General features: G+C 72.3%; 54 protein-coding genes and 1 pseudogene (1 of these 55 cut by a window edge). 14 read left to right on the top strand and 41 right to left on the bottom strand.

Annotated features, from left to right (window positions below; translation table 11 throughout):
• The 5 genes from VGD70_RS35230 to VGD70_RS35210 all read right to left on the bottom strand — a co-directional run.
• Positions 1 to 130, bottom strand: the beginning of a protein-coding gene (locus tag VGD70_RS35230) for an amino acid ABC transporter permease (RefSeq protein WP_331089195.1). Its footprint begins 548 nt before the window's first position; the window shows 130 of its 678 coding nt (coding positions 1-130); its start codon is at positions 128 to 130; its stop codon lies off the left edge, out of view.
• The gene (locus VGD70_RS35225) at positions 124 to 1,029 is read right to left on the bottom strand and encodes a transporter substrate-binding domain-containing protein (protein ID WP_331089193.1); all 906 of its coding nucleotides are present in this window, start codon (positions 1,027 to 1,029) and stop codon (positions 124 to 126) included. Before VGD70_RS35225 ends, VGD70_RS35230 begins: the two co-directional genes overlap by 7 nt.
• A gap of 20 nt (positions 1,030 to 1,049) precedes the next feature.
• Positions 1,050 to 1,787, bottom strand: a complete 738-nt coding sequence (locus VGD70_RS35220; RefSeq protein WP_414638136.1) for an amino acid ABC transporter ATP-binding protein — start codon at positions 1,785 to 1,787, stop codon at positions 1,050 to 1,052.
• A gap of 20 nt (positions 1,788 to 1,807) precedes the next feature.
• On the bottom strand, positions 1,808 to 3,037 hold the full coding sequence (locus VGD70_RS35215) for a threonine synthase (RefSeq protein ID WP_331089191.1): 1,230 nt from the start codon (positions 3,035 to 3,037) through the stop codon (positions 1,808 to 1,810).
• 79 nt (positions 3,038 to 3,116) lie between these two features.
• Positions 3,117 to 5,711 carry a M14 family zinc carboxypeptidase gene (locus VGD70_RS35210; RefSeq protein ID WP_331089189.1) on the bottom strand — a complete coding sequence of 865 codons (2,595 nt, stop codon included), beginning with the start codon at positions 5,709 to 5,711 and terminating at the stop codon, positions 3,117 to 3,119.
• A gap of 463 nt (positions 5,712 to 6,174) precedes the next feature.
• On the opposite strand from VGD70_RS35210, the gene VGD70_RS35205 reads away from it, so the two are divergent.
• The gene (locus tag VGD70_RS35205) at positions 6,175 to 6,849 is read left to right on the top strand and encodes a GntR family transcriptional regulator (RefSeq protein ID WP_331089187.1); all 675 of its coding nucleotides are present in this window, start codon (positions 6,175 to 6,177) and stop codon (positions 6,847 to 6,849) included.
• A gap of 192 nt (positions 6,850 to 7,041) precedes the next feature.
• Here VGD70_RS35205 and VGD70_RS35200 read toward each other — a convergent pair whose 3' ends face one another.
• Positions 7,042 to 7,359, bottom strand: a complete 318-nt coding sequence (locus VGD70_RS35200; protein ID WP_331089185.1) for a hypothetical protein — start codon at positions 7,357 to 7,359, stop codon at positions 7,042 to 7,044.
• A 10-nt stretch (positions 7,360 to 7,369) separates the two neighbouring features.
• Positions 7,370 to 7,717, bottom strand: a complete 348-nt coding sequence (locus tag VGD70_RS35195) for a hypothetical protein (protein ID WP_331089183.1) — start codon at positions 7,715 to 7,717, stop codon at positions 7,370 to 7,372.
• A gap of 218 nt (positions 7,718 to 7,935) precedes the next feature.
• Here VGD70_RS35195 and VGD70_RS35190 point away from each other — a divergent pair, with 218 nt between their 5' ends.
• Positions 7,936 to 8,160, top strand: coding sequence for a hypothetical protein (locus tag VGD70_RS35190; RefSeq protein ID WP_331089181.1), 225 nt, complete (start codon positions 7,936 to 7,938; stop codon positions 8,158 to 8,160).
• A 212-nt stretch (positions 8,161 to 8,372) separates the two neighbouring features.
• Here the strand turns inward: VGD70_RS35190 and VGD70_RS35185 are convergent, their stop codons facing one another.
• Positions 8,373 to 8,933: a hemerythrin domain-containing protein gene (locus VGD70_RS35185; protein ID WP_331089179.1), complete on the bottom strand. Its 561-nt coding sequence runs from the start codon at positions 8,931 to 8,933 to the stop codon at positions 8,373 to 8,375.
• 60 nt (positions 8,934 to 8,993) lie between these two features.
• On the opposite strand from VGD70_RS35185, the gene VGD70_RS35180 reads away from it, so the two are divergent.
• The gene (locus tag VGD70_RS35180; RefSeq protein ID WP_331089177.1) at positions 8,994 to 9,404 is read left to right on the top strand and encodes a PfkB family carbohydrate kinase; all 411 of its coding nucleotides are present in this window, start codon (positions 8,994 to 8,996) and stop codon (positions 9,402 to 9,404) included.
• 140 nt (positions 9,405 to 9,544) lie between these two features.
• Positions 9,545 to 10,891, top strand: coding sequence for a D-glycero-beta-D-manno-heptose 1-phosphate adenylyltransferase (gene rfaE2 / locus VGD70_RS35175; protein WP_331089175.1), 1,347 nt, complete (start codon positions 9,545 to 9,547; stop codon positions 10,889 to 10,891).
• Here rfaE2 and VGD70_RS35170 read toward each other — a convergent pair.
• Complete coding sequence (locus tag VGD70_RS35170) at positions 10,888 to 11,754, bottom strand: glycosyltransferase family 2 protein (protein ID WP_331089214.1); 867 nt, start codon at positions 11,752 to 11,754, stop codon at positions 10,888 to 10,890. The genes rfaE2 and VGD70_RS35170 overlap by 4 nt on opposite strands.
• A gap of 167 nt (positions 11,755 to 11,921) precedes the next feature.
• On the bottom strand, positions 11,922 to 12,800 hold the full coding sequence (locus VGD70_RS35165; RefSeq protein WP_331089173.1) for a glycosyltransferase family 2 protein: 879 nt from the start codon (positions 12,798 to 12,800) through the stop codon (positions 11,922 to 11,924).
• A gap of 132 nt (positions 12,801 to 12,932) precedes the next feature.
• Between VGD70_RS35165 and VGD70_RS35160 the strand changes: the two genes are divergently transcribed.
• Complete coding sequence (locus VGD70_RS35160) at positions 12,933 to 13,892, top strand: UDP-glucuronic acid decarboxylase family protein (protein WP_331089171.1); 960 nt, start codon at positions 12,933 to 12,935, stop codon at positions 13,890 to 13,892.
• 2 nt (positions 13,893 to 13,894) lie between these two features.
• Complete coding sequence (locus VGD70_RS35155) at positions 13,895 to 14,920, top strand: DNA topoisomerase IB (RefSeq protein WP_331089213.1); 1,026 nt, start codon at positions 13,895 to 13,897, stop codon at positions 14,918 to 14,920.
• Positions 14,921 to 15,003: 83 nt separating this feature from the next.
• Here VGD70_RS35155 and VGD70_RS35150 read toward each other — a convergent pair whose 3' ends face one another.
• From VGD70_RS35150 to VGD70_RS35100, 11 genes and pseudogenes are all read right to left on the bottom strand, one after another.
• A complete protein-coding gene (locus VGD70_RS35150; RefSeq protein ID WP_331089169.1) occupies positions 15,004 to 15,582 on the bottom strand; it encodes an SIS domain-containing protein in 579 nt (192 codons plus the stop codon).
• Entirely contained in the window at positions 15,579 to 16,811 is a 1,233-nt protein-coding gene (locus VGD70_RS35145) for a glycosyltransferase (RefSeq protein WP_331089167.1), read from the bottom strand. Before VGD70_RS35145 ends, VGD70_RS35150 begins: the two co-directional genes overlap by 4 nt.
• 5 nt (positions 16,812 to 16,816) lie before the next feature.
• Positions 16,817 to 17,791, bottom strand: coding sequence for a glycosyltransferase (locus VGD70_RS35140; RefSeq protein WP_331089165.1), 975 nt, complete (start codon positions 17,789 to 17,791; stop codon positions 16,817 to 16,819).
• Positions 17,788 to 18,792: a glycosyltransferase family 9 protein gene (locus VGD70_RS35135; RefSeq protein ID WP_331089163.1), complete on the bottom strand. Its 1,005-nt coding sequence runs from the start codon at positions 18,790 to 18,792 to the stop codon at positions 17,788 to 17,790. The genes VGD70_RS35140 and VGD70_RS35135 overlap by 4 nt, the downstream gene beginning before the upstream one ends.
• Positions 18,793 to 19,062: 270 nt before the next feature.
• Complete coding sequence (locus VGD70_RS35130) at positions 19,063 to 19,230, bottom strand: DUF2795 domain-containing protein (protein ID WP_331089211.1); 168 nt, start codon at positions 19,228 to 19,230, stop codon at positions 19,063 to 19,065.
• A 72-nt stretch (positions 19,231 to 19,302) separates the two neighbouring features.
• Positions 19,303 to 20,601 (bottom strand): annotated as a pseudogene (locus VGD70_RS35125) (UDP-glucose dehydrogenase family protein); the annotation flags it as partial.
• A complete protein-coding gene (locus VGD70_RS35120; RefSeq protein WP_331089161.1) occupies positions 20,594 to 21,544 on the bottom strand; it encodes a glycosyltransferase family 9 protein in 951 nt (316 codons plus the stop codon). The gene VGD70_RS35120 and the pseudogene VGD70_RS35125, both read right to left, overlap by 8 nt.
• Positions 21,535 to 22,224 carry an SDR family oxidoreductase gene (locus VGD70_RS35115; RefSeq protein ID WP_331089159.1) on the bottom strand — a complete coding sequence of 230 codons (690 nt, stop codon included), beginning with the start codon at positions 22,222 to 22,224 and terminating at the stop codon, positions 21,535 to 21,537. Before VGD70_RS35115 ends, VGD70_RS35120 begins: the two co-directional genes overlap by 10 nt.
• Positions 22,221 to 23,705 carry an HAD-IIIA family hydrolase gene (locus VGD70_RS35110; RefSeq protein WP_331089157.1) on the bottom strand — a complete coding sequence of 495 codons (1,485 nt, stop codon included), beginning with the start codon at positions 23,703 to 23,705 and terminating at the stop codon, positions 22,221 to 22,223. The genes VGD70_RS35115 and VGD70_RS35110 overlap by 4 nt, the downstream gene beginning before the upstream one ends.
• A complete protein-coding gene (locus VGD70_RS35105) occupies positions 23,702 to 25,327 on the bottom strand; it encodes a carbamoyltransferase family protein (protein WP_331089155.1) in 1,626 nt (541 codons plus the stop codon). The genes VGD70_RS35110 and VGD70_RS35105 overlap by 4 nt, the downstream gene beginning before the upstream one ends.
• A gap of 71 nt (positions 25,328 to 25,398) precedes the next feature.
• A complete protein-coding gene (locus tag VGD70_RS35100) occupies positions 25,399 to 25,605 on the bottom strand; it encodes a hypothetical protein (RefSeq protein WP_331089154.1) in 207 nt (68 codons plus the stop codon).
• A 132-nt stretch (positions 25,606 to 25,737) separates the two neighbouring features.
• Between VGD70_RS35100 and VGD70_RS35095 the strand changes: the two genes are divergently transcribed.
• Entirely contained in the window at positions 25,738 to 26,898 is a 1,161-nt protein-coding gene (locus VGD70_RS35095; RefSeq protein ID WP_414638135.1) for a carboxylate-amine ligase, read from the top strand.
• The gene (locus VGD70_RS35090; RefSeq protein ID WP_331089152.1) at positions 26,891 to 27,886 is read left to right on the top strand and encodes an iron-containing redox enzyme family protein; all 996 of its coding nucleotides are present in this window, start codon (positions 26,891 to 26,893) and stop codon (positions 27,884 to 27,886) included. The genes VGD70_RS35095 and VGD70_RS35090 overlap by 8 nt, the downstream gene beginning before the upstream one ends.
• A 6-nt stretch (positions 27,887 to 27,892) precedes the next feature.
• On the opposite strand, the gene VGD70_RS35085 is transcribed toward VGD70_RS35090, so the two are convergent.
• The 4 genes from VGD70_RS35085 to VGD70_RS35070 form a co-directional block, all read right to left on the bottom strand.
• On the bottom strand, positions 27,893 to 28,042 hold the full coding sequence (locus VGD70_RS35085; protein WP_331089207.1) for a CDGSH iron-sulfur domain-containing protein: 150 nt from the start codon (positions 28,040 to 28,042) through the stop codon (positions 27,893 to 27,895).
• A gap of 34 nt (positions 28,043 to 28,076) precedes the next feature.
• Positions 28,077 to 28,724 (bottom strand): HemK2/MTQ2 family protein methyltransferase, encoded by a 648-nt coding sequence (locus VGD70_RS35080; RefSeq protein WP_331089150.1) that lies wholly within the window; start codon positions 28,722 to 28,724, stop codon positions 28,077 to 28,079.
• A gap of 180 nt (positions 28,725 to 28,904) precedes the next feature.
• Positions 28,905 to 31,019: a catalase gene (locus tag VGD70_RS35075; protein WP_331089148.1), complete on the bottom strand. Its 2,115-nt coding sequence runs from the start codon at positions 31,017 to 31,019 to the stop codon at positions 28,905 to 28,907.
• 62 nt (positions 31,020 to 31,081) lie between these two features.
• Positions 31,082 to 31,483 (bottom strand): STAS domain-containing protein, encoded by a 402-nt coding sequence (locus VGD70_RS35070; protein ID WP_331089146.1) that lies wholly within the window; start codon positions 31,481 to 31,483, stop codon positions 31,082 to 31,084.
• A gap of 213 nt (positions 31,484 to 31,696) precedes the next feature.
• Between VGD70_RS35070 and VGD70_RS35065 the strand changes: the two genes are divergently transcribed.
• Positions 31,697 to 33,286 carry an ATP-binding protein gene (locus VGD70_RS35065; RefSeq protein WP_331089144.1) on the top strand — a complete coding sequence of 530 codons (1,590 nt, stop codon included), beginning with the start codon at positions 31,697 to 31,699 and terminating at the stop codon, positions 33,284 to 33,286.
• 153 nt (positions 33,287 to 33,439) lie between these two features.
• Here VGD70_RS35065 and nrfD read toward each other — a convergent pair whose 3' ends face one another.
• The 5 genes from nrfD to VGD70_RS35040 all read right to left on the bottom strand — a co-directional run bounded on the left by nrfD (position 33,440) and on the right by VGD70_RS35040 (position 39,909).
• Positions 33,440 to 34,525, bottom strand: coding sequence for an NrfD/PsrC family molybdoenzyme membrane anchor subunit (nrfD, locus tag VGD70_RS35060; RefSeq protein ID WP_331089142.1), 1,086 nt, complete (start codon positions 34,523 to 34,525; stop codon positions 33,440 to 33,442).
• Positions 34,522 to 35,334 (bottom strand): 4Fe-4S dicluster domain-containing protein, encoded by an 813-nt coding sequence (locus VGD70_RS35055; RefSeq protein WP_331089205.1) that lies wholly within the window; start codon positions 35,332 to 35,334, stop codon positions 34,522 to 34,524. The genes nrfD and VGD70_RS35055 overlap by 4 nt, the downstream gene beginning before the upstream one ends.
• Positions 35,335 to 35,339: 5 nt before the next feature.
• Positions 35,340 to 38,576: a formate dehydrogenase gene (fdh, locus tag VGD70_RS35050; protein WP_331089140.1), complete on the bottom strand. Its 3,237-nt coding sequence runs from the start codon at positions 38,574 to 38,576 to the stop codon at positions 35,340 to 35,342.
• Between the two features lie 127 nt (positions 38,577 to 38,703).
• The gene (locus VGD70_RS35045) at positions 38,704 to 38,940 is read right to left on the bottom strand and encodes a hypothetical protein (RefSeq protein ID WP_331089138.1); all 237 of its coding nucleotides are present in this window, start codon (positions 38,938 to 38,940) and stop codon (positions 38,704 to 38,706) included.
• Positions 38,941 to 38,997: 57 nt separating this feature from the next.
• A complete protein-coding gene (locus tag VGD70_RS35040; protein ID WP_331089137.1) occupies positions 38,998 to 39,909 on the bottom strand; it encodes a TetR/AcrR family transcriptional regulator in 912 nt (303 codons plus the stop codon).
• A 56-nt stretch (positions 39,910 to 39,965) separates the two neighbouring features.
• Between VGD70_RS35040 and VGD70_RS35035 the strand changes: the two genes are divergently transcribed.
• Both VGD70_RS35035 and VGD70_RS35030 read left to right on the top strand, forming a co-directional pair.
• Complete coding sequence (locus VGD70_RS35035; RefSeq protein WP_331089135.1) at positions 39,966 to 42,230, top strand: excinuclease ABC subunit UvrA; 2,265 nt, start codon at positions 39,966 to 39,968, stop codon at positions 42,228 to 42,230.
• Entirely contained in the window at positions 42,230 to 43,033 is an 804-nt protein-coding gene (locus VGD70_RS35030; RefSeq protein ID WP_331089203.1) for a siderophore-interacting protein, read from the top strand. Before VGD70_RS35035 ends, VGD70_RS35030 begins: the two co-directional genes overlap by 1 nt.
• Before the next feature lie 16 nt (positions 43,034 to 43,049).
• Here VGD70_RS35030 and VGD70_RS35025 read toward each other — a convergent pair whose 3' ends face one another.
• The 4 genes from VGD70_RS35025 to VGD70_RS35010 form a co-directional block, all read right to left on the bottom strand.
• On the bottom strand, positions 43,050 to 43,247 hold the full coding sequence (locus VGD70_RS35025) for a hypothetical protein (RefSeq protein WP_331089133.1): 198 nt from the start codon (positions 43,245 to 43,247) through the stop codon (positions 43,050 to 43,052).
• 227 nt (positions 43,248 to 43,474) lie between these two features.
• On the bottom strand, positions 43,475 to 44,476 hold the full coding sequence (locus VGD70_RS35020) for a LacI family DNA-binding transcriptional regulator (protein WP_331089131.1): 1,002 nt from the start codon (positions 44,474 to 44,476) through the stop codon (positions 43,475 to 43,477).
• A gap of 35 nt (positions 44,477 to 44,511) precedes the next feature.
• Positions 44,512 to 45,099 carry a DUF305 domain-containing protein gene (locus tag VGD70_RS35015; RefSeq protein ID WP_331089129.1) on the bottom strand — a complete coding sequence of 196 codons (588 nt, stop codon included), beginning with the start codon at positions 45,097 to 45,099 and terminating at the stop codon, positions 44,512 to 44,514.
• On the bottom strand, positions 45,096 to 45,950 hold the full coding sequence (locus VGD70_RS35010) for a DUF1996 domain-containing protein (RefSeq protein ID WP_331089127.1): 855 nt from the start codon (positions 45,948 to 45,950) through the stop codon (positions 45,096 to 45,098). Before VGD70_RS35010 ends, VGD70_RS35015 begins: the two co-directional genes overlap by 4 nt.
• A gap of 308 nt (positions 45,951 to 46,258) precedes the next feature.
• Between VGD70_RS35010 and VGD70_RS35005 the strand changes: the two genes are divergently transcribed.
• On the top strand, positions 46,259 to 47,983 hold the full coding sequence (locus tag VGD70_RS35005; protein ID WP_331089125.1) for a discoidin domain-containing protein: 1,725 nt from the start codon (positions 46,259 to 46,261) through the stop codon (positions 47,981 to 47,983).
• A gap of 74 nt (positions 47,984 to 48,057) precedes the next feature.
• Here the strand turns inward: VGD70_RS35005 and VGD70_RS35000 are convergent, their stop codons facing one another.
• The 6 genes from VGD70_RS35000 to VGD70_RS34975 form a co-directional block, all read right to left on the bottom strand.
• The gene (locus tag VGD70_RS35000; RefSeq protein ID WP_331089123.1) at positions 48,058 to 48,576 is read right to left on the bottom strand and encodes a hypothetical protein; all 519 of its coding nucleotides are present in this window, start codon (positions 48,574 to 48,576) and stop codon (positions 48,058 to 48,060) included.
• A 65-nt stretch (positions 48,577 to 48,641) separates the two neighbouring features.
• Positions 48,642 to 49,019: a response regulator transcription factor gene (locus VGD70_RS34995; RefSeq protein ID WP_331089120.1), complete on the bottom strand. Its 378-nt coding sequence runs from the start codon at positions 49,017 to 49,019 to the stop codon at positions 48,642 to 48,644.
• Positions 49,016 to 50,458, bottom strand: coding sequence for a PAS domain S-box protein (locus tag VGD70_RS34990; RefSeq protein WP_331089118.1), 1,443 nt, complete (start codon positions 50,456 to 50,458; stop codon positions 49,016 to 49,018). Before VGD70_RS34990 ends, VGD70_RS34995 begins: the two co-directional genes overlap by 4 nt.
• A gap of 31 nt (positions 50,459 to 50,489) precedes the next feature.
• The gene (locus VGD70_RS34985; protein WP_331089116.1) at positions 50,490 to 50,882 is read right to left on the bottom strand and encodes an ATP-binding protein; all 393 of its coding nucleotides are present in this window, start codon (positions 50,880 to 50,882) and stop codon (positions 50,490 to 50,492) included.
• 70 nt (positions 50,883 to 50,952) lie between these two features.
• Positions 50,953 to 51,600: a response regulator transcription factor gene (locus VGD70_RS34980; RefSeq protein ID WP_331089114.1), complete on the bottom strand. Its 648-nt coding sequence runs from the start codon at positions 51,598 to 51,600 to the stop codon at positions 50,953 to 50,955.
• 276 nt (positions 51,601 to 51,876) lie between these two features.
• Positions 51,877 to 52,941 carry a cobalamin-independent methionine synthase II family protein gene (locus tag VGD70_RS34975; protein ID WP_331089113.1) on the bottom strand — a complete coding sequence of 355 codons (1,065 nt, stop codon included), beginning with the start codon at positions 52,939 to 52,941 and terminating at the stop codon, positions 51,877 to 51,879.
• Positions 52,942 to 53,181: 240 nt separating this feature from the next.
• Between VGD70_RS34975 and VGD70_RS34970 the strand changes: the two genes are divergently transcribed.
• On the top strand, positions 53,182 to 53,424 hold the full coding sequence (locus VGD70_RS34970; protein ID WP_331089111.1) for a hypothetical protein: 243 nt from the start codon (positions 53,182 to 53,184) through the stop codon (positions 53,422 to 53,424).
• 57 nt (positions 53,425 to 53,481) lie between these two features.
• Here VGD70_RS34970 and VGD70_RS34965 read toward each other — a convergent pair whose 3' ends face one another.
• Positions 53,482 to 54,309, bottom strand: a complete 828-nt coding sequence (locus VGD70_RS34965; RefSeq protein WP_331089109.1) for an SAM-dependent methyltransferase — start codon at positions 54,307 to 54,309, stop codon at positions 53,482 to 53,484.
• 167 nt (positions 54,310 to 54,476) lie between these two features.
• On the opposite strand from VGD70_RS34965, the gene VGD70_RS34960 reads away from it, so the two are divergent.
• Positions 54,477 to 55,909: hypothetical protein (locus VGD70_RS34960; RefSeq protein ID WP_331089107.1), on the top strand; the 1,433-nt coding region annotated here is incomplete at its 3' end.

The following is a 55,909-nucleotide window of genomic DNA, read 5'->3' as shown; positions in this document are numbered from 1 at the left end:
CCACGCCCACGACCAGCGCACCGGCCATGCCGACGGCGCTGATCGCGAGCGTGCGGAGCAGGCCCTCGCCCAGCTCGGGGAGATGGTCGAGGACGAAGCCCGGCTCGAACTGGTAACCCTGGGCTAGCACGTGATGATCGGCCCGCTCGGGTAGCTCAGGTCGTTGCCCGGCCGCGGCAGGACCTTCGCGAACTCCTGCTGCACCTTCTTGTCGGTCACCGACTCCTGGAACGCGGTCCAGAACAGGTCCTCGTCCTGCATCTTCTTGAGCGCGGCGTTGACCCAGCCGGCCATCGCCGTGTCACCCTTGCGCACGCCCATGCCCCACGGGCTGTCCGCCTTGACCTCGCCGACCACCTTGGTGGCCTTGTTCTTGGCGGCCAGGTCCACCAGCAGCGTGTCGTCCTGCGCGAACGCGTCCGCCCGGCTCTGGGTCAGCGCGGTCAGCGCCTCGCTGGTCTGCTCGAACGGCACCTGCTCGACGTCGGGCTTGCACTGGGTCAGCCACAGGCTCGCCGTCGAGCCCTTGATGGTGATCACCGACTTGCCGCCGAGGTCGTCCCAGCCGCCGATCGAGGAACCCTGCGGCACCAGCATCTTCACCCCGCCCGCGAAGTACGGGGAGGTGAAGTCGATGGTCTGGGCCCGCTCCGGCGTGTAGTTCATCGTCGCCATGATCAGGTCGATCCGGTTGGTGGTGAGGAACGGCACCCGGTTCGACCCGGTCACGCAGGTCAGCTCGACCTTGCTCTCGTCGCCGAACGCGTAGCCGGCGAGCCGGTGCGCGATGTCGATCTCGAAGCCGGCGTTGCCGCCCGCCTCGTCGATGTAGCCGAACGGCGGGTAGTCGCACTTGACGCCGATCGCGAGCGCGCCCTTCTGCTGGACGGCGTCCGGCAGGGGCGCGCCGAGGTCGGCCTTCTCGGTGACCGCTGGCCGGTCCGAAGTGGACGGCTGGGTGTCGCTGCCGCACGCGCCGGCCGCCAGCGTGGCGGCCAGGACGAGCAGGAGGACTGGCTTGGCTCTCATTTTCGGGAGACTCCTTCGAGCTACCGCAACACCTTGCGGAGGAACTGACGGGTACGGTCTTCCTTCGGCCCGTCCAGCACCGCTGCTGGCGGTCCCTGCTCGGCGATCACCCCACCGTCGACGAAGACCAGCCGGTCGCCGAGCTCGCGGGCGAACCCCATCTCGTGCGTGACGCACAGCATCGTCATGCCGGAGTCGGCGAGGTCGCGCATGACGTCGAGCACCTCGCTGACCAGCTCGGGGTCCAGCGCGGAGGTCACCTCGTCGAACAACATCACGTGCGGGCTCATCATCAGCGCCCTGGCGATGGCGACCCGCTGCTGCTGGCCGCCGGAGAGCTGGCGCGGGTGGTTGCCGGCCTTGCCCGACAGGCCCACCCGGTCCAGCAGCGCGTGCGCCTGCTCCTCGGCCTCGGCCCGCGGGGTGCGCAGGAGCTTGCGCGGCGCGAGCGTGAGGTTGTCCAGAGCGGTCAGCTGCGGGAAGAGGTTGAACTGCTGGAACACCATGCCGATCCGGCGGCGGACCTGGTCGAGGTCCACCCCGGGCCGGCTGATGTCGTTTCCTTCCAGCAGCACCTGGCCGGCGGTCAGCGGTTCCAGCAGGTTCACGCAGCGCAGCAGGGTGGACTTGCCGCCGCCGGACGGCCCGATGATCACCAGCACCTCGCCGCGCGCGACGGCGAGGTCCACGCCCTTGAGCACCCGCACGTCGCCGAAGGCCTTGTGCACGCCGCGCAGCTCCACCATCGGAGTGTCCACTGTGGTCATTTCGGCAGCGGTCACAACGGCAGCACCGCGTCCTTGGCGAGCACCGGCAGGTCGGCCATCGCCGCGGTGTGCGGGTACTTGAGGTCGCTGCCGGTGTTGAGCACGACGACCTCCTCGTCGCCGGCGAGCCAGCCGCCGGCCCGCAGCTGCTCGACGGCCGCGAGCGTGGCCGCGCCCTCGGGGCACATCAGCACGCCCTCGGCCGCCGCGCACGCGGCCTGCGCGGCGAGGGTGTCCTCGTCGTCGACCGCGATCGCGATGCCGCCGGTGTCCCGGACCGCCCGCAGGATCAGGAAGTCGCCGATGGCGCTCGCGACGTTGATGCCGAACGCCACGGTCTTCGCGTTCTCCCACGGCTGCGCGGTCTCCGCGCCCGACTCGTACGCGCGCACGATCGGCGCGACGCCGGAGGACTGCACGGCCACGAGCCGGGGCAGCTTTCCGGTGAGCCAGCCCAGGGTGAGCAGCTCGTCGAGCGCCTTGCGGATGCCGATCAGCCCGACGCCACCGCCGGTCGGGTAGACGATCACGTCCGGCATGCGCCAGCCGAGCTGCTCGACGATCTCCAGGCCCATGGTCTTCTTGCCCTCGATGCGGTAGGGCTCCTTGAGCGTGGAGGTGTTGAACCAGCCCTCGGCCACCGCCTGCGCGGCGAGCGTGCCGGCGTCGCCGATCAGCCCGTCGACGATGTAGAGCCGGGCGCCGGCCATCGCGCACTCCATGCGCGTGATCGGCGGTGCCTCGCCGGGCATCACGATGAGCGAGGCCATGCCGGCCCGGGCGGCGTAGGTGGCCCAGGCGGCGCCGGCGTTGCCGTTGGTGGGCATGGTGATCCGCTCGATGCCGAGCTCGCGCGCCCGGGAGACGCCGACCGCCGCGCCGCGCGCCTTGAAGCTGCCGGTGGGCAGCATGCCCTCGTCCTTGGCCAGCAGGCCCGGGACGCCGATGCGGGCGCCGTAGGTCGGCAGCGGCAGGATCGGGGTCATCCCCTCGCCGAGGGTGACGACGTTCTTCTGGTCCCGCACGGGAAGCAGCTCACGGTAGCGCCACAGGTCCGGCGGCCGGGTCGCGATGTCCGAAGTGGATACGGCGGCCCCGACGGCGTCGAGGTCGTAGCGGACGAGCAGCGGGGTTCCGCACGTGCACAGGTTCTGCGGGCTGTCGGCGTCGTACCGGGTGGCGCACCGGGCACACTCCAGATGGGACAGTGCGCTGGTCCACGGGCCCTGTTCGGATTCCACGCTGCGAGTTCCTTGCTCTGCTGAGGACGGTCCCGAGGGTGGGGCGGCGGCAGCCTCGCCACCGCCCCACCGGCCGGGGTCAGTCCGCGATGGCCGCGAACTGTTGCGGGGTGAGCTTCTGCGACGGTCCGTTGTACAGCGCGTTGAAGACCATCTTCTGCTCGGCCCGGTTCCAGGTGCGGAACGAGGTCTGGTTGCCGAAGGTGACCACGGAGCCCTTGCCGACCTGCCACGACACGGTGTTCACCGCGCCGTTGAGGTACTGGCCGCCGATCAGCCAGCCACTCTGCAGCTGCTCGCCGCTGTCCGGGTACTTGCTGACCACGTGGTACGGGTACTTCGCCGGGTCGGTGATCCGGTAGGCCCGGTCACCCTCGAACCAGACCGGGTTGTTCGGGGTCATGCCCCACGCCGCCGGGTCGTTGGCGTCGATCTCCTGGCTCAGCAGCGAGCCCGGGCCGTAGAACACCGACGAGCTCGACGGCAGCACCGACTCCATCGGCAGCCCGAGCAGCTGCTGCGCGGTGGCGGAACCCGTGCCGAAGCTGACCAGCGTGCCACCGTTGGTGACGAAGTCGTGCAGCTGGTTCCAGCCCGTCTCGCCGACGCCGAAGGCCCAGCTCCACTCCTGCGGGTAGCGCGCCGCGTTGAGCCCGGTGACGATCGAGTTGCGGCTCACGCCCTCGGGCATCATGATCGCGTCGAACTTGCCCGCGAGGTTCTGGTAGTCCTTCGCCTCGACGATCTGGTAATCGACCTTGTACTGGTCGAACATCCACATGAGCCAGCCGGACGGGATGTTGTTCGGCGGCTTCAGCAGGCCGATCCGGGTGCCCGGCTTGAGCTGGACACCGTCGATCGCCGGCACGTCGGCGATCGTGTACACCGGGATGCCGGTCGCCTTGGACTGGCTCTGCAGCTCCGACCGCGCCGGCGCGGTCGGCGGGATGATGAACGTGCCCGCCGGGTAGGTCCTGCCGCCGTCGGTGAACTGCGCGGCCGACCGGAACGTCGGGATGCCCTGGCTCTGCAGCTTGGCCACGATCTGGTAGACGCCGTAGGACTCCGGGCCCAGCACGTAGGCGCCGCCGGCCCCGGGCTCCGCCGGCATGGTGACCGCCGGCGGGGTGATCTTGTCCAGCAGCGTGGTCGGGACCGAGAACTGGCTCTGGACCAGGTCGGCCTGGAAGCCCAGCAGCATCGGCAGCGTCTGCGCCGTCACGTCGTAAGGTCGCTGCGGCGGGCCGCCCGGGTACTGCAGCAGCTGCGGGTAGTGCTGCACCTCGAGCAGCGTCTTGGCGAAGCCGGAGTACGGCTGGGCCATGTAGATGACGTAGGAGCCCTTCGGGTAGGCCTTGCCGCCGGCGGTGAACTCCGCCGTCGCCTGCCGGATCTCGACCGCGCCGGTCCGCAGGATGTCCAGGGTGTCCTTGACCGCCTGCGGGTCACGCTGGCCGGCCGGGATGACATAGGCGTAGATGTCGGACCGGGTGGTGGCCTTGACGCCGACCTTGTAGAAGTCCTTCAGCCAGTTGTAGCCGTCGTTGGCCAGCTCGTCGACGCCCGAGTAGAACGTCTGCGACGTGTAGTCCACGATCTGCCGCAGGGTCCACTTGTTGCTGTCGTAGGGCTCGATGAAGTTGGTGTCCGACACCTGCGAGCCCAGCGGGCCGTCGCCGATCTGCGGGTAGGCCAGGTCACGGACGCTCGCCGCCTCGGTCAGCAGCCGGGACGCGCCGTGGTAGACCTGGTACTGGCGCGAGGGGGTCCAGTAGTCGTAGGTCTGGCCCCAGCCGACGCCCTTCATCCCCGCCGACGTCATGCCGCGCTGCATGGCCATGCCCATGTCGTTGGTCTGCTGGACGGTGATCGGGTCGATGTTGGGGTCGTACGGCGACAGGTAGGGCGGGGTGAACATGCGCGGCGCGCCGGTGCCCGCCTGGTGCGCGTCCTGGAACGCCTGCGGGTGGTACTTGTTCTGGATCGAGACCATGAGCTTGGACTCGGCCTGGGTGAACATGAACCAGTCGCGGTTGTCGTCGTGCCCGGTGTACTTCTGGTACAGGTCGGGGTAGGTCCGCGCGTAGTTGGTGCCGGCCGTGGCGTTGAAGTAGTCGTTGACCAGCTTCAGGCCGTCGGGGTTCTGCGCCGGGACCATCAGGATCACGGCCTTGTCGAGGATGTTGTCGATGTACGGCGAGTGCTCCGTGGCCAGCCGGTGCGCGATCTCGAGCATGGCCTGGGAGTTGCCGACCTCGTTGGAGTGGATGCCGGCCTGCACGTAGTAGAAGGGCTTGCCCTCGCGGGCGAGCGCCTCGGCGTCGGTCGGGCTCAGCCCGCGCGGGTCGGCGAGCCGCTTGTTGATCTCGACGAGGCGGTCGAGGTTGTCCAGGTTCTTCTTCGAGCTGATGGTCAGCATCGAGTAGGGGTTGCCCAGCGTGGTCCTGCCGGGCTCCGCGTAGTCGACCCGGTTGCTGCGGTCGGCGATGAGCTTGAAGTAGGGGACCATCTTGTCGAAGGTGGCGAGCCGTCCGTCGGATCCGATGCGGAAGCCGAAGTACTGCTCGGGATTGGGGATGCTGGGCGCTGCCGACGCGGCGGTCGGTAACACCGGCGCGACCAGGGCGACGACCGCGGTCGCGACCACGGCCACTCTCCGGAAGGGTGCGCGCATAACCGCTCCTTCATGGTTCATGTCCAGTTTTCAAACGTGTTACACGGCGGTAGCACTCGCTGTCGGGTGGCTATCGCGTGCGCACAGGAACAACGGACGACAGCGATGTCGCCCCATAGCGGGATCGGTTGGCGGGTGGGGGAGTCCGACGCTGCCAGTCGCCGGGCAGGGCTGACCGGAGTGTCCCGTGTGGAGAGTGGGAGACCCGGGCCTGGATAGTTTCTAACACCCAGGTGACGGCGGATGCAATACTTAACTTTAGATCTAATATCCAGCTGAGCCGCTCGGCTCGGCCGGCTGGTCCGTCTGCGCCACCGGCCGGTCCGGTGGTCGCCGCGACAGGCCGGTCCAGTGGGTGCCGGGTCGGGCCGGTCCGGGGGTGCGGGGTCGGCCGGCGCCGTAACGCGGAGCGGCTGGGTGGCGAGTCGGTAACGTGAACCGTCCACGCGAAAGGAGGGCGTCGATGTCGCTCGTGCGCAGCACGCTGAGCAGCCAGGCCTACCAGGCCCTGCGGCAGGCAATCCTGAGCGGGCGGCTGGCGCCCGGGTCGCATGTGAGCGTCCGGCCGCTGTGTGAGGAGTTCGGCCTGTCGGCGACGCCGTTGAAGGCGGCGCTGACGGCGTTGGAGCGGGAGGGCTTCCTGGTGCTGCGACCGCACCGGGGGTTCTTCGTGCCCGAGGTCGACCGCGCGGACATGCAGGAGCTGTACGAGCTCCGGGAGGTCCTGGACGGGATCGCCGCCCGGCGGGCCGCCGCGTCCCCCCTGCCCGGCCGGGACGCCTTGGTCGTGCGCCTGACGGAGTTGCTGGACCGGCAGACCGAGCAGGTGGCCAAGCACCAGCTCACCGGGTACGGGGATCTCGACGTGGTCTTCCACCAGGAGATCCTGCTGGCCGCGGGCAACGGCCGGCTCCAGCACGTGGCCGAGAACATGATCGGCCAGCTGCGCCTCGGCCGGGCCACGTCGGCCCGCGTACCCGGCCGGCCGAACGCCGCCCTGGTGGAACACGCCGAGATCATCGCCGCGATCGCCGCCGGTCAGCAGCACCAGGCCGAGCGCTTGGCCCGCCGCCACGTCCGCAAGTCCGCGAACGCCTTGGACCGCCACCTGACCCGGGAGGACAACCGGGCGTCCTGACCCGGCCGGCGAACGCCTCCGGCCCCCGGTATCAACTTTACCCGCCGGCACCGACAGTTCCGGGCTGTCCACAGGCAGCTGTCCACAGCGGCCAGAACTGTCGGTGCCCGCCCGTAGAATTGATACCGGGGGCCGGCGGCCACGCTCGGCCCCGGTCCACAGTGGACCGGGGCCGAGCGCGAAACTAGCGAGTCACCCAGGGAAGCACGTGGTGCTGTAGAAGCCCCACTGCCCCCCATGCATCGCGCGCACGCCCCGCGGCCCGTACCGCCGGTACGGCTCGTCGCGGATGTTGCCCTGTTCGCCCTGCACGAGGGTGTCGCCCCACTCCCAGGAGAAGTGGTCGGCCGTCGGGTCGTAGTTGCGGTAGAACACGGCGTTCTGGCAGTGGTTCGTCTCGCAGTGGGTGTACGTCCCGTTGCACGGCTCGGCCGACGCGGTCCCCGTCGGCACCAGCACCAGCCCCGCGGTCATCAGGGTCGCGGCCACGGCCGCCTTCGTTCGGCTCATCGGAGCTCCCCTAGTCGTAGGCTTCGCAGAGGATGTAACCGGTCCGGGCGATCTGCCACGAGTACCCGTAGCACCAGTAGCTCTCGTACGGATCGGCGTAGTAGACGATGAACGTCGAGCCCTTGCTCAGCGCACCGAGATACGGCCCGTGCGGCGAGCACACCGGCGGGTTCGACATCTCGTGCATGTTGGTGTCGCGGTTGATGGTGCGCTGGCGCGGGTTCGGATCCTTGAAGTGGCTCGAGCAGCCCGGCGGCCGGGTGTCGGCGGTGCCGACATCGCCGGGCGACGCCACAGCGGTCCCGCCGGCCAGCGTGACCGCGGTGGCGGCCACCAGCAGGGAGGTCAGATAGCGCATCGATGTCCCTTCGGGGTGAGGGATTGACGATGTGCATCGTAAGTTCGTGGAAGATCAACGACAGGCCGCTGTGCACGCAGAGAACACAAGTGTGCACGCTGGGCACACGGCTCCGGCAGTGCCGGTCGCGTTCGGCTGGTTTCGAGGGTTACCACCTGGCTGCCCGGGTACGCACCCCAACGTCTCCGCGACCAAGCGACCAAGGACGGGTGAAAACGGTGTCGTACGAGAACATGCCGTCGGCGCGGGCGCCGTCGCCCGGATCGCTGGTCGTCTACCCCGACGGCAGGCCCAACCGGTACCGCATCGCCGAGGTCGTCGGCCCGGTCGCGGTCGACCCGACGACCGACAGCATGTGGGTCGGTGTGCGGTTTCCCGAGCGGCCCGACGCGGTGGACTTGGTGAGCTGCACGTCGATCGTGAACGTCGTGCCGCCCGGCTGATGCCGGGGCCCGGCACGGAGCGGGCTGCCCGCACCAGCGCGCGATCTGTCCACTGAGCACGCCGCGCACGCGGTGCCGTGCGTGCTCGGTCGCCGGGTACCAGCGACCGCGTGCCGATCGCCGGGCGGACCGGGTGGCGCTGCGCCAGGTCCGGGACGGGGCGGCCGCGTCGGCCCTCCTGGTCCCCCTCTCCCGACGGACCGCGGCCCTGGCTACTTGTTGCGACCGGTGATGGCGTCGCGGACGCGGTCGATCAGCCCCATGCCCGCGTCCAGGATCTTGTTCGCCGGCGGGCGGTCCGGGGCCGCCGGGTGCGGCCGGGTCGGCGCGATCTTCTTGGTCTGCTCGAACTTCAGGCCCAGCTCACGCAGGTCGGCCTCGTCGCACGCGGCACGCAGCCGGGGCAGCAGGTCGCGTTCCTCCTCGTCGATGTGCTGGCGCACGTCGTTGATCAGCGTGCGGACCAGCTCCTCGAAGGCCGGGTCGGCGGCGTCGGTGCGCTCGAGCCGCTTCATCACCTGCTCGGCCTTCGCGTGCTCGGCGATCTCGTGGTCGGCGACCTCGTCGCCGTCGGGCAGCACCTTGCGCGCGGTCGGGTACAGGTACTGCTCCTCGGCGACCGAGTGGCGCACCAGCTCGGTGATGACGTGCTCCACCAGCTCCCGCCGGTTGCGGGCGTCGCCGCTCGCCTCGATCTCGCTGAACACGCCTTCGACCTCGCGGTGGTCGGCGATGATCACGTCGACCAGGTCCTGCTGCTTCGGGACGGTCATGGCAGCCCTCCTCGGCTCCCGGCCGGGTTACCCGCGCGGCGCCGGGGTACTCAACCGGCCGTGGCCGACGTGGTGGTAGCCGGACAGATGGCCCGCGACCTGGTCCTTCTGGTCGACGAGCTGCCCGCCGCCGGCACGGGTGTCCCGGTGCACGACCTGCGCGAGATGCTCGGCGGCGCCAACCAGGCCGTCGGGCTGGCCCAGCTCGGCGACGCGCCCGCCCTGGTAGCGGTCCTCGGCGACGACGACACCGCGGGCCGGCTGCTCGCCCAGGCCCGCGCCGACGGCATCGATGTCGAACACGTCGTGCGGCGCGTGGGCTGCCGGACGGGCCTGATCGTGGACATCGTCGAGCACGGTCGCTGGCACTACCTCGAGGACCTGCCCGACGCCGTCCTGCTCACCGAGCCCGACGTGACCGCCGCGGCATCCGCCATCCACGCGGCCGCCGCCACCGTGGTCCAGCTCTAGCAGCCGCCCGCCGCCGCGCTGGCCGCCGCCGTCCGGGGAGACCACCTCGGACGCCGGGTGCCGCGGGGTCCGCGGGCGAATCACGTTTATGTGCTTCCCGGTGGGAACTCTCCTCACAGGACCAACACCTGGAGGACGCCGTGAACCTGGTCGTAGTGGGCGACACGCTGCTCGACGTGGACCTGGTCGGCACCGCCGGCCGGCTCTGCCCGGACGCGCCCGCGCCCGTGGTCGACCTGGACCGGCGCGACCAGCGAGCCGGGGGCGCGGGCCTGACCGCCACGCTCGCCGCGGGGGACGGCCTCGACGTCACCCTCGTCACCTCGGTCGCCGGCGACGACGCGGGGGAGCGGCTGCGGGCGGAGCTCGCCGGGCTCCGCACGGTCATCGGCCCGGCGCGGGCGGCGACCCCGGTCAAGACCCGGCTGCGCTGCGGCGGCCAGTCGATCGCGCGGATCGACGAGGGTGGCCGGGGCGAGCCACCGGCCGCCACCGACGAGATGCTCGACGCGCTCTGCGCCGCCGACGCCGTCATCGTCTCCGACTACGGCCGCGGCCTCGTCGACGACGAGCGGCTGCGCGGCCTGCTGGCCCGCCTCGCCCGGACCGTGCCGGTGGTGTGGGACCCGCACCCGCGCGGCCCCGCGCCGGTCGAGCGGGCCGCGCTCGTGAGCCCGAACCTGGCCGAGGCACTGCGTTTCAGCGGCGCCCACGCCGGCCCGGACGCGGCGACCGCGCTGCGCGACCGCTGGTCGGTGCGGGCGGTCGCGGTCACGATGGGCGCCGACGGCGCCGTCCTCGACGACGGGTCCGTCCCCCGCGTGATCCCCGCTCCGCGCGTCCCCGTCGTCGATCCCTGCGGCGCGGGCGACCGGTTCGCCTCGGCCGCGGCCGGCGCGCTGCTCGCCGGCGACGACGTGACCGGCGCGGTGACCACGGCCGTGCACGCCGCGGCCGCGTTCCTCGCCGAGGGCGGCGTGGCGGGCATGCGGCACAACATCCGCACGCTGCCCTCCGGCGGGGTGGGCCGCGGCCGCGCCCGCGAGGTCGTCGAGCGGGTCCGCGCCACCGGCGGCACGGTCGTCGCTACCGGCGGCTGCTTCGACCTGCTGCACGCCGGCCACGTGCGGACCCTCACCGCGGCCCGCGAGCTCGGCGACTGCCTGGTGGTGTGCGTGAACTCGGACCGCTCGGTGCGCCGGCTCAAGGGTGTCGGCCGGCCGATCAACCCGGAGGCCGACCGGGTGGAGCTGCTGCGGTCGCTGTCGAGCGTGGACGTCGTCGCGGTCTTCGACGAGGACACCCCGGAGACGATCCTCAACGAGCTGCGCCCGGACGTCTGGGTGAAGGGCGGCGACTACCAGAGCGCCGACGACCTGCCGGAGACCCGCCTGCTGCGGGTGTGGGGTGGCCGGACCGTGCTCGTCCCTTTCCACTCGGGCCGCTCGTCGAGCCGGCTGGCCACCGCCCTGGAACGGGTCGGCTAACCGACGTAGCGGCGCGCGATCGACCTGCGCTGCGAGTCCTCCAGCAGGCACAGCCCGCGTTCCACCTCGGCCGGCACCACCCGGCGCTCCCGCAGCACCCACGGCAGCCCGCGCACCGCGCGCCACACCGCGACCACCGTCGCCAGGTCCCGCGGGGCCGAGCCGAGCACCCGCCGCGTCGCCCGCCACGCGCTCGGCACCGGGCGGCGCAGCCACGACGTCCACAGCGTGTTGCGGATGCCCAGCTGCCGGCGCCGGCGCGGATCCCGCGCCCGGGACGGCTCGTGGTGGATGACGACGTCCTGCGCCCAGCAGCACCACCAGCCGCGGGCCGCCAGGTCGATCGTGAGCAGCTCCTCCTCGCCACCGAGCCACATGCGTGGCGAGAAGCCGCCCACCTCCCGGAACGCGCTGAGCCGGAACATCGACAGCCCGGCGAGCACGCCGAGCAGGGCCGGCCCGGGCAGCCACGCCGGGCCGGGTACCGGCGAGTCGCGGAGCTCCGGCGTGATGGGGTCCTCCACGAGCGTCGGCGCCACCAGGCACCGCCCGGTGACCGACGCCAGGCCCGGGTACCGGTCCAGCAGCGCCACCGCGCGGCTCAGCGCACCCGGCTGCCAGCGGGTGTCGTCGTCGCAGCAGGCCATGTACGGCGTGCGGATCCGCTCGGCGGCGAGGTTGCGGCCCAGCGCGCCGAGGTTGTGCTCGCTGCGGATCAGCGTCACCCCCGGGAACTCCGCGGCGACCGCGGCCGAGGTGCCGTCGGCGGACCCGTTGTCCACCACGATGATCGGCATCCGGTCCGGCAGGGATGTCATGTGCCGCAACGTGACCAGCAGCTCCGGCCGCCGGTTGTGCGTGATGACGACGACCGTCGCGCCCTGTGCCGATGGCTCGCTCGCGCGCTCGCCGTGTGCAGATGGTTCGCTCGCACACTCGCCCTGTGACATTGGTTCGCTCGCAGGCTCGCCCTGTATCAGTGGTTCGCTCGCAGGCTCGCCCTGTACGAATGGTTCGCTCGCAGGCTCACTCACGGCGCCGCGTCCAGCACGCGGATCCGCTCCTCCACCTCGTCCGGCAGCCGGTGCCTTCGCGCCAGCGCCATCGGCAGTCGCGCCAGCGCGGCCGCCACGGCCAGCCCGGCCGGCGGGTAGCGCAGGGTCTGCCGCAGCAGCCCCAGGCCCGTGCGCACCGCCACCGGCGCGGGCCTGCGCATCCACGTCACCAGCGTGTGGTTGCGCAGCTGCCGCACGTCGCGCTGCAGCCGGTCGCCACGCACCAGCGACGGGTGGTGATGCGCCCGCACACCGTCCACATAGCACAGCTGCCAGCCCGCCGCGGCGAGGTCGTAGGCGAGCAGCGTCTCCTCGCCCGCGAAGTGCAGCACCGCGCTGAACCCACCCGCGTCGAGGAACGCCCCCCGCCGCACGACCGCCGAGCACGCGAGGAACCCGAGCACCGACGGGCCCGGCAGTCCCGGATCGTGCCCGAGCGGGCTGCGGGCCATCTGCGTCGACACCGGATCCTCGTGCTCGTCCGGTCCCACCAGCGTGCGGGCCGCCAGCAGCCCCAGCGTGGGGTGGGCGTCGAACAGCCGCTCCGCGCGGGCCAGCGCGTCGGCGGCCCACCAGGAGTCGTCGTCGCTGAACGCCACGTAGGGCGTGTCGGCTCTCTCCACGCCGACGTTGCGGGCCGTGGCGCCGGCGTTGTGCGACAGCCGGACCAGCTCGATGCCGCCCAGCGACTCGGCCGCCGCGGTCACCGCGGGCACGGTGGCGTCGGTGGAGTCGTTGTCCAGCACGATGACCGGGGGTCGCGGGCGCAGTGCCGCGAGCTTGCCGAGCGTGCGCAGGAGCTCCGCGCACCGGTTACGGGTGGCGACCACGACCGTGGTTCGTGCGGCTGTCATGCCGGGGGAGGTACCCGGCAGATCGGCCGTCATGCCATGCGGATGACCGGCAAATACGGCGATCGGCGCGGAGTTTGTCCGGCGACGCCCGGGGTAGCCGCACCCGAGGCCGGCCGAGACGTGGTGGTGGACATGAGCAAGCATTTCGAGCGGGCGCTGGTGATCGGCGGGGCCGGGTTCATCGGCTCGCATCTTTGTGAGCACCTGCTCGGCCAGGGCACCGAGGTGGTGTGCCTCGACAACTTCGTCACCGGCTCGCCGGACAACGTGGCCCAGCTGGCCGGCGTCCCCGAGTTCCGCCTGGTCCGGCACGACGTGACCGAGCCGTTCCGGGTCGACGGCGAGTTCGACCTCGTCGTCGGCCTGGCCTCGCCGGCGTCGCCCCGGCACTACCTGCGGCTGCCGATCGAGACGCTCGAGGCGGGTGCGTTCGGCACGCGCAACGCGCTGGAGTTCGCCGAGAAGCACAGCGCGCGGTTCCTGCTCGCGTCGACGAGCGAGGTCTACGGTGACCCGACCGAGCACCCGCAGCGGGAGAGCTACTGGGGGCAGGTGAACCCCATCGGCCCGCGCAGCGTGTACGACGAGGCCAAGCGCTACGCCGAGGCCCTCACCGCGGCGTGGTTCCGCAGCCGTGCGGGGGATGTCGCGATAGCCCGCATCTTCAACACGTACGGACCGCGCATGCAGGCCGACGACGGCCGGATGATCCCGACGTTCATCCGCCAGGCGCTCGCGGGCGACCCGATCACGATCCAGGGAGACGGCGAGCAGACCCGCTCGGTCTGCTACGTGGACGACACCGTGCGGGGCTTGGTCGCGCTGGCCGGGAGCGGGCACCCCGGCCCGGTGAACATCGGCAACCCGCACGAGCTGTGTGTGCGGGAGATGGCCGAGCAGATCAGGGACCTCGTCGGGTCGGCGTCGCCGATCCGGCACGAGGCCGCCGCCGTGGACGATCCCCGGCGGCGCTGCCCGGACATCTCGCTGGCGAAGGAAAGTCTCGGCTGGGAGCCCCGGGTGTCCCTGTGGGACGGCTTGACCCGCACGATCGACTCGGTGCGCGGCGAGCCGATCGCCGCCGGCAGGTGACCATGCGACTGCGGCGCAGCGATGTCTCGGGTAAGGGCATCCGGCGGCAACGCTCGGGCAAGGGCTTCCGGTACCTGGCGGAGGATGGAGACCCGGTGCGCGACCCCGAGCTCGTGGACCGGATCCGCGCCCTGGCCATACCACCCGCGTGGCGCGACGTGTGGATCTGCCCCCACCCCAACGGACACATCCAGGCAGTAGGCACCGACGACGCCGGCCGGCGTCAGTACCTGTACCACGAACACTGGCGCCGCAGCCGCGACGAGGAGAAGCATCGTCGGGTCGTGGCGCTGGCGAAGCGCCTACCAGAGCTGCGGGCGGCCATCGATGCGGACCTGTGCACCGCCGGCCTGGGCCGAACCCGGGTCCTGGCCGGCGCACTTCGCATGCTGGACCGGGGAGTCTTCCGGACGGGCGGCGAGGAGTACGCGCAGGACGGCAAGAACGGCCCAGGAACAAGGGGAGTGGCAACGCTGCTCCGCGGCGACGTGACGGTCCAGGCGGGCACGATCCAGTTCTGCTACCCGGCGAAGGGCAACATCGAGCGCAGGGTCCAGATCCGCGACCCGAGCCTGGCGACCCTGATCACCGCGCTACGACGAAATCGACGAGACGAGGACCGCCTGTTCACCTACCGCGAAGGCAAGGAACGCCGAGCGGTACGTGCGGAGGACGTGAACGAACGTCTGCGAGAACTGGCCGGCGAGGAGTTCTCGGCAAAGGACCTGAGAACGTGGCACGCGACGGTCCTGGCGGCGGTCCTGGTGGCGAACGAGGGTCCGCCACCCTCGGCGAGAGCCCGCAAGCGCACGGAAAAAGCGATGCTCACCGAAGTGGCGGAGCAGTTGGGCAACACCCCGGCGGTGGCGAGAAGATCGTACGTGGACCCGAGAGTCCTGGAAGCCTGGGAAAGAGGCGACACCATCAGTGCGACGCTGACCCGCCTCCCGGACGACCCGAGCACCCTCGCGGACGACGAGCTGAGAGCGGCGATCGACAAAGCGGTAATCCGCTTGCTGGACGACTAGCAGGGGGCTGGGAAACCAGCAGGGAAGGAACCGGCCCCTGTGGTCCGAGCGCACCAGAGCACGCCCGGCCCACAAGGACGACGCTAGGAAATCCCCAGAGCGGCATCAAAGGCGCGACAAACCACGTGCAGAGCGACCAAATGCCCCTCCTGCACGTTGGCCGTCCCCCCGGGCAACGAAACCGCCTCCGACACCGAGTCGGCCAACGGATTGGGCGCGGACCCGGTAAGCGCCCACACAGAAGCCCCGACAGAAGCCCCGGCCTCAGCGGCCGCCAGCAGATTCCCACTACGCCCAGAAGTAGAAAGCAGAACGAGAACATCCCGGGCCCGGGCATGCGCGACAACCTGCCGAGCGAACACGGACTCGTACCCGTAGTCGTTCCCGATGGCCGTGAGGCTGGACGTGTCAGCAGACAAGGCAATAGCGGAAAACGGCCGACGATCGAGATCGAACCGCCCCACCAGCTCAGCGGTCAAATGCTGCGCCTCAGCGGCAGACCCCCCATTCCCAGCGGCCAGCAACCGCCCCCCGGCGGACAGCCGGTCGGCCAGCACAGCCCCCCACCGTTCCAACCGAGAAGCCTGCGAGCGCAGGGCGAGCAGTGTCGAACTGAGCCCGTCGAGGTGGTCGTAGGCATGGCGTGGCAGGGACAAGGTCATCGCCGCACCCCCACCGCGCGGCCCGCGCGCGAAGTGTCCACTGTGGAGCCGTTGGCGCGCTCGTAGACCCGGACGGTCTCCGCGGCCACCCGGTCCCACGAGTACCGCGCCCACGCCCGGTCCCGGCCGGCCGCGCCGAGCTGCTCGCGCAGTGTGCGGTGGGTCAGCAGGTGATGCAGCGCCCCGGCGAGCGCGCGCGGCTTGCGTGGCGGCACCAGCGCGCCGGTGACGCCGTCGACCACCGTGTCGGTCAGCCCGCCGACCGCGGACGCGACCACCGGCACCCCGCAGCCCATCGCCTCGAGCGGCACGATGCCGAACGGCTCGTACCACGGCGTGCACACCACCGCGTCCGCCGAGCGCAGCAGGGTCGGCATGCGCGTGCGGGACACCTGCCCGACCAGCCGCACCTGGTCCGCCACGTTCATCGACTCGGCGAACGAGCGCAGGAACCGGGCGTGCTCGTCGCCCGCCAGCCGGCGCTTGTCCGGCCCGCCGGCGATCACCAGCTCAGTGTTCGGCAGCGCCCGCAACGCCGCGATCGCGGTCGCGAAACCCTTGCGCGGCACCATCCTGCCGACCGCGACGAGCCGGTGCTCGTACCGTCCCTTCGGCAGCCGGTCGCCCTCGGGCTTGAACTGCTCGAGGTCGACCCCGCACGGCACCACGGAGATCCGCGACCGCGGCACGCCCATCCGCACCAGCTCGAACACCTCGTCCGTGCAGGTGGCGGCGATCCGCTCGACCTCGCGCCCCAGCATCCGCTCGGTGCCGATCCGCTGCGCCGGGCTCGTGTCGTCGGCCCCCTGGTGGCGCCGCTTCACGACGCCGAGCGCGTGGAACGTCTGCACCACCGGCACGCCGGCGATCCGGCCGGCGGAGACCGTGGCGAGGCCGGACATCCAGAAGTGTGCGTGTGCGATGTCGGGCGGGTTGACGGCCCACCGCTCGCGCAGGAACCGGGCGAACTCACCCATGTACGGCAGCAGGTCGTCCTTCGGCACGTGCTTCGGCGGCCCGGCCGGCACGTGCACCACCCGGTAGCCGTGCGGCGTCCGCACCTGCTCGGCCGGCTCGCGCGAGTCCCGTCTGGTGTAGACGGTGACCTTGTGCCCGAGCCGGGACAGCGCCGCGGACAGCTCCGCCACCAGCAAGTTCTGACCGCCCGCATCGATACCGCCGAGCGCCGCCAAGGGGTTCGCGTGCTCGGACACCATCGCGATCTTCATTCGACCTACCCACCTTCGTCCTCGTACATTCGGGTGAGCAACTCGTCCCAGCTTCTTAAGAACGTGCTCAGGGCAAAGTTGTCGAGCGCGAACACGCGCGCCCGCTTTCCTTTCTCGGCGGCAAGCGCCGGGTCGGCGATCAGTTCCTTGGTCGCGTCGACGAGCACGTCGACGTTCGCGGACACGACGCCCGCGTCCGCGGGTACGGCGGCAGGGGCCTCGGTGGTGGCCAGCGCCACCACCGGCATGCCGAGGTGCATGGCCTCCAGCAGCGACAGGCCGAGCGAGGTCCAGCGGGTGGTGTGGACGTACACCCGCCGCCTGGCCAGCTCGGTGTGCAGCTTCTCCTGGCCGAGGTCGCCCACCGGGGTGAGCCGCTCGGGGCCGAGGCCGACGCGCTCGCCGAGGCCCTCGAGGCCCATGCCGAACACGTCCAGCGGTGCGGCGGCGGCGAAGGCGGGCAGCAGGTCGGTGCCCGTGACCCGCCAGCGCCGGACCGGTTCGTTGGTGACGACGGCCGCTCGCGCGAGCTCGCCGGTGTAGCGGTACCCCGGGTCCACGATGCCGTGCTCGATCACCGTGGCCGGGGCCCGCCCGCTGTCCCAGAGCAGCCGGTTGACGTGGGTGACATGGACGAGCGGGATGTCGGGCCGCTCGGCCAGCGGGTGACGGGTGTTCGGCACGTCACCCCTGGGCGTGTTGTGCTCCACGTACACCGCGGGAACGTCGGCACCGGGGCGCCGGCCGAGCCACTTCTCCGCCAGCGCCCGCTCTTCGGGACGTTGCAGTACCACGACGTCCACTTCGGACTGTGCGAGCCGGTCGGCCGGGACCTCCTCGACGGTGTCCGGCCAGTCGCGGCCGCAGCGGCCGCGGCCCCACGGTCCGCCCTCGGGCAGCGTGGGGAGCAGGTAGGTGTGTCCACCGTGGACGAACGACGTCGTCCAGGACCCGTGCACGTGCCAGAGCAGGATCCTCATGCCGCGGCCCTCGCCATCGAGTCGACGGCGGCGAGCACCTGGGTCGTGCTGACCCGGTCCAGGCACGGGTGGCCGGGCACCGGGCAGACGCGGGCCCGGCTGCCGGCGCACGGCGCGTCCTGGTCGCCGAGCAGCACGTGCGGCACGCGGTAGGGCGCCCACCGGCCGGCCGGCACGACGGGCGCGAACAGCGACACGACGGGCGTGCCGACGGCGGCGGCGAGGTGCGCGGTGGCCGTGTTGCCGACGACGACCGCCTGGGCCGTTGCCAGGACGCCGGCGAGCTCGGCGAACGTCGTCCGCCCGCCGAGGTCGAGGGCCCGGGTGCCGGCCACCTCGGCGGTCGGCTCGGACTCGCCGCCGGTGACCACCACCCGGTGCCCGTGCTCGACGAGGGCGTCGACGAACGCGCGGCTGCGGTGCGGCGACGGCGCGCGGGCCGGCGCGGTCGCGCCCGGGTGGACGACGACGTGGCCGTGGCCGACGAGGTGCGACACGTCCGGCGGGGTCCGCACGCGCAGCTCGCCGGTGTCGCCCGCGGGCAGCGAGAACCCGGCGGCCCCGGCCACCGTCAGCGCCCGCTCCGGCTCGGGCAGGTCCACGTCGGGGAGGCGGTGGTCGAGGAGGCTGCCCGGGTAGTCGACGGAGATGGCGGCGATCTCGGGCACGCCGGCCAGCCGCAGCAGCAGCGCCAGCGGCAACGGGGACTGGTGGAACGAGGTGAGGATCAGCGCGACGTCCGGCCGCGCGGCGCGGACCGCGTCGACCAGCGCGGTGACCTCGGGCCCGGCCACCGGAGGCGGGTCGGCGACGATCCACGGGCAGAGCCACCCGAGCAGGTCGTCGACGCCGGGCAGGAGGCGGCCGGCGTGCTCGCCGGCGGGTCCGCACAGGAGCGTCACGTGCGCGGTGGCGGCCACGGCACGCACGGCGGGGCCGGCCAGGAGGACGTCGCCTGCGCTGTCCAACCTGACCACGAGGGCCCGGCCATGCTTTTCCATGGGCAACGTTTTGCCCCGGAGAAGCGACTCAAACACTCGGCGGAGCGTTTACATCCGTTTGCCAGGAAACCCAACCTAGTCCGCCTCCCCGGGATTCAAAGTGTGGGTTGCGTCCCAGCGCATAGTGCGGGTATCGAGGTGGGTGGTGGCTGGGTGTCGTCACGGTCCCCTGAGGTTCCGGTGGTGGTCGGTGCATGACTTCACACGATGATCTACGAGACAGGCCTTGGCCCGGCCCGGCCCGGGCTGGGCCGGGCTGGGCCAGGCCGCTCAGGTGTTCGCGTACTCCTTGCTCACCGCGTTCGGGCCGTCGTAGCTGCGGTTCGGCAGGGCCTCCAGGTGCTGGATGACCTCGTCGGGGGCGCCCTGGCTGCGCGCGTGCTCGATCAGGCCGTCGCGGTCCACCGGGTAGTCGATGCCTGACAGGTACTTCTGCATCTCGATGGGATTCGGTGCCATGGTCGGGTCTCCTCTCTCCGGGCTCGGCCCGCGGCATACCCGGCCGCTGGGCGGCGAAACGCCCAGCCCGACCCACGTGATCCCGTGCGCGGCAAGCGCTGCGCGGTCCAGCAGGTTCCGCGTGTCGACCACGACGGGACGCTCGGCCACCGTCGCCAGCTGGGGCCAGTCCAGATCGCGGAACTCCGGCCACTCGGTCAGCAGCACGATCCCCGCCGCCTCCTTGGCGACGAGGTACGGGTCGTCCACCACCTGCACGGGGCCCACGTCCGGCGCCGAGCCCGCCCGGATCGCCGGGTCGTACCCGGTCAGCTGGGCACCGGCCGCCGCCAGCAACGCGGCCACCGCCAGCGCGGGGGAGTGCCGCACGTCATCCGTGCCGGCCTTGAACGTCAACCCGAGCAACCCCAGCCGCACGCCGGCCAGCGAACCCGACGCGGACCCCGTCACGGCCGCCCGCACCTTCGTCACCACGCGCTCCTGCTGGTGCGCGTTCGCCTCGACGGCCGCGACCAGCAACCCGGGATCGACCCCGAACCGGCGCGCCGACGACACCAGCGCCGCCGTGTCCTTCGGCAGGCACGAACCACCCCAGCCCGGCCCCGGCTCGGTGAACGCGTCCCCGATCCGCTCGTCGAGGCCCATCGCCGTCGTCACCTGGCCGATGTCCGCGCCCACCCGCTCGCACAGCTCGGCCAGCACGTTGACATACGACAGCTTCAGCGCCAGGAACGCGTTGCTCGCGTACTTCCCGAGCTCCGCGCTCGCCGGGTCGGTGCGCACCACCGGCGCCGGGATCCCGCGGTACAGCTCCACCACCCGCTCCGCCGCCGCGTCCTCCGCCGCGCCGACCACGATCCGGTCCGGGTGCAGGAAGTCCCGCACGGCGTGCCCCTCGCGCAGGAACTCCGGGTTGCTCACCAGACCCACGTCGGCGCGCCCCAGCAGCTCGTTGACCCGCGCGGTGGTCCCCACCGGCACCGTCGACTTGATCGCGACCACCGCACCCACCGGCAGCACCCCGGCCAGCGCGTCGAGTGCCGCACGCAACGCGCCCAGGTCGGCCACCCCGCCGTCGCCCATCGGGGTCGGCACGCACAGCACCACGACCCGCGCGCCGCCGAGGTCGGCCACGTCGGTGCTGAACGACAGCGTGCCCGTCGCGAGCCCGCGGCCCACCAGCTCGGCCAGCCCCGGCTCGGCGATCGGCACCTTGCCGCGGTTGAGCGCCACCACCCGGGCCGGGTCCACGTCCACGCAGCGCACCCGGTGGTCCAGGTGCGCGAGGCAGGCGGCCGTGGTGAGCCCGACGTATCCGGCGCCGACCACGCCGACCGGTCCGCTACCCATGCCTGCTCCCTCCTACGGGGACGGGTGGCACAGCGGCCAGCACGTCCTGGGCGGACAGCGCGAGCAGGCCCGGGTCCGGGACCGGGCCGAACGGGTCACCGACCCGGCCAGTCCACAGTGGACGATGCTGGGGCCGGCCGGGTGGCGGGCCCCAGCGCGCCGGCGGGGTCGGGCCGAACAGCACGACCGACGGCGTGCCGTAGGCCGTGGCGAGGTGGCCGACCCCGGTGTCACCACACACGACGAGCGCGGCGTCGGCGACCAGGGCGGCCAGCTCGGCGAGCCCGGTGCCGCCCGCGAGCACGTCCCGCAGGGGCAGCTCGGCCTCGATCGCGACCTGGGTGGCCAGCTCGTGCTCGGCCTCGCTGCCGGTGATCACCACCCGGTGCCCGCCTGCGGCGAACGTCCGGGCCACCTCGGCGAAGCGCGCCGGCGGCCAGCGCCGGGCGGGGAACGCCGCCCCGGGGTGGATCACCACCGCGCCGGGCGCGGGGCTCGGCGACGCGGGCCGGTGCAGCGCGAGGTCGCCGGGGTCGGCCGCGATGCCGTGCGCGTCGAGCAGCCGGCACCACCGGTCGACCTCGTGCCCGCCGTCGGGCCACCGTGGCCCGGCGACGTCCGGGAGGTCGTGGTGCCGGTGGGTCACCAGCCGGTCCGGCCGGGTGGCCCGCAGGTCGGCGATGCTCTCCGGGCCGCTGCCGTGCAGGTTCACCGCCACCTTCGGCCGGTCGCGACGCCAGCGCAGCGCGCCCAGCCCGGGCGTGGGCAGCAGCTCGTCGACCGCGCCGGTGAGCGGGACCAGCTCGGCCAGGCTCGCCGGCGCGGCCAGCACGAGGTGGTCGGCCGGGAAGGCCCGGCGCAGCCCACGCAGCGCGGGCACGGCCACCAGCAGGTCGCCGATGCCCAGCGCGCGCAGCACCAGGACCTCCCTCGTCACGGCCACGAGGATTCCTCCGAGGGACACACGACGAGCTCGCGCACCTCGCAGCCGGGTGGCTGGCGCAGCGCGAACAGCACGGTCTCGGCGACGTTGCGCGGGTCGTTGAGCTTGGCGTCGGCCGGCGGCTTGTACTTCTCGTCGCGGTCGTCGAAGAACGCGGTGTGCATGCCGCCGGGGACGAGCATGGTCACGCCGACCCGGCCCGCGGTCTCCGCGGCGAGCGCGCGGGTGAAGCCGACCACGCCGAACTTCGAGGCGCAGTAGGCGGTCGCGTCGCTCACCGCCTTGAGGCCCAGCGTCGACGCGCAGGTCACGACCTTGCCGTGGGAGCGCTCCAGGTAGGGCAGCGCCGCGCGCACGACGGCGGCGGTGCCGAGCAGGTTCACCTTCACCACCCGCTCCCAGTCCTGTGTGGACACACCGGTGAGCGGCCCGCACGCGTCGGTGCCGCCGGGGGTGAACACGGCGTCCAGCGCGCCGCCCGCGCGCTCGACGAGCTCGGCGACGGCCGCCTCGGTGGCCGCGCTGTCGGCGAGGTCGGCGAGGACGTGCTCGACGTCGGCCGGCGGCGCCACCCGGTCGATGACCAGCGGCGTACCGCCCGCGTCGCGCACGGCCTCCACGGTCGCGGCGCCGAGGCCGGAAGCCCCGCCGGTGATCAGCACGGTGCCCAGGTCCTTCATGTCGTTGCCTCCTCGGTTCCCGCGATGGCCAGCTCCACGGCCTCGGTGAGAGTCGTCGCGACGAGCCCGGCCCGCCGCACCTCGTCGGGCAGCGTGCGGGCGGTCGGCACGAGGATTCCGCGTGCCCCGGCCGCTTCCGCCGCGTCGACGTCCGCGCCCGTGTCCCCGATGACGACGCAGTCCCGCGGGTCCACGTCGAGCGCCGCGGCGGCCCGGTGGACCAGGCCCGGGGCGGGCTTGCGGCACCGGCAGCCGTCGGTGTCGCCGTGGACGCAGACCTGCCAGGTGTCGAACGGGCCGAGCAGCGACTCCACGCGCGCGTTGACCGCCGCGAGCTGCTCGGGGCTGATGAGTCCGCGGGCCACCCCGGACTGGTTGCTGACGATGCCGACGGCGATGCCGGCCGCACGCAGCCGGTGCAGGACGTCGGCGGCGCCGGGCACGGGCCGGACCTGCTCGGGGTCGTCGAGGTACGGCACGTCGGCGATGAGCGTGTCGTCCCGGTCGAACAGCACGGCGGCCGGTCCCGCGCGCCGGGTGCCCGCCCGGCGGACCCGCAGTTCGCCGGCCAGCCGGTGGGCGACGGCGGCCGGTGGGATCAGTGCGCTGGTGACCAGCATCCGCGTGATCTCCGGCCGGGTGCGTGGGCCGGGCTGGATCCGGTGCCAGGCAAAGGATCCGGTCAACGCCGCCCACAACGCGGCGGCGGCGCCGGCCAGCGGGCGGGTGCGGCGCGGGCCGGCCAGGACCACGGCGGCGGCCGCGCTCACCGTCGTCAGCGCGTGCCGGCCCAGCATCCCGGGCCCCGCGGCGGCGTGGTGCCGCCAGCCGGGCCCGTGCTTGTGGCGCATCAGCGCGTTGTCCGCGTTGCCGGCCTGCCGGCGCACGCTGGCGAGGAAGTCGCCGTGCGCGGCCGGATGCGTCGTCCGCCGCTCGCCGCGGCGCAGCTCGTAGCCGGCCGCCAGCACCCGCAGCGCGAGGTCGGTGTCCTCCCGGAACGCGCGCGGGAACCGCTCGTCGAAACCGTCCACTTCAGACAGCACGGACCGGCGGTAGGCCATGTCCGCGGTGATCCACCGGGCGGTGGCGAGGCCCGCGGTGCCGCGCTCGTCGTCGGTGGGCCGCGGGCCGACCGGCACGTGAATGCGGGCCTGTGACGCGCCGACCCGCGGCCCCACGTCGAGGTCGGCGGCGAGGTCCTCGGCCCAGGTGCCGGGCACGACCACGTCGTCGTCGAGGAAGGCGACCCACTCGGTGCGGGCCGCGCGCCAGCCCGTGTTGCGCGCCGCCGCCGGCCCTCTGCCGCCGGTGCGCAGCACGCGCACGGCGTGCGGCAGCGACAGCGGCGGACCGCCCGGCCGGTCGTCCACCACGATGACCTCCGCCGGCCGCGGCCCGGTGCCACTGTCCACAGCGGACAGCAGCACGGCGAGGCTGTCCCGCCCGGTGGTCGGGATGACCACGGTGTAGTCGAGCGTCATGACCGGCGCACCACGAACGGGCCGAGCACGAGCACGTCGACCGGGCTCGCGCCGAACAGCTCGAGGGCGTCGCGCGGGGTGTCGACCATCGGCCGGCCCGCGGTGTTCAGGCTCGTGTTGACGACGACCGGGAGGCCCGTCCGCGCCTCGAACTCAGCCAGCATCCGGGCCAGCAGCGGCTCGTCGGCCCGGTCGACGGACTGGATCCGCGCCGTGCCGTCCACATGGGTCACCGCCGGGATCCGGTCCCGCCACGACGGCGCCACGTCGTGCACGAACAGCATGTACGGGCTCGGAATCGGGCCGCGGCCGAACAGCTCGGGCGCCCGCTCGACGAGCACCATCGGCGCCACCGGCCGGAACTGCTCGCGGCCCTTCACGTCGTTGAGCCGCTCCAGGTTCGCCGCCCGCCCGGGATGCGCGAGCAGCGACCGGTGGCCCAGCGCCCGCGGCCCGTACTCCGCGCGGCCCTGGAACCACGCGACGATCTTGTCCGCCGCGAGCGCCTCGGCGGCCGCGACCGCCACGTCGGCGGGCCGCTCGTACCGCACGGCGGCGACGTCCAGGGTCTGGCGCAGCTCCTCGTCGGTGAAGCCGCGCCCGAGGTCCGCGCCCCGCATCGGCATCGGCCGCTCACCCAGCTCGGTCGCGACCGCCGCCGCGGCGCCGAGCGCGGTGCCGGCGTCCCCGGCCGCGGGCTGCACCCAGATCTCCTCGAACGGGCTCTCCGCGTGCAGCCGGGTGTTGGCCACACAGTTCAGCGCCACCCCGCCGGCCATCGTCAGCCGCGGCTGCCCGGTGCGCCCGTACAGCCACCCGGCCAGCTCCAGCAGCACCTCCTCCAGCCGCTGCTGAACGCTCGCGGCGAGGTCGGCGTGCTCCTCGAGCAGCTCACCGGACACGGTGCGGCGCGGCGCGTAGTCCGTCCACTCGACACCGTCCGCGTGGAACCCGCCGTCGCCGGTGGTGAAGATCCGCTCGCGCAGCGCGGGCAGGAACCGCGGGGTGCCGTAGGAGGCGAGCGCCATGACCTTGTACTCGTCGCTCGACCGGTGGAAGCCCAGGTGCTCGGTGAGGTCCTCGTAGCGCAGCCCCAGCGAGTGCGGCAGCGGCTGGCTCGCCAGCTCCTCCAGCTTGCCGTCGCGGTACTCGCCGGCCAGGTAGGACGTCGACTCGCCGCGCCCGTCGGACACCAGTAGCGCCGAGTCGTCGAACGGACCGACGAGCGCGCTGGAGGCGCCGTGCGCGACGTGGTGACGGACGAACCGGACGATCTCGGGGTCCAGGCCCGGCAGGGCGCTGCGCAGGAACGACGGCGCGCGGCGGGCGTAGGTGGTGCGCAGCTTCTCCCAGGAGGGGTCCAGGCCGTCGAGGGAGTGGTCGACCAGCGCGGGGTCGTAGGAGTAGCCGACGGCGTCGAGGTCGGCGGCGGTGAGTCCGGCGGTGTCCAGGCACCAGCGGGCGGACTGCTCCGGCAGCTCCCAGGCGGCGAACGGAACCGCGGGCTTGCCGTGCTTGCGCCGGCTGAACCGCTCCTCCTCCGCGGCGGCGACGATCTCGCCGTCCACGATCAGCGCGGCGGCCGGATCATGGAATATCGCGTTGATGCCGAGAATGCGCACGGCGCCCTCCGGGTGTGCTCGGGAAAATTCCCTCGCACAGCGCTACCCGGCGTAGCGGCGCCCAAACCGGCTCACCGCACGGGCTGGTCGGATGCCTGGGCAGGGGTCTCGGGGACGGGCTTGGTCTCGGTTTCGGACTCGGCCTCGGTCGGCTTCTCGGTCGGTTTCTCAGCAGCCGCCTGCTGCTGGGCCGGCTGCTGCCGCATGATCGGCAGCTCCTTCTGTGCCGCGAGCCTTTCGCGGCACAGCCGGGCGAGTTGTCGAGCGTGAACGGTCATAGCTGACTCCTCTTTCACAAGGGTTGTACCCCTGCGTGGTGCTCACCACACCTGATTTATCACTACTGAGACGCATGAGTACGTACGACGTTCCCTCGGTTGGCCGGACGGCCCCGGGGTAACCGGGGCACCGTGACCACCCACCAGGAGACCGCGGCCACCCACCAGGAGACCGTGGCCGACGTGAGCACCGCGGCCGGCTGGTCCCTCGGCGTCGAGGAGGAGTTCCTCCTGGTCGACCCGGCCACCGGGAACACCGTGCCCGCCGCCGACCAGGTGCTGCGGGTCGCGTCGACGCGGCCGGGCGCCGCCGCCGACGCCGTGCTGCACCGGGAGCTGCTGGCCACCCAGGTCGAGGCGGCGACCGGCCGCTGCCTGTCGCTGCACGAGCTGAGCGGGCAGCTGCTGCACGGCCGCCGCCAGCTCGCCCGCGCGGCTGGCGACCTGCTCGTGGTGCCCAGCGGAGTCCCGGTCCTCGGCGGCTCGCCCGTCGTGTCGTCGGGGGAGCGGTTCGACCGGATCGCGGAGCGGTACGCCGGGATCGTCGCCGAGTACCAGGCGTGCGGCTGCCACGTGCACGTCGGCGTGCCGGACCTGGAGACCGCGGTCGGCGTGGTCAACCACCTGCGGCCCTGGCTGCCGACGCTGCTCGCGCTGTCGGTGAACTCGCCCGTGCGGGGCGGGGTCGACACCGGGTACGGGAGCTGGCGGATCGTCGAGCAGTCCCGGTTCCCGGGCGCGGGCGTGCCGCCGCGGTTCGCCTCCGCGCGGGACTACACCGCGCGGGTCGCCCGGCTGGTGTCGGCGGGTGTGCTGCTCGACGAGGCGATGTCGTTCTGGCTGGTCCGGCCGTCCACGCGCCTGCCGACCGTCGAGTTCCGGGTGGCCGACGTGGCGATCGACGTCGACGGCGCGCTGCTGCAGGCGGCGCTGTGCCGGGCACTCGTGCGCACCGCGCTCGCCTCGCTCGAGCGGGGCCGGCCGGTGCCGGCGGTCGACGACCAGGTCGCGGCCGCCGCGGTGTGGTCGGCGGCGCGCTACGGGCTCGCCGGGCCGGCCGTGCATCCGCTGCTGGCCCGCCGGGTGCCGGCGCTCGACCTCGTCGCCGACCTCGTCGACACCGTGCGGCCGGCCCTCCTGGAGACCGGCGATCTGTCCACTGTGGAGGCTCTGCTGCGCCGTCTCCGCACGACCGGCACGGGGGCCGACCGCCAGCGGGCGGCCGGCGATCCACTGGGGATCCTGCGGATGCTCTCGACCTCGGCGCTGCGCATGGGAGACATCGATGCCTGAGCCCGTCCTGCCCCGGCCGCGCGGCCCGCTGTCGGAGGCGGTCGTGGGGGCGCTGCGTGCGCCGGCCGGTGCCCCGCTGCCGTCCGTCGCCGAGCCCGACCCGTTCGGCGAGGACCTCGCGGTGGCCCTGCACACGTGTTACGAGCTGCACTACGAGAGCTTCGGCGGGGTGGACCCGGACTGGGAGTGGGAGCCCGGGCTGCTGGCGTTCCGGCGCTCGCTCGAGCGGGCGTTCCTGGCGGCGCTGCGGTCGGCGGTGGCCGGTGGGGACGACGTGGCCGGCGTCCTCGACGAGCTGCTGGTCGAGCCGGTGCCCGGCACGGGGGTGTCGCACTTCCTGCGGGACGAGGGGCAGTGGTGGCAGCTGCGGGAGCACCTCGTGCACCGGTCGATCTACCACCACAAGGAGGCCGACCCGCACGCGTGGGTGATCCCACGGCTGCGCGGCACGGCGAAGGCGGCGCTGGTGGCCGTCGAGTTCGACGAGTTCGGCGGCGGGCACGGCGACCGGGTGCACGCCAAGCTCTACGCGGACCTGCTGCGCGCGTCCGGCCTGGCCGACGGGTACCTGCACTACTTCGACGACGTGCCGGCGCCGGCGATCGCGGTGGTGAACCTGATGTCGATGCTGGGCCTGCACCGGGTGCTGCGCGGCGGGATGGTCGGCCACTTCGCCGCGGCGGAGATCACGACGGCGCCGAGCGCGGCCCGCCTGACGACCGCGCTCCAGCGCCACGGCGGCACGGCCGCGACCACCCACTTCTTCACCGAGCACATCGAGGCCGACGCGGTCCACGAGCAGGTCCTGCGCCACGACGTGATCGGCGACCTGCTGGCCCGCGAGCCCCACCTGGCGCCGGACGTGGTGTTCGGCATCCAGGCGACCGAGCTGATGGAGGCCCGGTTCGGTGCGCACGTGCTGTCGGCGTGGAGGGCCGGCCGGTCGTCGTTGCTGCACGAGCTCCCCGACCACCCCGGCCCGGCCTGACGCGGCTCAGTCCTCGCGCACGCGGCGGCGGTGGCTCGTGTCGCACAGGGGGAAACGCTTGCTGCGCCGGCACGTGCAGACCGCCACCAGGAAGCGGTCCGCCAGCACCGTCGTCCCGTCCGCGCCCGTCAGCTCCACCGGGCCCTCGACCAGCATCGGGCCGCCCGGGACCAGGCGCACGCGGCGCGGGTCAGGTGCTCGGCCGGTCACCGCGGATCACCACCAGCTCCTCGGTCCGCTGGCCCGCCGCGAGCAGGCCCCGGGCGCGCAGCCGGGCCGCCCGCCCGCGCATCACCGGGCCGAACGGCTCGTCGGCCCGCGCGACGACCGACGCCTTCAGCCCGCCGCCGCGCAGCTGGTGCAGCGTCCGGTCCACACCGCACAGTGCCGAGTGGACAGTGAGCAGCACCCCGCCGGGCGCGAGGAGCAGCGGCGCCACGGCACACAGCCGGTCCAGCAGCGCGCGGCCGTCCGCTCCCGCGTCCCACGCGCGGCGCGGCCCTCGCGCCGGCACCTCGGCACCCGGCACGTACGGCGGGTTCGCGAGGACCAGGTCGAAGGACCCGTCCACCGCGAGCCCGTCGCCCCGCAGGACCCGCACGTCCAGGCCGCGCACGGCGGTGTTGAACCGGGCGGCCCAGACCGCCCGTCTGGACACGTCGACCGCGGTCACCGACCGGGGTGACAGGCCGCAGGCGAGCACCGACAGCGCGCCGGTGCCGCAGCCGACGTCGAGAACCGCGCCACCCGGGCGGACGCCCGCGAGCCGCAAAGCGTTTGACAGCAACCAGGTGTCGCCTTGCGGGCGGTAGACCCCAGGCGGTCGGAGAAGCCACATACGAGTGTCTACCTCGGACCAACGGCTTCAAACCCCGCTCAACCAAGGGAAGTCGGCCGCCGGCACGTCCGCCACAGCCGCGCCCGGCGCGCCGCCGTCGCCCTGGTGTGCGCCCTGCCGGCGAGTTGCCCGGCGCGATCAGCCGGTCCAGCACCGTGTCGACGACGGTCACGGCTTTCCCTACGCCGGCACCGAGTCGGTGGCCCGCTGCCACGCCCGGTGCTTGGCGATCTCGGCCGCGAACGCCTCGGCGAACCCGGGACCCAGGTCGCCGGCCGCGGCCGCGGTGGTGACGACCCCTTGGTCCGTAACGACGTTCGTGTCCCCGTCGTCCACCAGCCGCACACCGCGCACCCCCGCGTCCCGCAGCAGGTGCACGCCGGAGCCGAACGCGGCCACCGGCTTGTGGTGCTTGAACGCCTCGGCGACGAAGTGCAGCGCGTACCCGTCCCCGGCCAGCGCCCGCACGCTGTCCGGGCCGCACGGCACCAGCACCGCGTCGTAGAGCACCGACGCCATCGTCGTCATCGCCCGGTCCACGGCGACCTCGGCGCCGGTGGCGTCGCGCACCGTGCCGTCGACCGGCGCCAGCAGCTCCACCACCGCGCCGCCTTCCCGCAGCCCGTCGGCCGCGGTGGCCAGGCCGACGCCGTCCACGCCGTCGGCGAGCAGCACCGCGACCCGGCGGGTGGCGATCGTGTCGGCCGGCTCGTTCAGCTGGCTCAGCGCGGGGGAGCGCCGCCCGTGGTTGGGCGCCGGCCCGTCGTCGGGCACCGGCACGCCAACCCCGGAGGCCACCATGGTCGCGAGCTCGTGGTCGACGCGGGCGATCTGCTCGACGGCCCGCGCGCGCACGTCGGTGTCCTCCACCTTGCCCAGCTCGAACCGGAACGCGGCCACGATGTGCTCTCGCTCCACATCGGACATGCTGTTCCAGAACAGGGTGGCCTGGCTGTAGTGGTCCTGGAAGCTCGCCGCGCGCCGGCGGATCTTCGCGCCGTCGACCCGTTCCGGGTAGTGCGAGAACACGCCCTCGGACAGGTCGCCGCCCACCACCGGGCAGCCGCCGGACAGCGTGTTCTTGTGATAAGGCGCCCGGCCCCGGGGGATCGTGGACTGGTGGTAGCCGTCGCGCTGGTTGTTGGTCACCGGCACGATCGGCCGGTTCACCGGCAGCTGCGCGAAGTTCGGCCCGCCGAGCCGGATCAGCTGCGTGTCGAGATAGGAGAAGTTGCGCAGCTGCAACAGCGGGTCGTCGGTGAAGTCGATGCCCGGCACGACGTTGGCCGTGTGGAAGGCGACCTGCTCGGTCTCGGCGAAGAAGTTGTCCGGGTTGCGGTCGAGGACCAGCCGGCCGACCGGGCGGACCGCGACCTCCTCCTCGGGCACGATCTTGGTCGGGTCGAGCAGGTCGAAGTCGAAGGCGAGCTCGTCGGCCTCGGGGATCAGCTGCACGCCGAGCTCCCACTCCGGGAAGTGACCGGACTCGATCGCGTCCCACAGGTCGCGCCGGTTGAAGTCCGGGTCCTTGCCGGCGATCTTCTGGCACTCGTCCCAGACCAGGGAATGCGTGCCCAGCGAAGGCTTCCAGTGGAACTTCACGAACGTCGCGCGCCCCTGCGCGGTGACGAGCCGGAACGTGTGCACGCCGAAGCCCTGCATCATCCGGTAGCTGCGCGGCAGGGCCCGGTCGGACATCAGCCACATCATCATGTGCATGGTCTCCGGCTGCAGCCCGACGAAGTCCCACAGCGTGTCGTGCGCGGAGGCCGCCTGCGGGATCTCGTTGTGCGGCTCGGGCTTCACCGCGTGCACGAAGTCGGGGAACTTGATGCCGTCCTGGATGAAGAACACCGGCATGTTGTTGCCGACCAGGTCGTAGTTGCCCTGCCGGGTGTAGAACTTGGTGGCGAACCCGCGCACGTCGCGCACGGTGTCGGCGGAGCCCCGGGAGCCGGCGACGGTGGAGAAGCGCACGAAAACCGGGGTGCGGACGCCGGGGTCGGTGAGGAACTCCGCGCAGGTGACGTCGGCGAGCGAGCTGTCGTACGGGGCGAAGTGGCCGTAGGCGCCCGCGCCGCGCGCGTGCACCACCCGTTCGGGGATGCGCTCGTGGTCGAAGTGGGTGATCTTCTCCCGCGCGTGGAAGTCCTCGAGCAGGGTCGGCCCGCGCTCGCCGATGGTCAGCGAGTCGTCGGTGTGGTCGATCCGGACTCCCTGCTGCGTCGTGAGCGGCGAGGCGTCCGGGTCGGCGCGATGGGCGTCGAGCTGGTCGTGCTTCGGGTCCGTGGTCACGGCAGGCTCCCTTTGCCGGCGGCGGCATGATGTGCTGCCAGGCCTACCCGGAATCGGGGCGGTTAAGCGGATGCCTCCACGAGGTCGCGGATCGCGTCGGCGAGGGTGGGGTAGCACGGGACGAGCTCGGCCACCCCGCTGACGTCGAGTGCCCTCCGGGTGGCGCCGCGAGCGCCGACGACGCCGAACCGGCGCCCGTCCGCGCGGGCGGCGTCCGCGGCCGCCAGCAGCTCGGCCAGCCCGACGGCGGCGAGGAACTCGACCTGGGTGAGGTCGAGGACCATGGCCGGCGCGTGGCTCGCCAGCTCGTCGCGCAGGAGCGGCGCGGTGAGCAGGTCGACCTCGCCGCTCGCCCTGATCACCGTGAGGTCCGGGCCGTGCCGCTCGCGGCGGACGACGAGCAGCTCGCCGACCTCGGCACGGTCAGGTCTGGTACGGCCGTGGTGCGTGGCTCGATCTCGCATGAGTTGCTCCCCGAAGCAAACAAGCGGAGCACCGCGCCGACTCGTGAGCGGTGAGCCGGGGACGGCGTTCCGCCGTGGCGGACGCGTTCTCACTCGGCACTGGCTCGACCGGGCATACCCAGGGTAGCTCTTCGGGCCACCGACGACCGAACTGCACCCACATCGTGGAAGTGAAAGGGTGTGGGCCTACCACAGCGGTCGCTGGGAGTCGATATGGGTCAGGAGCAGTTTTCGGAGGCGGCTCTCGCCGGGTTCGACCAGGGGCCGGCGGTCCAGGTGGTGTTCGAGGGACCGGACCTGGTCATCGCCGCGTTGAGTGCCGCCGGGCGGTCCTACCTGCCGCAGCTGCGGCTCGTCGGCCGGCCGGCGGAGGCACTGGCCGACCTCGGCGGCGGGCAGCTCGTCGAGCGCGTGCGCGAGGTCTACGCGACCGGGCAGCCGTTCCATGCGGCCGAGCTGCGCCTGGGCGAGACGTTCGTCAACCTGTCGATGGTGCCGTGGCGCGAGCCCGACGAGGGGATCCGCGGCGTCATCGTGCTGGGGGTCGACGTGACGGGCCTCGTGCGGGCACCCGCGCGCTTGTCCGGCGAGCCGTCCGGTGAGCTGCCGCTGCTCCCCGGCGTGCGGCTCGCGGTCGGCCCTGGTGACGGCTGGTTCGACGCGCTGCCGCTGCCCGACGGCCGGGTGGCGCTGGCGGTGGGTGCCGGGTCCACGGAGCTGCGGACGGTGTTGCGCGAGCGGCTGGGGAGCGGCGCGGACCTCGGCGCGGCGGTCGGGGCGGTGGACCGGTATGCCGCCGGCCTGCCGGGCGCGCGGCCGGCGAGGGTGAGCGTGGCGGTCGTGGACCAGGGCAGCGGCGAGGTGCGGTACCACACCGCCGGCCACCCGCCGCCGCTCGTCGTCTCGCCTGGTGGGGCGCGGTATCTGCCGGAGCCGGCCACCGGCGCGGCCGGGGCGGTCGGGGCGGCGACGCTCGCGGCGGGGGAGGTGCTGCTGCTCCACGGCGAGGGGCCCGTCGAGTGGTCGGACGAGGACCTGGCCCAGGTGGTGGCGGCGGACCAGGCCGGGGTGCCGCTCGCGGAGCTGCTGATCTCGGGGTTCGGCGAGGACGTGACGGTGCTGGCGGCCGAGCGGGTCGCGCCGCCGCCGGTGCTGGAGCTCGAGGTGCCCGCGGAGCCGTCGTCGGTGCGGAAGGTGCGGACCGAGCTCGGCGAGTGGCTGGCGGCGGTCGGCGCGTCGACGCCGTCCCTGGTGGCGTTGCAGCACGCGGTGGGCGAGGTCGTCACCAACGCCGCCGTGCACGCCTACCCGCCGGACCATCCACATCGGACAGTGGCGGTGCGGGTGGTGCTCGAGGAGAGCGGCGCGGTGTGCGCGAGCGTGGCCGACCGCGGCCGGTGGGACACGTCCGTCGACCCGGCCGGCGGCCTCACCCTGGCGCGCTCGCTGGTGGACGCCATCCAGGTGGACCGCCGGGACCCCGGCACGACGGTGGTCCTGCGCCACCGCCTGACCCGCTTCTTCGGCCCGCCGCCCGCGCCGCCGGCCGGCGAGTTCGACGTGGCGTTGTCGATGACCCCGGCGCCGCGCCTGTCCGTCCACGGCCCGGTGGACGTGGAGACGGCGGAGAAGCTGGCCGTGGAGCTGGACCGAGCGGGCCGAGCCGACCCGCTGACCGTCGACCTGACCGGCGTGACCCACCTGGCGAGCGCGGGCGTGCGGGTCCTGCGCGGGACGGGTGCCTCGGTGCACGCGCCGCCGGGGAGCGTGGCGCACCAGGTGCTGTCCCTGGTGCCCCACTAGTCCGCCTCCCCGGGATTTAAAGTGTGGGTTGCGTCCCGGCGAATGGTGGGGGTGTCGGGGTGGGTGGTGGTTGGGTGTCGTCACGGTCCCCTGAGGTTCCGGTGGTCGGTGCAGTCGGCGCAGGGCTTCACCCGATGATCTACGAGACAGGCCTTAACCCTTGCGGGCGCGCTGGGGGATCACGACGTACTTGGGGTCCAAAGTGGACGCGACGCCCGCGTTGTAGACGCCGAAGCGGGTGCACAGGCCGGCCGCGAGGTAGGCGGCGCCCGCGACGGCCGAGGCCACGCGGCTGCGGCGGCCCAGCAGCGACAGACCCGCGCCGGCGGCGGTCAGCGCGCGGCTCGCCTTGAGGAGGCGGCCGGCGCGGCCCGTGCGGTAGGTCTCGGACACCAGGCCCAGCGCGTGCTCCATGCGCCGCGAGACGACCAGGTCGGCGGCGGCGCCCACCAGGCCGAGGCGGCGGGCGGGCGTGGCCTCGGCGACGGGGGTGGTGGCGAGGGCGGCACCCGCGCCGCTGGCCAGGGCGCTGCCGGCGAACAGGATCGGCAGGTCGTGGCGGGCCTCGTGCCACGCGGGGGTGGCGGTGTCGGACAGGAGGACGGCCGTGTAGGTGCACATCGCCGGGCCGAGGACGCCCGCGGCGGTGCCGGTGAGCCGCCGGATCGTGGGCAGGCGGCCGGTGACCTCGAGCGCTGCGGTCACCGCGGTTAGCCCGGAGAACGGCGCGAGGATCCAGGACCCCACCGACAGTGGCGACGTCGGCTTGAGGACCCGCAGCATGTTGAGGAACCGCAGCGGCCGCCCGAGGTCGTGCACGAGCGCCAGCACACTGGCCGACGCCGCCCCGGCCGCGACGATCCGGGTGGCCCGCGCGAGCGCCGGCCGCCCGGTGGGCCCGGCCACCGCCCCCAGCGACGCGCACGCCCCGGCGGTCCCGCCGAGGAAGAGGTAGAGCGGCACATCCGGCTGCTTCCACGCCGGCGGCTTGACGATGGGCCGCCCGTAGTACGACTGGAAGCTGGCCTTGTCGACCATCGGCCGGTCCCGGCCCTTGCCCATCGGCGGCCCGCCGTCGCCACCGCTCGGCACCGGCTGCGGGTCAGCGGGGTCGGAGCCGGCTCGGTCGGCCGTCGGCCGCTCGTCGCCGGGCTCGCCAGCCGCGGCGGCGGTGTCGGCGGCGGCGGTGTCGGCGGGCGCCGGGCCGGTGCGGTTGCCCGGCACGCTCTCGTCGGTCATCGGCTGCCCACGAACGACAGGGCCACCGCGGCGGCCACGCCCAGCGCGGCGCCGGCCGCGCGCTTCCACATGCCCGCGAGGTGGCGGGTCGTCACCACCGGGTCCGGCGGCAGGCCGTACACCTCCGGCTCGTCGAGCAGGAGGAAGAACGCGCCGTCCCCGCCCACCCCGTCATCCGGGTCGTGGCCGTACAGCCGCGCCTCCGGCACACCTTCCTCGTGCAACGTGGAGACCCGCTCGGCGGCCCGGGCGCGCAGCTCGTCCAGCTCGCCGAACTGGATCGAGTCCGTCGGGCAGGCCTTGGCGCACGCCGGCTCCATGCCCGCGCCGAGGCGGTCGTAACACATCGTGCACTTGAAGGCCCGGCCGTCCTCCTCGCGCTTCTCGATCACGCCGTACGGGCACGCCGGCACGCAGTAGCCGCACCCGTTGCAGACGTCGGCCTGCACCACCACCGTGTCGAACTCCGTGCGGAACAACGCCCCCGTCGGGCACACGTCCAGGCACGCCGCGTGCGTGCAGTGCTTGCACACGTCACTCGACATCAGCCAGCGCACGTCGGTGTCCCCGAACGACGGCATCCCGATGTCCACAGTGGACGCAGCAGGCCCGGACGGGGAGGCCGGCGGCGGGACCGGCTGCTCGATGAACGCGACGTGGCGCCACGTGTTCGCGCCCAGCGCGCCCGTGTTGTCGTAGGACATGCCCAGCAGGTCGTGCTGGTCGGCGGGCACGTTGTTCCACTCCTTGCACGCCACCTCGCACGCCTTGCACCCGATGCACACCGACGTGTCCGTGAAGAAACCCATCCGGGTCACGGCATTCTCCTTTCGGCCCTCGACCGGTACTGCGCGACCAGCGCCCGCAACGCCGGCCCGCGCGGCCGCCGCCCGGCGCGGATGTCGCAGGTCGTCGCCTTCGACTCCTGGATGTGGGTGTTCGGGTCGAGCACCGCGGCGAGCAGGTCGTTGGCCGTGTCGCCGATCGTGATCCCGTTGCTGCCCCAGTGGTACGGCAGCCCGATCTGGTGAATCGTGCGCCCCCGCACGCGCAGCGGCGCCACCCGCGACGTCACCAGCACCCGCGCCTCGATGGCCGAGCGCTCGGAGATGATCGTGGCCCAGCCACCGTGCTCGAGCCCGCGCTCGGCGGCGAGCTGCGGGGACACCTCGCAGAACATCGCCGGCTGCAGCTCCGCCAGATACGGCAGGAACCGGCTCATCCCGCCCGCCGTGTGGTGCTCGGTGAGCCGGTAGGTCGTCACCACGTAGGGGTACACCGAGCTGCCGGCCGGGTGGTGCGGGTTGTACTCGTTGTCGTAGGTCTGCAGCAGCGGGTTGTGCTGCTGGGTGTACAACGGATTGTCCACAGGGGACTCGAGCGGCTCGTAGTGCGTCGGCATCGGCCCGTCGGCGAGGCCGGCCGGCGCGAACAGCCAGGCTCTGCCGTCGGTCTGCATGATGAACGCGTCCCCGCCGGCCAGCGCGGCCTGCGCGGTGGCGCCCTCGGGCGGCTCGTAGTCCGGTGGCTTCGTCGGCTCGAAGTCGGGCACGTCCTCGCCGACCCACCGGCCGGCGTCGGCGTCCCACCACACGTAGCGTTTCCGCTCACTCCAGGGCTTCCCGGACGGGTCGGCGGACGCACGGTTGTAGAGGATGCGCCGGTTCGCCGGCCACGCCCACGCCCAGCCCGGCGCCACCCACGACTGCTCCGAGCCCGGCTGCCGGTTGGCCGCGTGGTTGTGCCCGCCGGCGTAGACGCCGCAGTAGATCCAGCAGCCGCACGCGGTCGAGCCGTCGTCCTTGAGCTCGGTGTAGGCCGACACCGGACCGTCCGGTCCGGAGCCGTTGATCTCGGCCAGCACCGCCTCCGCGCCGGGCTCCGCGGTCGGACCGGACGTCGGGTAGTCCCAGGCCAGCTCCTGGATCGGCAGGTCGCGCGGGTCGGTGCTGTTCGTCAGCCGCTCCTGGATGATCCGGCCGAGGTGGTAGTAGAACCACAGTTCGCTGCGCGCGTCACCGGGCGGCTCGACCGCCTTGTGGTGCCACTGCAGCAACCGCTGCGTGTTGGTGAAGCTGCCGTCCTTCTCGGTGTGCGCCGCGGCGGGCAGGAAGAACACCTCGGTGCCGATGTCCTCGGTCGACAGCTCACCGTTCTCGATCTCCGGCGCGTTCCGCCAGAACGTCGCGCTCTCGATGAGCTGCAGGTCCCGCACCACCAGCCAGTCCAGCGCCGCGAGCCCGAGCCGCTGCATCCGCCCGTTGGCCGAGCCGACCGCCGGGTTCTCGCCGACGAGGAAGTAGCCACGACACTCGCCGGCGAGCTGGTTCAGCACGGTCTTGTAGGTGCCGTGGTCGCCGGTGAGCCGGGGCAGGTGCGCGAACCGGAACTCGTTGTCCGCCGTGGCGTGCTCGCCCCAGTACGCCTTGAGCAGGCTCACCGTGTAGGAGCGCATGTTGCCCCAGAACCCGGTCTTGCCGGCGTCCGCGGCCACGTACTCCTCGAGGTTCTGGTGCTGGTGCGCGCTCGGCATCGGCAGGTAGCCGGGCAGGAGGTCGAACAGCGTGGGGATGTCGGTGGAGCCCTGGATGCTGGCGTGCCCGCGCAGCGCGAGGATCCCGCCGCCGGGCCGGCCGATGTTGCCCAGCAGCGCCTGCAGGATCGACGCGGTGCGCACGTACTGCACGCCGACCGTGTGCTGGGTCCAGCCGACCGAGTACACCCACGCGGTGGTGCGCTCCCGGCCGGAGTTCGCCGTGATGGCCCGCGCCACCTCGTCGAAGTGCTCGGTCGTCACGCCGCACGCGTCGGCGACGAGCTCGGGGGTGTAGCGGGCGAAGTGTCGCTTGAGGACCTGGTAGACGCAGCGCGGATGCCGCAGCGTCGGGTCGAGCTTCGGCTTCGCCGCGATCGCCGCGCCGCCGCTGCCGAACTGGTGGGGCTGGGCGGCGTACCGGGGGTCGCCGCCGCCGTGCTCCTCCTCGCGGTCCTCGGTCCGCCAACCCTCCCGCGTGCCGGCCGCGGGTGCGACCTCGGCGTTCTCGTAGGCCCACGTGGTCACGTCGTAGTGGCAGCCGTCCGGGTCGTAGCCGGAGAACACGCCGTCGAGGTCCTCGGTGTCGGCGAAGTCCTCACGCAGGATCGCGGCGGCGTTGGTGTAGGCCACGACGTAGTCACGGAAGTCGAGCTCGTTCTGGAGCACGTAGTTGATCAGGCCGCCGAGGAACGCGATGTCGCTGCCGGCCCGCAGCGGGACGTGGGTGTGCGCGAGCGCGCTGGTCCGGGTGAACCGCGGGTCGATGTGGATGACCCGCGCGCCGCGCTTCTTGGCCTCGACCACCCACTGGAACCCGACCGGGTGGCACTCGGCCATGTTCGAGCCCTGGATGACGATGCAGTCCGCGTTGACGAGGTCCTGCTGGAACGTCGTGGCGCCGCCGCGACCGAATGAGGTGCCCAGACCGGGAACCGTGGAGGAGTGTCAAATACGGGCCTGGTTCTCCACCTGCACCGCACCGAGCGCGGTGTAGAGCTTCTTCATCAGGTAGTTCTCTTCGTTGTCCAGGGTGGCGCCGCCGAGGCTCGCGAAGCCCAGGGTGCGGTTGAGCCGCCGGCCCTGGTCGTCGGCGTCCTGCCAGGTGGCGCGCCGGGTCTCGATGACGCGGTCGGCGATCATCCGCATCGCCTCGTCCAGCGTCAGCGTCTCCCACTCCTTGGCGTGCGGCCGGCGGTACAGGACCTCGGTGACCCGGCTGGGGCTCGTCACGAGCTGCTTGCTGGCCGAGCCCTTGGGGCACAGGCGGCCGCGCGAGATGGGGGAGTCGGGGTCACCCTCGATCTGGGTGACCGCGCCGTCCTTGACGTAGACCTTCTGCCCGCACCCCACCGCGCAATAAGGACAGATCGACCGAACCACCTTGTCGGCGTCCTCGGTGCGCGCGCGGAGGGTCTCGGTGACGCGCGACTTCGCGGCGGGTCCGCGAGCGGTCTTGTCGGTGCCCGTGAGCTGCCGGTAGACCGGCCAGCTCGCCACCATCCGCCTGAGATCCATGCTCAGCTCCCCTCGACGCCACTCGGGTTCGCGATTCCCACGCTAGCCCCGCCACCGGCCGGCTGCAGCGCGTGCCGCGGCGGCGTGACCGCGTGGTCGGCGATCACGCCGCTGGGCTGTTCGGTCGTCAGTGCGCCAGCCGGCGGGCGAGGATCTCCTTGCCCTGCTCGGCGCCCTTGCGGCTCTCGGCCTGCGCGCGGCGGAAGAACTTCGCGAGCTCGGTGTCGCCCTCGCGCTCCGCGTCCGCGACATAGGTCTCCATCCGCAGCGTGTTGCTCAGGCACTTCTCGACGAACCAGATGATGTTGTAGTCCTTGTCCTTGGTGCCGGTCACGTGACCGGTCTCGGTGGTGCTGCTCACCATGCCTCCTTGGCTGTTGACTGGTGACTGGCACCAGTCGGCTACCCACCGATGTGCCGCTCATGCATCCTGTGGACGTGCGCGCGGGATCGGCCGAGGAGTTCGAGGAGCACCGCGGGCGGCTGTTCGGGCCGCACCTCGCGATCCACCTGCCGGCGATCCTGCTGGTGGTGGCCCACCGGTCACGGGCTCCTGCCGGGACATCGCCGCCTCGACGCCGTCCAGGATGACGCCCAGGCCCACCTCGAAGGTCTCCTGGGCCTGTTGCTCCAGGTACGGCTTGGACTCGTCGTAGGTGAACGTGTCCTCCGCGCCGAGGCGGGTGATCGTCGGGTAGCGGTCGGCGAAGTCCGGGGCCACCTCGGTCAGCAGGGCGGACCGGGTCATCCACCAGTCCTCATTGGACACTCCGGTGTCGGTGACCGCCTGGGTGGCCTCGGCCACGGTGGCGGCCGCGCCGCGGACGAAGTGGAACAGGGTGCCCACCACGCGGGTGAGCGTCCGCGCCGGCAGGCCGGTCTCATACAGCAGCCGGGTGACCGTCTCGACCACGGCGTACTCGTGCGGCCCGAGCACCGGCCGTACCTGCGAGACCTGCAGCACCCACGGATGCCGCTGGTAGAACCGCCACAGGTCACCCGCCCATGCCACCACCGCCGGCCGCCACCGGTCGTCGAGCGGGTAGTCGTGGGACAGCGACGCGTGCGCCCGGTCGTACATCAGGTCGACCAGCTCGCTCTTGCTCGGCACGTAGGTGTACAGCGCCATCCCGGTCCGGCCGAGCCGCTGGCCGACCGCGCGCATCGACAGCGCCGCCATGCCCTCCTCGTCCGCGACGGCGACGGCCGCGTCGACGATCTCGTCCACGGTCAGCGCCTGGCGCGGCCCCGGCCGCTGCTCGTCCGGTGACTCGGCGCGCCACAGCAGCGCGAGCGAGCGGCGGGCGTCGCCCTGCGCGGCGAAGACAACCACCTTGGCAACTCCTTACGGCGTAAAGTACGCTCACTTTACACCGTAAGGAGACATCATTGGGTAATCATGCGGCCGACAGCCACGACGTCATCGAGGTACGCGGCGCCAGGGAGAACAACCTGGCCGACCTCTCGCTCGACATCCCCAAGCGCAGGCTGACAGTGTTCACCGGCGTGTCCGGCTCCGGGAAGTCCTCCCTCGTCTTCGGCACGATCGCCGCCGAGTCGCAGCGGCTGATCAACGAGACCTACACCGCGTTCCTCCAGTCGTTCATGCCGAGCATCGGCCGGCCGGACGTCGACGCGCTGCGCAACCTCTCCGCCGCGATCGTCGTCGACCAGGAGCGCATGGGGGCCAACGCCCGGTCCACCGTCGGCACCGCGACCGACGCGTACACGATGCTGCGGATCGTCTTCAGCCGGCTCGGCGAGCCGCACGTCGGCACGTCCGGCGCGTTCAGCTTCAACCTGGCCGAGGGCATGTGCCCGAGGTGTGAGGGCCTGGGCCGGGTGTCCGATGTGGACATCGACCAGCTCGTGGACCGCAACCTGTCGCTCAACGAGGGCGCCATCACCGTCCCCAACTTCACCGTCGGCTCGTGGTACTGGAAGTCGATGGCCGAGTCCGGCTTCTACGACCCGGACACGAAGCTGCGCGACTTCACCCCGCGGCAGTGGGAGGACTTCCTCCACAAGCCGGCCACCAAGGTCAAGCTCGCCGAGATGAACACGACCTACGAGGGGCTCGTGGTCAAGGTGCGCCGGCTGTTCCTGGTGAAGGAGCGCGACTCGATGCAGCCGCACGTCCGCGCGTTCGTCGACCGTGCGGCGAAGTTCAGCACCTGCCCGGACTGTGGCGGCACCCGGCTCAACGAGGCCGCGCTGTCGTCGAGGATCGCCGGGCGCAACATCGCCGAGTGCACGGCCATGCAGATCAGCGACCTCTCCGGGTTCCTCGGCAAGATCACCGAGGAGTCGGTGGCGCCACTGGTCACCACGCTGAGCGAGACGCTCGACTCGCTGGCCGGCATCGGGCTCGGCTACCTGAGCCTCGACCGCGAGTCGTCCACATTGTCCGGTGGCGAGGCGCAGCGGGTGAAGATGGTGCGCCACCTCGGGTCCAGCCTCACCGACGTGACCTACGTGTTCGACGAGCCGACCGTCGGACTGCACCCGCACGACATCCAGCGAATGAACGACCTGCTGCGACAGTTGCGGGACAAGGGGAACACGGTGCTCGTGGTCGAGCACAAGCCGGAGACCATCGAGATCGCCGACCACGTCGTCGACCTCGGGCCCGGCGCCGGGTCGGCCGGGGGACACGTGTGCTTCACCGGCGACGTGCCCGGGCTCCGCGCGTCGGGCACGCTCACCGGGCGGCACCTGGACCACCGTGCCCAGCTGCGTGTGTCGGTGCGCCGGCCCACCGGCCAGCTGTCGATCACCGGCGCCACGCTGCACAACCTGCGGGACGTCAGCGTCGACCTCCCGCTCGGCGTGCTCACCGTGGTCACCGGCGTCGCCGGCTCGGGCAAGAGCTCGCTGATCCACGGCTCACTGTCCAAGCGGGACGGTGTGGTGGTGGTCGACCAGTCCGCGATCCGTGGCTCGCGCCGCAGCAACCCGGCGACGTACTCCGGCCTGCTCGACCCGATCCGCACGGCGTTCGCCAAGGCCAACGGGGTGAAGGCGGCGCTGTTCAGCGCGAACTCCGAGGGCGCGTGCCCGAAGTGCAAGGGGCTCGGGCTCGTCTACACCGACCTCGCGATGATGGCCGGCGTCGCGTCCGTGTGCGAGGAGTGCGAGGGTAAGCGGTTCACCGCCGAGGTGCTGGGCTACCGGTTGCGCGGCAAGAACATCAGCGAGGTGCTGGGCATGCCGGTCACCGAGGCGCGGGAGTTCTTCACCTCGGGCGCGGCCCGGGTGATCCTCGACCGGCTCGCCGACGTCGGGCTCGGGTACCTCGGCCTGGGCCAACCGCTGACGACCCTGTCCGGCGGCGAGCGGCAGCGGCTGAAGCTGGCGATCAACATGGCGGAGAAGTCGGCTGTCTATGTGTTGGACGAGCCGACCTCGGGCCTGCACCTGGCCGACGTGGACCAGCTGCTGGCGCTGCTCGACCGCCTGATAGACACGGGGAACACGGTGATCGTGATCGAGCACCACCAGGCGGTGATGGCGCACGCCGACTGGCTGATCGACCTGGGCCCCGGCGCGGGCCACGACGGCGGGCGGATCGTGTTCACCGGCACGCCGTCGGACCTGGTCGCGCGTGGCGAGACGCTGACGGCGCGGCACCTGCGGTCGTACGTGGGGGCGTGATGGAGCTCGTCGGGTTGCTTCCGGTCACGCGGGTCGTGTCGCTGACGCCGCGGATGAAGCGGGTGAGCTTCCGGGCACCCGACGGGTTCGTCGGGTGGCCGGACCAGCAGCTGAAGCTGTGCTTTCCGCGGGCGAGCCAGGAGATGCCGCTGCTGCCGGCGTCGTCGGGGGATGACATGCGCTGGTACCAGGAGTTCCTGGCGATCCCGGAGGACACGCGGCCATGGATGCGGGGCTTCACGGTCCGCGCCTTCTCGCCGTCGCGGGCCGAGCTGGACATCGACTTCGTGCTGCACGGTGACTCGGGCCCGGCGACCCGGTGGGCGCTGACGGCCGCGCCGGGTCAGGTGCTGGGCCGCTACGGCCCGTCGGAGATCTATCGTCGCCCCCTCGCCGCGGGTGACTGGTACCTGTTCGCGGGCGACGAGACGGCCCTGCCGGCGATCGGCACGTTGCTGGAGTCGCTGCCGTCCGCGCGGACCGTCGGCTTCGTCGAGGTTCACGATGCCGGGGAGGAGCAGCCGCTGCCCGCCGTGCGTTGGCTACACCGTTCGCGTGGCGAGTCGTTGCTGGCCGCCGTGCGCGCGGCGACGTTCCCGCCGGGCTCGGTGTCGGTGTGGCTGGCGGGGGAGGCCGGCGTGGTCCGCGCGCTGCGCCGTCATCTGGTGGCCGACCGGGGGATCCCCAAGAACCGCATCGACTTCGCCGGCTACTGGCGCCGACGCCTCACCCAGGACGACGCCCCGACCGCGGAGGACCTGGCCGAGGCCCAGGAACGCGTGGCGCAGGCGGCCGGGGGCTGAACCCGTGACCGCCTGCTCAGCCGGCTATGTGGACCGGTCCGATGGTCAGGTCGAGCTCGAGCAGCAGCAAGGTGAGCACGGCCAGCGCGGCGATGACGGCCAGGAGGACGATCAACCGGCAGGTGCGGCGCCAGTCGGACAGAATCTTGTCGGCGAGAGGGATCCACGAGGGTCGCGGCTGGGCCGGCTCGTCGGGCGGGTGCTCTACGGTCATGGCGGTTCCCAGGTAAGAGTTGTCCCCCGCGCACTACGATAGCGAACGTGCATCTGCACGTGCATCTGCACCTTCGGGTGAATCGGGATGGCTCTGCGTGACCGGGGTTCGCCGGTGCGGATCGCGCTCGCCGTGCCCGATGATCTCGTGCTTGGAGGCGGCCGTTTCCGGTGGCAGAACGCCGGGCGGAAGTCGCCGGAGGCCTCGCCTTGGCCGGCTCGCGAAGGTCAGGCCGACTCGCGGTGCACCATGGTCGGGTCGAAGATCGCGGTGCTCGTCGGCGTCTCCGGGTTGTCGATCTGGCGCAGCAGCAGGCGCGCCATCTCCGCGGCCATGTCCTCCACCGGCTGGCGCACCGTCGTCAGCGGGGGCTCGCACGCCAGGGCCGCCGAGCTGTCGTCGAAGCCCACCACGGCCACGTCCTCCGGCACCCGGCGCCCATGGGCCCGCAGCACCGCCAGCGCACCCTGCGCCATCAGGTCCGACGCCGCGAACACGCCGTCGAGACCGGGATGGCGGGACAGCAGCGCCGACATCCCCGCCGTCCCGCTCTCGCGGGTGAAGTCGCCCTCCACCCAGACCAGCTCGGGGTCGGCCATCGTCTCGCGGAAACCCGTGAGCCTGTCCTGGCCGGCGGAGGTGTGCTGCGGGCCGGCGATCGTCGCGACGCGGGTGCGGCCCAGGGCCAGCAGGTGGCGGGCGGCCAGCGCGGCACCCTCGGCCTGGTCGACATCGACATACGTGATCGGCAGCGGCTGGGTGGGCCGCGAGGACAGCACCACCGGGAACCGGGCCTCGACGAGCAAGCGGGGCAACGGGTCCAGCGGATCCGTATGAATGAGGATCACGCCGTCCAGCCGGCCGCGCTGCAGGTCCGACACGACCTGCGAGCGCGTGTTCTCCCGGGTGGTCATCAGGACGAGGTGCACCCCGCTCGGCCCGATCACCGTCATCACGCCGCGCACGACCCGGCCGAAGAACGGGTCGCCCAGCATCCGGTCCTCTTCGGGCAGCACGAGCGCGATCGCGTCGGCCCGGCGGGTCACGAGGGACCGGGCGGCCAGGTTCGGCAGGTAGCCGGTGTCGGCGATCGCCCGCTGGACCGCCTCGCGGATGGTCTCGTCGACGCTCGGCACGCCGTTGACCACTCGGGACGCCGTCGCCCGGGACACGCCGGCGACCCTGGCCACCTCCTCCAGCGTGACGCGGCGCGGCGAGGAGGAGGGCACGGCTTCTTTATACCCGGGGCCGGGTTCGACGATGGTCAGCTCAGGCCGTTCAGCTCGGCCAGCGACGCGGCCCGCGCGGCGGACATCCGCTGCGCCAGATCCTTCGTCGCCGGGTGGGTCACCTGGTTCGCCGCCGAGTCGGCCACCGTCGCGGACTCCGACAGGTGCGCCAGGATCAGCTCGACCAGCGTCGCGTCGAAGTCGGTGGCCTTGCCCAGCGCGGTCAGCGCGGTCAGCTCCGACTCCGTCGGCATCCCGGGCATGTCGTGCCCCTCGTGCTGGTTCACATACGTCACCGCCGCCGCGTCCAGCAGGCCGTGCAGTTCTGCGAGCTCCGCGCGCCGGGCCGCGGCGAGCGCCGAGGCGTAGGAACGCAACGCGGGGGCGCTCGCCCGCGCCGCGCCGAGGTCGAGCAGCTTCACCGCCTGGTCGTCGCACGCGATGGACAGCTCGGCGAACGCCCGCTCGGTGACGCCGAAGCCGCCCGGTGCCACCGCCGGCAGCGGCTCGGCGGTCGGCGCGGGCGGGGCGTAGGTCGGGGCGCCGCCGGAAGGGGCCTGCTGGCCACAGGCGCCGATGCCCGTGGCCAGCAGGATGATCAGCACGATGCGGAGCAGCGTCACAGAGGACGCCCGTCGTGGCCGCACTTGATCACCGGCCGGATGCAGTCGCGCACCCGCCGCTCCATCTCGGGGGCCGGCCACACGTTGAAGAAGTCGCCGTGCATCGTGCGCCCGTCACCGGAGGCCAGCCGCAGCTGCGACGGGTCGCCGTTCACCGGGTAGCGCAGCACCATGCGCAGCTTCGGGACCTGCACCGGGTGCGAGGACGGGCAGTTCCCGGCCACCGGGTAGGCCATGTGGCTCTTGTGGTCCGCCGAGTCCAGGCTCGTGCCGTTCCAGCACTGCGGGAAGTCCAAATAGGTCTCCAGCTGCGTGCCGGCCGGGCAGGTCACGAAGTTCTTCGACGGGTTCACCTGCCCGGCGTGCAGGCACGACCACCGGGCGATGCTGTCCACGTCGCCGGTCGCCTTCGCGTTGCCGGCGACGATCTTGAGCCCGACCGGGGTCGGCTGCGTCGCGGCCGGGTTGTTCACGCCCTCACCGAGGTAGTAGAACGTGATGCCGCTCGGCACGATCGGCGTGTTGACGCGGAACATCGTCGGCACCCAGTACGACGAGATGTCCACGGCGGGGTCGCAGTTGCCGGTGGCGCCGGCCAGCTGCGCGTAGTCGGAGTTGGCGTCGGTGGCGTGGTTGCCGAAGAAGTCGTGCGAGTGCGAGGCCCCCGGCAGGCGGGGGAACACGATCGGATCGTCCGGAAGCCGGTGGCTCAGCTGGCAGTCAGCCGGGAACTCGGCGACCCGGATCACGGCGTCCGCGTGCTGCCGGCCCGTGAGGCCGACACCGGCGAGTGCCCCGGCGACGAGCGTCAGCACCAGCCCGAACTTGGTGAAGGCGCGCCATCTAGTCATTTTCTTCCCCATTGAAGACAAACTCCCTCGAGGTCCTAGATTTGCAGGGTCACGAGAGAGCGCTCTCACAACAGAGCATGACGTGGCTCACACGCACGGTCAACGATTTTGTTCTGCACAGGAACAAATAGCGTCCGTTCGGCCTAGCGGGCAGTGCCATAAGGCGGCTGAAACCGGACACTCTTGACACCAGGTAGCTCGGGCGGCACTCTCTGTCCGGAGAGAGCGCTCTCACGCGTCCCCTGCCTCTCTTCCTTCTTTCCTGTCGCGCTGACGGCATCTGTCCCGTCGCGTGCAAAGGAGCACGCATGAAATCGTTCTCGTCCTGGCGGCCCCGCCGCTGGTTCTTGTCCATGGGGGTGGTCGCCGCCCTCGCGATCACCCTGGTCCAGGCGCCCGGCCAAGCGGCGGCGGCCGGCGTCCTGCTCTCCCAGAACCGACCGGTCACCGTGTCCTCGTCGGAGTCGGCCGCCTTCCCGGGCACCGCCGCGGTCGACGGCAATCTGGGCACCCGGTGGTCGAGCCAGTTCACCGACCCGCAGTGGATCCAGGTGGACCTCGGCGCCGGCGCCGCCATCCAGGAGGTGCGGCTGAACTGGGAGGCCGCCTACGCGCGGGCGTTCACCGTGCAGGTCTCCAGCGACGCCACCGCATGGTCCACTGTGTACACAACGAGCGCCGGCACGGGTGGCGACCAGACGCTCGCCGTCACCGGCACCGGCCGGTACGTGCGGCTGCAGCTCACCGCGCGGGCCACCCAGTACGGCTACTCGCTGTGGGAGTTCCAGGTCTACGGCAACGGCAGCACCGGGCCCGGCCCGGACGGCCTGCTGTCGTACGGAAAGCCGGCCACCGCGTCGACCTATCAGAACGACGGCGCCTGCGGCGGGTGCACGCCGGCCAAGGTGACGGACTACGACCCGGCCACCCGGTGGGCCACCAGCGCCACCAACGGCTGGGTGGACCCGGGCTGGATCACGATCGACCTGGGTGCCACCGCGACGGTCAGCAAGGTCGTGCTGCAGTGGGACCCGGCCTACGCGGTGTCCTACCAGATCCAGGTCTCGGACGACAACGCCAACTGGCGGACGATCTACACCACCACCGCCGGCCGCGGCTTCAAGGAGACGCTGACCGTGTCGGGCACCGGCCGGTACGTGCGGATGTACGGCACCCAGCGGTCCAACGGCTACGGCTACTCGCTGTGGGAGTTCCAGGTGTACGGCACCGGTGGCGCGCCCACGCCGCCTCCGCCGCCCCCACCCGCGCCGAACTTCACCCGGCTCGCGTGGAGCGACGAGTTCAACGGTGCCAACGGGTCCACTCCCGACCCTGCCAAGTGGACACCCGAGGTCGGGCCGGGCGTGAACAACGAGCTGCAGTACTACACGAACAACAACAACGCGCGGATGGACGGCGCCGGCAACCTGGTGATCCAGGCGCGGCGCGAGGTCACGCCGGGCTCGGCGTGCCCGCCGGACCCGAACAGCGGTGGCGCGACGACGTGCCAGTACACGTCGGGCCGGATCAACACGCACGGGAAGTTCGACACGACCTACGGCCGGGTCGAGGCACGCATCAAGGTCTCGACGACGCAGGGGTTGTGGCCCGCGTTCTGGATGCTGGGCTCGAACTTCTTCGCCGGCACGCCGTGGCCGTACTCCGGTGAGATCGACATCCTCGAGCACATCGGCCGCGAGCCGAACCTGGTGCACTCGACGTTGCACGCGCCGGCCTACTTCGGCGGCGGCGGGTACGGGGCACCGTTCGACTTCGGCTCGGCCGCGGGTGGGGCGTTCCACGTGTTCGCCGTGGAGTGGGACTCGGCGCACATGACGTTCTTCGTGGACAGCAACCCGTTCTTCACCGTGGACCGGGCGGCGTTGGAGTCGACTCGCGGGCCGTGGGTGTTCGATCACCCGTTCTTCATCATCCTCAACAACGCCATTGGTGGGGACTGGCCCGGGCCTCCTGGTGGGGGGACCGTGCTGCCGCAGAACATGGTGATCGACTACGTTCGGGTCTACCGGTAGTTCTTCTTGTCGGGGCGGGCCTGCCTTCGGGCGGGCCCGCCCGTCGCCGCTCGCGTCGCCGGCGCCCGGCTTTCCTATGTGGATAGACGGAGGATTGCCCTGCCGTTCGCCGCTGCCGCCACCTCGATGGTCACCTTGTTCACCGTGATCTTCGCTCCTGGGTGGCCTGTCGCGTAGACCGTCGGGGGGGTGGTGCCCACGAACGACGTCTGGCAACGGTCGTCGCCCGTGCAGTCCATCGAGAAGCTTGTTCCCGCGATCGTCATCGTCGTTGCCACCGCGTCGCCCGTGATGGACTGGATCGTTATCGCCGCCAGGCCCAGGGCCGGGTTCACCGGGATCGTTCCAGGGCCGGTCAGCTGGACCTCGCAGGTGCCGTCCGTGCACGCCGCCACGGTCGTGCCGTCCGCGGCCGTCGTGGGGGTTGGCGTGGTCGTCGTCGTGGTTGTCGTTGTGGTCGTCGTCGTGGACACCCGGGTCGTTCGCTCGGACGGGGTGGTGGTGGTCTCTGGGGCTTCCGCGCCCGTCCTCGTCGTGCAGGCGGTCAGCGCCAGGAGCGCGGCAAGGAGCGTCGCCGCGGCTTGTCGGGTCATGGGGCTAGGAGATCACAGCGGGTCTGGGCGCGCTGGGGTTGGCCGGAAGTGGCCAGTGGGCAGAGCTACCGGGTGCCGACCCGGCGCACGGCCGCGACGATCTCCGTGTTCGGTGCGCCCTTCAGCAGGTACTCGACGATCCCCGCCCTGGTCATCTCGGCCACCGTGCCCGAGTCGTCGTAGGCCGAGAACGCCAGGATCCTCGTGTGCGGCGACCGCACCCGGATCTCGCGGGCGGCGCGCGGGCCGCCGCCGCCGGGCATGCGGACGTCGAGCACGGCCACGGCGGGGGAGTGCTGCTCGGCGAGCGCGATGGCCTCGTCGGCGTCCCCGGCCACGGCCACGACCGCGATGTCGGGCTCGGCCTCCAGGACGTCGCGCAGTGCGTCGCGGATCATGGGGTCGTCGTCGGAGATGAGCACCCGCAGCTGTTCCGGGGTCATAGGTCGGGCCCCGGGCCGGGTTCGGTGGCCGGCAGCCAGAAATCCACCGTGGTGCCCCGGCCCGGCACGCCGCTGATGGTCCACCAGCCGCCCGCCGTATCGGCCCGCTCGCGCATCTCGATCAGGCCGAAGTGCTCGAGCGGCGCATCGACCCCGGTGTACCCGGTGCCGTCGTCGATCACCCGGACGCGGATCCCGCCGTCCTCGCTGGCCATGTCGATGGTGACGGCCGTCGCCCGGGCGTGCTTGCGCACGTTGACGAGTGCCTCCTGGCAGATGCGGAAGATCGTGATCGCGGTCTCGCTGGGCGGCTCGGTGGCGAGCTCCGCGCGCAGGGTCGGCGTGAGGCCCCAGGCCACGACCACGTCGCCGAGGTAGTCGGTCAGCGCGTTGACCAGGCCGTGCCGGTCGATCGCGGTCGGGCGCAGCTGGAACACCAGGCTGCGCAGCCTGCTGATGGTCCCGCGCACCGCCTCGTCGAGCCGCATCAGGGTCGCCGCCTGGTCCTCGGGCAGCCGGCCGGCCAGGAGCTGGAGCCGCATGCCGACCGCGACCATCGACTGGATGGAGTCGTCGTGCACGTCCCAGGCGATCCGCCGGCGCTCCTTCTCCTGCGCCTGCACGAGATGGCCCAGCAGCCGGCGCCGCTCGTCGAGCTGCTGCTCGGCCCTGCGCCGCTCGGTGAGGTCGCGGGTGACCTTGCCGAAGCCGCGTAGCCGGCCGGTGTCGTCGTGGAGGGCGGTGATGACCACGTTGGCCCAGAAGGGGGTGCCGTCCTTGCGCAGGCGCCAGCCCTCGTCCTCGAGGCGGCCCTCGGCGATGGCGGTCTCGAGCTCGCGGGCGGGTTTGTCGGCGGCGATGTCGGCTTCGGGGTAGAAGACGGAGAAGTGCTGGCCGATGATCTCCTCGGCGCGGTAGCCCTTGATGCGTTCGGCGCCGGCGTTCCAGCTGAGGATGTGCCCGGTGGGGTCGAGCATGAAGATCGCGTAGTCCACCACGTTCTGGACCAGCAGGCGGAACCGCTCCTCGCTGTCCCACAGCGCTCGCGCGGCGGTCCGGGCCCCGGTCATGTCCCGGGCGACCTCGCTGAACCCGCGTAGCTCGCCGGTGTCGTCGCGGAGGGCGGTGATCACGACGTTGGCCCAGAAGGGGGTGCCGTCCTTGCGCAGGCGCCAGCCCTCGTCCTCGTACCACCCTTTGGCGACGGCGGTCTCGAGCTCGCGGGCGGGTTTGCCGGCGGCGATGTCGGCTTCGGGGTAGAAGACGGAGAAGTGCCGGCCGACGATCTCCTCGGCGCGGTAGCCCTTGATGCGTTCGGCGCCGGCGTTCCAGCTGAGGACGTGCCCGGTGGGGTCGAGCATGAAGATCGCATTGTCCAGCACCCCTTGGACGAGCAACTGGAAGTCGGCCTCCCGGGACGGCGGGTCGGTGTCGGACATGGCACAACTGTGCCCGACGCGGCCGGGCGGCCTATGCCATGGTCGGGCCAGGAGCCGCGGGAAGCTCACACCACACGACCTTCCCGCGGCCCCGCCTCGACACACCCCACGCCGTGGACAGGCGCTCTACCAGACGCATACCCAGGCCACCGGGACCGGATCGCACGACGGTCGGCGGCTGGGGACTGTCATCGGACACCTCGACGCGGATCCCCGTGGACACCTCGACCAGGCGCACCACCGGCTGCCCGTGTGCGTGCAGCAGCACGTTGCTCACCAGCTCGGACACCACCTGCGCGGCGTCCTGCCAACCGTGCAGACCCCAGCCGGTCAGCGTGTCACGGGTGAACTCGCGTGCCAGTGCGGCACTGCGATGGTTCTCCGGGAGGCGAAGCTCGGTGGGTGTCATGGCCTGTGCGTCCACGCCTGCACTCTGCGGTACGGAGGCACCGAGGGCGAGACGCAGCGACCCCATCGCGCCTAGTGCAAACGCATCAGTCGACGAGCCCCTCGCGGCGGGCGATGGCGACCGCCTCGAGCTTGGACCGCGCGCCGAGCTTGTCGAGGATCCGCTGCACGTGGTTGCGCACGGTGTTGCGGGTGACGCCGAGCCGCTCGCCGATCTCCTCGGTGCTCGCCCCGTGTGCCAGCAGCACCAACGTCTCCTGCTCGCGGGCGGTGAGCGGGGTGCCCGCGCCGCGGACCCGGCCGGTGAGCCGGTCGAGCACGCCGGCGAGCAGGCCCGGCCCGAACGCCACCTCGCCGGCCGCGACCTGGCGGACCGCGGTCTCCAGCTCGTCCAGCCGGGAGGACTTGAGGACCAGGCCCGCGCCGCCGGCCTCGGCGACCCGGGTGGCGACCGACGCGCTGGCCTCACCGGTGAGCACGAGCACCCGGGCGCCGGTGGTGGACAGCTCGCCGATGGCGCCGATCGCGTCGCCGTCGGGGAGCCTGCGGTCGAGCACGACGACGTCCGGCTTGTGCCGCTGGGTCTCGGCGAGCGCCTCGGCGATGGACCGCGCCCGCGCGACGACCGTGATGCCGTCGGCGCGTTCGAGAGCCTGTCCGATGGCCTCCGCGACCATGTCGTGGTCCTCGACGAGCAGTACCCGGCTCGGTGGCGTCGTCGGCGACGAAGGCATACGGCTCGAGTCCCTGGACGACGGCGAATGACTGAACCGATGGTACCGCCGCCGCGTCAGCCGGACGTGACCAACGGCACGGCGGGCCGGGAACGGAATCGGGGGGTTCCCCGTTGTACTGGATGGTCGCTGCCTGGAGCCAGGAAGTAGCTGGGGTTTTCCGGCGGTGTGACTCCCCCCAGAAGCACCGTCGACGTATCCCGGCTTGCTTGCGCCGGCGACCTAGAACCGCCGGCCGGACGGTTCCCCCCAACCTCCGGCCGGCGGTCCCATTGTCTAGACCCCCAACCGTTCCGCGGCCAGCCGCGTGCCCTCGACCCGGGCCGCCACCTTCGCGAACGCCGTGTCGCGCGAGGTCGACACGTCGTCGGCGAACGGGGAGAAGCCGCAGTCGTCACACGTGCCGAGCCGGTCCACCGGGACGTACTCGGCCGCCTCCAGCACCCTGTCGCGCACCACCTCCGGCGTCTCCACCTCGGGGTCGATCGGGTCGATGACCCCGACGAAGATCCTTTGGTCCGCCCGGGAATGCTCGCGCACGATGTCCAGCACCCGCGCCCGGTCCGGCTCGCTCGCCAGCTGCAGGTAGACGTTCCCGACGTTGAGCCGGAACAGGTCCGGCAGCAGCTCCGCGTAGTCGATGTCGAGGCTGTGCACCGAGTCCTGGTCGCCGCCAGGGCAGGTGTGCACGCCCAGCCGGGCCCGCTCGTCGGCGGAGAACCGGTCCAGCACGGTGTTGTTGAGCTCGACGAAGCTGCGGAGCAGCCCCTTCGACGGGTCGAGCTTCACCGAAAGGCGGCCCTCGGTGAAGTCCAGCTGCACCGACGCCGCGCTGGCCGACAGGCACCGCCGAATGTCCTCTTCGGACTGATCGGCGAGGTCGGCGAGGAACTGGTCACGCGGGTAGCCGTCGATGCCGTCGGCCGGGTACAGCAGGCTCAGCGCGGACGGCGCGATCACCGCCTGCTTCACCGGCCTGCTCGCGTGGGTCAGCGCCCGGATGAGGTAGCGGTCGGCGAACGTGCCGTACATGAACGGCCCGCCGGTCAGCCGGGGCAGCTGGCGGGTGTGCCCGTCGGCGAAGGGGATCACCGCCCCGTCCGGCGCGAGCTTGTCGAAGCCCGACAGGGGATAGGTCGCGAAGCTCGGCTTGGCCTGCTCGCCGTCGGTGATGACCGGCGAGCCGGTCTCCTCGAAGCGGTGGACGGTCTCCGCGGTGGCGCGCTCGGCGAGCGCGTCCAGCCCGGCCTGGTCGAGCCGGCCGGCCGCGAGGTCGGCCAGCCCGTCCAGCAGGTACTTCGGTCGTGGCATGCTGCCGATCGGCTCGGTCGCGATGGGCATGTCCTCGATCCTCCCGGTAGTTGGAGAGTGCCCGTCGAACGTATCGACAGTGGGAACCGACCGTCGAGGAAGATCGCCCGCATGGCCGTGTCCCTGCTACCGTTTGCGCCGTGACTGCCGGGTCGGCCCTCCGAGGCCACGAGCGAACGAGGTTCCCGGCCGGGCCGTGATGGCCCGGCGGGCCAGGGGTCCGCCCCTCCTGCGTGTTTCCCCTACAGGGACACGGAAGGAGGTGATCACATGTCCCACGTCTCTGCCGCTGTCTGGCAGGAGTTCCTCGCCCAGCACGGGGACGGCCGCGCCTTCGACGCGGTCGTCACCAAGGTGCTGCCGTTCGGCGCGCTCGTCGACACCGCGCCGGGGGTGCCGGGGCTGCTGCTGCGCGGCGCCTGGGTGACCGAGCCCGTGCACGGCTCGACCATCGCGGTCCGCATCGCGACCGCTGATGTCGAACTGCGCCGGGTGCGCGTCGTGCCGGCCTGACGAACGGGGTGCGGGGGCAGGTTGAGGCTGCCCCCGCACGCCGCGGAGCCTATGCCCTCACGGCTTGCGCGCGACCCCGCCGATGAGCACCTCGTCCTCGGCGGTGCGGGCGCTGAGCAGCGGGCCGTCCGGCCACCAGTCGTTGAGCCGGGCGATGCCGGGCTCGACCATCTCCAGGCCGCCGAAGAACGACTCGATCTCGCCGTGGCTGCGGAAGTAGCCCGAGCCCATCGGACCGTTGGCGAAGATGTCCTCGACGAAGCGGGCGAGCTTGCTGGCCTCGCTGCCGTCCTGCGGGTCGTAGAAGTGCGTGAGCGCGAGGTAGGAGCCCGACGGCAGCCGCTCGATGTAGCGCTGCATGATCTCCCGCGGCTTCTCGGCGTCCGACACGTGGTGGATCGTGCTGCACTGGATCAGCGCGATCGGCCGGTCGAGGTCGACATACCGGGTGACCGTGGGGTCGTCGAAGACCTCGTCGGGCTTGGTGAGGTCGGCCATCACCAGGTGGGTGCGGTCGTTCTCCTCGAGCAGCGCCCGGCCGTGCGCCGCGACCACGGGGTCGTTGTCGACGTAGACCACCCGGACCTCCGGGTTCATCCGCTGCGCGGCCTGGTGGGTGTTCTCCGCGGTGGGCAGCCCGGCGCCGCAGTCGATGAACTGGTCGATCCCCGCCTCGCCCGCGAGGAAGCGGGTCACCCGGACCAACCAGTTACGGTGGTCGCGCGCGAGCTGCTTCATCTGCGGCGCGACGTCGTCGACCTGCTGGAACACCTGGCGGTCGACCTCGTAGTTGTCCTTGCCGCCGAGGAAGCAGTCATACACGCGCGCGACGCTTGGCTTGCTGGTGTCGATCACTGCCGGAGCCTGCTGTGCGTCCCGAGTCACTGGCCGAACGTTACCCGAGCCCCCGCGCCACGGTCACTCCGCCGTCCAGTGCGTATCCCTTCGCACACACGCGGTCACCTCGATCTCGAGCCCGAAACGATCGATCTGCGTGTCCGCATGGGCCGACCCTAAGGTCGAGGCGAAACCCTGCACTGGAGGAGGACGACGTGGTCCACCACTTCGATCGGCGCACCATGCTCATGGCGACCGGCCTGGCCGGGCTCACCGGGCTCGCCGCACCCGGCCTGGCGAGCGCGGGTGCCGCGCCCGGCGCCAACCCGCTCGACCTTGAGTTCCACATCCGGCACAAGTACCGGCCGTTCGACCTGATCGCGCCCCGGTTCGTCCAGTACGACACCGCCGTCGGGCGGGTGCGGTCCACGCTCGTCGAGACCGGCGTGCGGCCGCGGGCGCCCTACGGGTCGGTGCTGGTCGAGGTCCGCTCGCTGACCGGGGCCGTCGTGGCCGGGCTCGTCGGCGCGGGCCGGTCGGTGCTCGGCAGCTACGACGCGGCGAGCGGCCGGGTCGCGATCGAGGTCGACGGCACGGTCGTGCGGTCGGCGCCCGCGGCGCTGACCGCGCCGTTCGGGTTCGCCGTCGTGGTCAACGAGAACGCGGTGACCGTGCTCGCCGACCCCACCGGGACGGGCACCGGCTGGCAGCCCCTGCTGACCGAGCGGAACGGCGTGCGCGCGCTGATCGACCTGCGTGACCCGCAGGTGCTCGGCCGGCTGAGCTACGGCTACGGCGGTCGCGGCGACGCGCTGCTCGGCCGCGTCCGCGCCGGGTACTTCGGCCAGGCCGGCGTGCGTGACCCGCACGTCGTCCAGCACGCCGACGGCCGGCCCTTCATCCGCGACGGCAAGCTCTACCTCACGCTCACCAACGCCGGGCTGGGCTTCTTCCAGCAGGCGCACTGGGCGGTGTGGACGCTGGACCTCGCCGACCCGACCCGGCTGGAGCAGGTCGCCACCTTGTTCTTCGCGCGCGACGGAGTGGTGCTGGGTGACCACGCCGGCCAGATCGTCCACGACCGCGGCCGGTTCATCCTGGCCATGAGCTCCTGGGGTGACTTCGACTTCGCCGGCGTGCACGTGCGCCACGTCGCGACGACCGCGAACGTGCTGTCCGGCGTGCACGTCCTGGCCACCGGGCAACTGCCCCTGCCCACCGACGTGAGCTCGTGGGACCCGGCGCTCACCCGGATCGGCGGCCGGTGGCACGTGGCGTTCGTGGAGAGCCCGGCCCAGCAGCCGGCCTTCGTGTTCCACCCCGCGCTGGCCGCGGGCCCGCGCGGCGCCGACTACGCCGAGGGCCTGGCCCTGCTCGGCGCGGACACGTCGGTGGACCAGACCGAGGGCACGATCGTCCAGCGCTTCGGGTCGACGTGGTACGTGCTGGCCAGCGACGGGGACGCGCGCGAGTACAAGGTCTACGACCTGCGCATGCGGTTGCTGGGCACGCTGAACGCGCCGTACGGCACCAACATCCCGCACCCGATGGTCGTCCCGGTGCGCGACGGCTGGTGGCTGCTCACCTTCGACGGCACCCAGTACGCCGAGCCGGTGCTCGGCTACGGCGGCCACGGCGACTTCGTCGT

Source organism: Actinophytocola sp. (assembly GCF_036402745.1).
Classification (GTDB): domain Bacteria; phylum Actinomycetota; class Actinomycetes; order Mycobacteriales; family Pseudonocardiaceae; genus Actinophytocola.
The sequence above is the reverse complement of the archived record's forward strand: the minus strand, read 5'-3'. Positions and strand labels throughout refer to the sequence as shown.

Bases quoted from the DNA above. Each gene is read 5' to 3' on its own strand.
- VGD70_RS35205 (WP_331089187.1), top strand. From the start codon at position 6,175: ATGTCGCTCGTGCGCAGCACGCTGAGCAGCCAGGCCTACCAGGCCCTG.
- VGD70_RS35045 (WP_331089138.1), bottom strand. From the start codon at position 38,940: ATGGTGAGCAGCACCACCGAGACCGGTCACGTGACCGGCACCAAGGAC.
- VGD70_RS34980 (WP_331089114.1), bottom strand. From the start codon at position 51,600: ATGCCTTCGTCGCCGACGACGCCACCGAGCCGGGTACTGCTCGTCGAG.
- VGD70_RS35110 (WP_331089157.1), bottom strand. From the start codon at position 23,705: ATGACGCTCGACTACACCGTGGTCATCCCGACCACCGGGCGGGACAGC.
- VGD70_RS35195 (WP_331089183.1), bottom strand. From the start codon at position 7,717: ATGCGCTATCTGACCTCCCTGCTGGTGGCCGCCACCGCGGTCACGCTG.
- VGD70_RS35225 (WP_331089193.1), bottom strand. From the start codon at position 1,029: ATGAGAGCCAAGCCAGTCCTCCTGCTCGTCCTGGCCGCCACGCTGGCG.
- VGD70_RS35135 (WP_331089163.1), bottom strand. From the start codon at position 18,792: ATGGAAAAGCATGGCCGGGCCCTCGTGGTCAGGTTGGACAGCGCAGGC.
- VGD70_RS35010 (WP_331089127.1), bottom strand. From the start codon at position 45,950: ATGACTAGATGGCGCGCCTTCACCAAGTTCGGGCTGGTGCTGACGCTC.
- VGD70_RS35090 (WP_331089152.1), top strand. From the start codon at position 26,891: ATGCCTGAGCCCGTCCTGCCCCGGCCGCGCGGCCCGCTGTCGGAGGCG.
- VGD70_RS35140 (WP_331089165.1), bottom strand. From the start codon at position 17,791: ATGAGGATCCTGCTCTGGCACGTGCACGGGTCCTGGACGACGTCGTTC.
- VGD70_RS35025 (WP_331089133.1), bottom strand. From the start codon at position 43,247: ATGACCGTAGAGCACCCGCCCGACGAGCCGGCCCAGCCGCGACCCTCG.
- VGD70_RS35145 (WP_331089167.1), bottom strand. From the start codon at position 16,811: ATGAAGATCGCGATGGTGTCCGAGCACGCGAACCCCTTGGCGGCGCTC.
- VGD70_RS35165 (WP_331089173.1), bottom strand. From the start codon at position 12,800: ATGACAGCCGCACGAACCACGGTCGTGGTCGCCACCCGTAACCGGTGC.
- VGD70_RS35150 (WP_331089169.1), bottom strand. From the start codon at position 15,582: ATGACCTTGTCCCTGCCACGCCATGCCTACGACCACCTCGACGGGCTC.
- VGD70_RS35085 (WP_331089207.1), bottom strand. From the start codon at position 28,042: ATGCTGGTCGAGGGCCCGGTGGAGCTGACGGGCGCGGACGGGACGACG.
- VGD70_RS34970 (WP_331089111.1), top strand. From the start codon at position 53,182: ATGTCCCACGTCTCTGCCGCTGTCTGGCAGGAGTTCCTCGCCCAGCAC.
- VGD70_RS35065 (WP_331089144.1), top strand. From the start codon at position 31,697: ATGGGTCAGGAGCAGTTTTCGGAGGCGGCTCTCGCCGGGTTCGACCAG.
- VGD70_RS35155 (WP_331089213.1), top strand. From the start codon at position 13,895: ATGCGACTGCGGCGCAGCGATGTCTCGGGTAAGGGCATCCGGCGGCAA.
- VGD70_RS35070 (WP_331089146.1), bottom strand. From the start codon at position 31,483: ATGCGAGATCGAGCCACGCACCACGGCCGTACCAGACCTGACCGTGCC.
- VGD70_RS35055 (WP_331089205.1), bottom strand. From the start codon at position 35,334: ATGGGTTTCTTCACGGACACGTCGGTGTGCATCGGGTGCAAGGCGTGC.
- VGD70_RS35005 (WP_331089125.1), top strand. From the start codon at position 46,259: ATGAAATCGTTCTCGTCCTGGCGGCCCCGCCGCTGGTTCTTGTCCATG.
- VGD70_RS35000 (WP_331089123.1), bottom strand. From the start codon at position 48,576: ATGACCCGACAAGCCGCGGCGACGCTCCTTGCCGCGCTCCTGGCGCTG.
- VGD70_RS35210 (WP_331089189.1), bottom strand. From the start codon at position 5,711: ATGCGCGCACCCTTCCGGAGAGTGGCCGTGGTCGCGACCGCGGTCGTC.
- VGD70_RS35185 (WP_331089179.1), bottom strand. From the start codon at position 8,933: ATGACCGTCCCGAAGCAGCAGGACCTGGTCGACGTGATCATCGCCGAC.
- VGD70_RS35115 (WP_331089159.1), bottom strand. From the start codon at position 22,224: ATGAAGGACCTGGGCACCGTGCTGATCACCGGCGGGGCTTCCGGCCTC.
- nrfD (WP_331089142.1), bottom strand. From the start codon at position 34,525: ATGACCGACGAGAGCGTGCCGGGCAACCGCACCGGCCCGGCGCCCGCC.
- VGD70_RS35130 (WP_331089211.1), bottom strand. From the start codon at position 19,230: ATGCAGAAGTACCTGTCAGGCATCGACTACCCGGTGGACCGCGACGGC.
- VGD70_RS34995 (WP_331089120.1), bottom strand. From the start codon at position 49,019: ATGACCCCGGAACAGCTGCGGGTGCTCATCTCCGACGACGACCCCATG.
- VGD70_RS34990 (WP_331089118.1), bottom strand. From the start codon at position 50,458: ATGTCCGACACCGACCCGCCGTCCCGGGAGGCCGACTTCCAGTTGCTC.
- VGD70_RS35030 (WP_331089203.1), top strand. From the start codon at position 42,230: ATGGAGCTCGTCGGGTTGCTTCCGGTCACGCGGGTCGTGTCGCTGACG.
- VGD70_RS35100 (WP_331089154.1), bottom strand. From the start codon at position 25,605: ATGACCGTTCACGCTCGACAACTCGCCCGGCTGTGCCGCGAAAGGCTC.
- VGD70_RS34975 (WP_331089113.1), bottom strand. From the start codon at position 52,941: ATGCCCATCGCGACCGAGCCGATCGGCAGCATGCCACGACCGAAGTAC.
- VGD70_RS35080 (WP_331089150.1), bottom strand. From the start codon at position 28,724: ATGTGGCTTCTCCGACCGCCTGGGGTCTACCGCCCGCAAGGCGACACC.
- VGD70_RS35160 (WP_331089171.1), top strand. From the start codon at position 12,933: ATGAGCAAGCATTTCGAGCGGGCGCTGGTGATCGGCGGGGCCGGGTTC.
- VGD70_RS35200 (WP_331089185.1), bottom strand. From the start codon at position 7,359: ATGAGCCGAACGAAGGCGGCCGTGGCCGCGACCCTGATGACCGCGGGG.